Consider the following 57,671-nt stretch of genomic DNA (forward strand, 5'->3'; position numbering starts at 1 on the left):
ATTTAATATCGTTCCGTTTTTTTAAAATAGTACAATCTTTCGGTTAATAAATCAGTCGATTTTTCCTATTAATAGCAAAATAGAGAGGATTTTTTTAAAAATATTGTCTATTTAAATATTTTTTTGTAATTTAATCGCTGTTTATATGCTGTTTTGCTGATTTATAAGCTAATTATACGTTATCTTATAAAAAGATTAAAAATATAACTACTATTATTATAGACTTATAATAAATATGGTGATAAGATTAAAATGTACCAAATGAGATGAGGAAGAAATGAAGGGAGGCTTTGTATGAAAACGCGCAATAAAAAGAGTTTTAAGAAGCTGATCACATTAGTTTCTGCAACAACTCTAATAACACTGGCGACGCCGACGTTGCTAGATTCAAGCGGTATCATTGCTCATGCGATGACCCAAGATCAAACGAGCGGTACGATTGCAACGCATGGCAATGGATTTGCATCGTATACGGCGGCAGCCGGCGCGGATGGAACAACAGTCTGGACGGTCACGATTGCAAAAAATGCCACTGAAGTTCCAAGTGCACTGAGAGTTAGTGCCGGTGCAACAATTACTGGAATTACACAAAATGGTGGTGGAGTGGCTGTCAATGGAGACGGGACTGTTGGTTCATATCAATCTGATACGTCTGTTTATACCATGACTCTGGTATCACAAAATGGAGTAGACGTGCCGATTTCTGCAGAAGTTTTGACTGAAACTGAAGGTAACGTGTCACCGATGATTTCACAAGCGGTCATGGGCGCACCGGCTTTGTCTGAATCAGAATCTGAATCAGAGCAGACACCGGAAGAAGTGCCAGAAGTTATCATTGAGGATGAGACGGAAGAAACACCGGAGACCTCACCTGAACCAATTCCAGAGGAGGGAGCAGAAACGCCTGTTCCGGAAGAAACTGTGGAAGAAGTTGAAGAAGAGCCAGAAGCGACAGAAGAGCCGGAGTTTCAGGAAGAATCTTCATCAACAGAGGAAGGCTCTATTCCTGAATCGGGATCGACCAGTGAGGCAAATGGAGATGATGTGTTACCACTGCTTCCGATGGATGATGCCGCGCGTGCAGCTGTAGACTTCACAAACAAGCTGAATACGACCGGTCAAATCAATATCGGGGATGAGGTCGTACTGACGTCGACTTTAAAAAATACATCAAAGCGAGACTATCACGCAAACAAATGGACCGCGACTGTTCCAAAAGATCATTTTGGCACGAATGCAAGTGATGTTTCTGTGCAATATAAGCAAGGAAATAGTTGGGTAAATACTTCGGCCACGTCTAAAATTAGCGACCAGAATGTGACGTTTGAGGTAAGCCTTGGCAAAAATGGGCAAACCTTAAAAACAAATGGAACTTTAGAAGTTAAAATTACTTTGAAAACCAATAGCAATCTGAAGTCTACTGTTGATACAAATTTCTCGGCAGCAGTGTTCGGACAGCGTGCGGGTAGTTGGTCAGGCTGGAGTACCGAAAATCACGACACGAAAAATAGCCCAACAAAATTCACCATCCATAAAGGTGACTCCCCGTTGACATTTGGTTGGGATGCAGGTCTGTCGACGGTGGATAAATCAGTTGAGGACTATACGAAGACTGATGAAGAAGACTTTGAAGCGACCTTCCACTGGCAGGAACAGGACAAACAAGAAATGGTCATGTTCGCTGTGTATAAAGGTGATGAACAAATCGGCAGCACTCTTCCGGATACCCGACATAATGGGGAGTTGAGTGCGGATACGATTACGATACCCAATGATAGGATTGATATCGGTGACAATGAATTCACGATTTATCCCGTGGATGCAAAAGGGGCGCGAGTTGCAAACAGAAAAGGTTTGACGCTCAAGCTTAAAGGCGTCAAAGGACGTGTCAGTTGGGTTTCTGTTCCAGAATCACTGGATTGGACGATCGATGCCGGTCAGAGTGGGATCTTTACCAGAAACAATGAGATGGAATTCAAAGTGAAAGATACTTCCGAAGGGAAAACTAAATGGCATGTAAGGGCAGCTGTGAAATTGCCTGATGAGGCTAAATTTTCTTTGCGCTGGAAGAAGGAATCTGGATCAGGACTTGGCGAAAAAAATAAGGCAAGTTTTGGTGGATTCGAGCAGGTAAATAATAAAGGCAATATCTACAAAAAAACCATCGTTGAAGAACATGGCTTTGTACTGGAAGCCAAGGAAGGATTGACGCCTGCAGATTTAACGATTGGTACTGTAACATGGACACTTAACTTTACGCCTACACATAAATAGAAAGGAGATACACAGATGAAAAAATATTTATTTTTAGCGTTAGCTGCTGTATCCCTCTCTATCGCTCCCGCAGCGACCTGGGCAGCAGTTGATGAACACGAAGCAGATGTCGATTTTGAATTGGTAGATGCTACGGAAGAATCTGAATCGACAGAAACAACGGATACAGAGAGTTCTTCTGATACAGAAGAATCAGCTGAATCTTCTCAAAGCGAAGCATCTTCGACTGAATCTACTGAAGAGGTGGATGATTCGACAGACGAAGCAAATGTACGTCCGGTTTTACCGGGTACCGGGTCAGACAATGGCTCCGGAACAGGTACGAAACCCAGCATGACTTTACCGGCAACCGGTGAACTAGTTAGCTTTTCTGCTGCTATGGCAGGGACAGTAATGGTCGGTCTCGCACTCTTGCTTCTGGTTTCTCGAAAGAAAGGGGCGGGTAAAGAATGAAAAAGACTTTGATAGCCCTTTTGGCACTGTCAAGTGTATGTTTGAGTGCAGTTCCGGCAAGTGCCACAACTGAAGCGGATTCCAACCACGATAACACGCATAAAACTTCAAAAGTTACTGCCGTAGTTGTACCCGCATCCTTGCAATTACTGGAAGTGCAAGCGCCTTCTTTTGGGAGATTCGAGCATCCGGGTGAAGACGGCTCCGTTACTTCGAAACGGGATTTGATGATTAGGATCGCAGATAATCGCGGGTCAGGTTATGGTTGGCAATTGCAATATACCTATAAATTTGCCAATGTAGCGGAAGATCACCGACAGGATACCATTTTTAGATTCGAGAAAGGCACATTGCTAAAAAATGGCCAGCCTGTAAAAAATGATAGGTACGAAGCCGATGCCTATATGACTGACCATGCTGATGAGAAGACTAGTACGTTGGTTAAACATTTCAGTCAAAAACCTCATAAAACCGATGATGAAGCGTTAAAAGGCGCAATCGAGTATGAGTATCGAGTGGCAGCAAAAGATATTAGTTTTGAGTTTCCTGGCGATATTGCCAGTGGTGATTACGGTGGCACACAATTTGTTCAACTTTTTGATGGGCCACAAATAAAATAAATTGGAGGAAGTTAAAAATGAATGGAAAGAAAATTATTGCAGCAACAATGTTAGGAATGATGGCTTTTGGAGGAGCTATCAATGTTTCAGCAACAGAAAGCACTGTTGGGCCGGCTTCATCTCCACAGCCACCTACGGAAATTAAAAAAGAATCCCTTGTAAAGGTAAATATTCAAGAGTCCGATCATCTTGAGCTGGTTAAGGTTTTAGATACTATGAACTTTAAAATGGAGTATTCAAAAAAAGATCATTTAGTAGGGAATATCAGAGGGGAGCTTGGTAAAGTTAAAGTTGAATCCGGAAATACTCGTTCTTGGAAAGTAACTGCTAAATTGAAAAATGATCAACTAACATCTCACAAAAATGCATATAAGGTTGACTATTTCCAAATTCAAGCGGATAGAGGGCATTTTAATTTAGTTAATGCAACTGGTGCCAATAAAGTCATTCTCCAAGGTGACAAATTTGGCACTACCCAGAAAACGTTTAAAGGTGCAACAATTGCAATTCGGAATAATAACACGTTGCTGCCAAAAGCAGAGCTTAAGGGAACAATCAACTATACTTTGGCACGAGTGAAATCAAATTAATAAACTAATACCGAAAGAGCAGCTGCTCTTTCGGTTACATATTTTAAGTTCCTGGAAGGATGAAATGCGATGAAGAAAATTAGTCTGTTAGTTGCACTGTTGTTTGGTGGCGTAGTGCTGGGAGGACCGGTTGCAAATGCCGATGAAGGCGAGATTGGCTTCACAATTTCCCCAAACCTACCCGAAAATCAAATCGATAAAGAAGCGGGTTACTTTGATTTACGGATGACTCCAGGACAGGAACAGACCATTGAAGTCTCTGTAATCAACCAAAGTACTCAAGATGCTGTCTATGATATCAATATCAACCAAGCCAATACAAATGAAAGTGGTTTTGTAGATTATTCGGAAAACTTGAAGGACAAAGATGAGTCCATGAAGTATGCAACGGAGGATATCGTGAACGCCGCTGATAACATTGCTGTACCAGCTGGGGAGACTGTAAATGTGCCAATCACCATCACGATGCCAGATGAAGAATTTGATGGCGAAATCTTGGCAGGTATTCAGGTTCTTAAAGAAGAGGCTGAAGAAGAACAGAGTAGCGGCTTCAAAAATGAATATGCGTATTTGATTGGATTGCGCTTGACGATGAATGATAATAAGGTGATGCGTGAGCTGAACTTGAAGGGCATCGAAGTCGATGAAACGTTTGGTGAGTCGGCCGTCATCGCAACTTTGCAAAACCCGACCATGGATGCAATCGGCAAAATGGATTATGTAGGGAAGATTTACCCTAAGGATGATAAAGAAAATCCGATTCACGAATTTTCTTATGTGGGAAATGAAATGTCCATGGCACCGAATTCTATTTATAACTTTGCAATCACAATGGGAAGTAAAGAACTTAAAGCTGGTGAGTATGTTGTAGACTTCACAGTAAATGATGCGCAAGGGAATCAATGGGAGTTTAATGAAGAATTTACGATTACCAAAGAGAAAGCTGAAGCAGTAAATGAAATTGTTATTGCGGACGCTCCAAAAGCTGAAGCTGGTATCCCGGGATGGGCCTTTGCTGTAGGGGGAATTTTAACGGGATTAGTGATTATGATGGGAATACTGTTGTTGAAGAAACAGATAGCACATAGTAAGAATTAGACTTAGAGAAAATTAGCTGCTGCTCACTTACTGGATGTAGGTGACGGCAGCTTTTTTAGTTTGAAAGAGAAAGTTTTCAGATTAGCCTCTTGTTTTATTTTTGCTAACTGAAATATGATAGAATAGATGGGAAATCACGGGAACACAGGCTGTAGATGGAAGTGACAAGAGTAAGACTTGTCGCTTTACGCCATCTGCAGTGCAGATCAATCATTTTTCACAGAAAGAAGGTGTCCCATGAAAGGACAGATCCGCAAAGCGCTGAGCGGTTTTTATTATATCGAGGCAGAAGGGCAGACTTGGCAGACTCGTGCCAGAGGGAATTTCCGGAACCGCAAGATCACGCCACTAGTCGGAGACCAGGTGATTTTTGAAAGCAGCAATCTGACGGACGGATACTTACTGGAGATTCAACCACGGAAGAATGAATTGGTGCGGCCGCCGGTAGCCAATGTCGATATCGGTGTGATTGTTATCAGTTTGATTGAGCCGGCCTTTTCTTATAACTTATTGGATCGTTTTTTGGTAACTTTGGAGGACAAAGAGATTGAACCGGTGATTTATCTGAGTAAGCTGGACTTGTTGCCGGATAATCAGCTGGCTGAAGAAATTCGGACAACTTACGAACAAATTGGCTATACGGTAATTGCTACTCAGGATATCGATGACGCCCGCCGACAGCTGTTTCGGCTTTTTGCAGAAGGCGTGACCGTCTTTATGGGACAATCGGGGGCTGGTAAATCGACACTTTTGAACAAGCTGGTGCCGGAGCTGGAGCTGGCGACTGGCGAAATTTCCGAGTCGTTAGGTCGCGGGAAGCATACCACGCGTCATGTGGAACTTTTGCCGGTTGCCGGTGGATTAGTGGCGGACACACCGGGCTTTTCTTCTATTGATTTTTTGGAGATTGAAGCTGGGCAGTTGCGGCACTTATTTCCGGAATTTGTCAGAGCTTCAGTTCACTGTAAGTTTCGGGAGTGTATGCACTTGAAAGAGCCGGAGTGCGAAGTGAAACGACAAGTGGCAGCAGGCGAAATTGCTGAGAGCCGTTATGCGGACTACCAGCAGTTCATCGAGGAAATCGAAAAGCGCCGACCCGTTTATCGCAAGAAAAACAAATAACCTATTTGATACTGCAAAATGCAAGGAAGACAGCTCTGCCAAAGGGCTTCACTAGCGGGGACCTTGGGGAGTTTGTGGCATTTTCCGGTAGTGAATGTTAAAGTTTCACAGACAAAGGCATCACCAAAAATCAATTATCTGAAGCGGAGGAATCATCATGAAAATCGCACCATCTATTTTAAGCGCTGACTTTGCCAATCTGGCCCGAGATGTGAAGCTAGTGGAAGAAAACGGGGCGGATTACATCCATGTAGATATCATGGACGGACATTTTGTACCGAACCTGACATTTGGTCCGAATGTCGTAGCGGCAATCCGGCCCCATACCAAATTGCCGTTGGACTGCCATTTGATGATTGAGCAGCCGGAGCTTTATGTGGATGCTTTTGCCAAAGCCGGAGCAGATATCATCAATGTTCATGTGGAAGCGACCCCACATATTCATCGTGTCTTGCAGATGATTGAGGCGGCTGGTGTTCGAGCTGGCGTGACAATCAATCCAGGCACGCCGGTATCAGCAATCCAGCATGTTTTGGGGATGGTCGATCTGGTGTTGGTGATGACGGTTAATCCAGGGTTCGGCGGACAGAAATTTATTCCTGAAGCTTTGGAAAAAGTGACCGAGTTGGCTGAACTACGAGATTTACAAGGTTATGACTTTGAAATCGAGGTGGATGGTGGCGTGACCCACGAGACCATTGGCGTCTGTAAAGAAGCCGGCGCAGATGTTTTCGTAGCCGGTTCCTATATTTATGCTGCCGAAGATCCGGCTGGACGCATCACTGCCTTGCGGGAGGTTTTAGATCAATGAAAACACTGATGGTCGCTGGGGGTCAGCCTGCCGACTGGCCAGTTTTGGCGCAGGATTACCAGCGCTATGTGGGAGTGGATCGGGGGTCTTTGTATCTGTTAGAAGCCGGCTTGCCGCTGGATATGGCCGTCGGAGACTTCGATTCATTGCAGAAAAAAGAGCGTCAGCGGGTGTTTGCTGACGCGGGGAGTGTCAGTCAATCGCCGGCGGAAAAAGATGACACGGACACCCAGCTGGCCTTGGAAAAAATCTTTGCGCTGGATCCAGCAGCAGAGGTAACGATTATTGGCGCTACCGGTGGTCGGCTGGATCATCTGTTGGCGAATCTGTGGCTGGGATTGGAGCCGCGCTTTCAACCGTTTTTGCGACAGTTTCGTTTGTTGGATCGGCAGAACAGTGTAAATTTTTACGGCCCGGGGACCTATCAGGTGCAGCCGGAAGCGGGAATGACTTACCTAGCTTTTTGTACTCTGACATCGGTAGCTGCCTTAACATTGACTGATGTAAAATATGAATTGAATCGTCAGCCGGTGCCCCAACCAACTTCTTATGCCAGTAACGAATTTCTGCCGGGAATACCGGCAACCTTTAGTTTTACCAACGGCTTAATCGCCGTGATCCAAAGCCGCGATGCCTGATGAGGGTGTGGCGGCTTTTTTTCTAGTAGGAGTTGGCAGGCTATCATCAACTAGTGGCCGGTGTTGTCCTTTCTCTTGATTGATTACCAGACTGCTTTTCTTAGCAAGCGTTGCTAACGCTAAAATTTGAACACCAACCGCTATTCAAAAAACACCCTCACAGCTTGTATTGGTCTCTAAAAGTTAATTTTTAGAGGTCATACAGGGGTTGTGAAGGTGTTTTTTTGTGCGAGCTCAAGAGTGCGAACTAGGAGAACGACGCAATTGGCGGGGCGTAAAGCCACGGATACCGTTGAACAACTCCTCCTTTGAGTCAGGGCGCATTGTACATTTTTTACCAAAACATTTTTGCAGATGAAGCTTTTCCAATAGCGAGCGTAAATGGATGAAGTCGTCTTGGACATCCCGATAGGAATACAAATAGACAGGACCGTTGTAGCCCTCCGGTAAAAAGTTGGTGTGTGGAGAAATTAATAAGTCAATTTCTTCCTGTCCGTCTTCTGGATAAGGTACGTAGTCCACATAGGGCACAGTTTCCAAAAAAGAGTGTAACGGCAAGATCAAGACGAAATTGTTTTCGTTGGTCACGGCGATGCGCAATTTCTTTGTGGCTAATTGTGTGTTGAATGTGGGCAGCAGGAAGTAAGCGAATAAGCTGGCTAACTGTGGATATACCGGCTTTAACCACTGGAAATCCTTTTTACGAGCGACATTTTGGAAAAAACGCCGATTGAAAGTCTCAATCTCTAAAAATACCGGAGTGTCCGCCCGTAAGCTAGATTCAAAAAACATATAATTCAGTGACGGAGTATCTTTTAACAGGTAGCTGAGATTGAAAGTTCCCATGATATTAGCCATCAAGACATCGAAGTGCTCAGGTGGTCGCCGGTCAAAAAAGTTGCTCAACAATTTATCTCCAAAGTCGCTGATAATCATCTGAATCTCTGATTGCTGTTTCATCCACTCGCGATAGGCGATATAGGAGGGCGTGTCCACACGCGCATAAAGCGCACCAGTGTAAATCTGAAAATAGAAGGCCATTTCCTCAGCTGCTACGAATTTTGAAGGTGTGGTGCGGGCCAAATAAGCTGAAAAATTCTGATGATGGGTTTGCCACACGTCCTCACACAGTGGAAAGTCATTGGAAGTCAGACCAGGCTCGACAAAATAGCCCCCCTGTCGTCGCAGTTCAGCAATCCGCAAAAACAAGTCAATCTGGTTGCGATTGCCATATGCCATTTGCTCATCAAAAGTAGCCACGACGTCATCAATCAATGGGTCTATCAAAGAATCATTTAAGGGGTAGTGGGTGGCGAGATCTGGCTTGATGGACCAAAACAGCGTGCCCAGAAAATGTCGAACAGCCAGCTCTTTGCCGGTGAGTTGAAGCTGGCTAGTGTTTAGTTTCAAATGATAAGGCGCAATCAACTCTTGCAGGTTGGTCAGACGACGAAAAGCCGTCGCACGACTCAAGAAATTTTCCTGGCAAAAATCCTCCAAATTTCCTTCCGGGTTAGTCAAGATAAAGCTGAACAGTCGAATGATCAATGAATTTTCTAGGAGGTTCTGCCGATAGATGGCGCCAATGGGAGCATCGCTAGGCATCAGTAGTGTGTCGCCGTCAGCTTGTAAAAGCGAGATGTCTTCGCCAGAAATATCTTTAAGGTCAGACTCTAATTCATTTATAATCATAGTCATTTTATTCTTTGTTAGGCGTAGTGATTTTCGTAAGTCAGTGAACGTCAGTGAAGGCTCAGTTATCAAGAGTCGGTAGCTTTCCAGCTTCAACTGTTCAACATCGTCCAATAAATAGTGAATTAACATAGGAACCACGCCTTTCTCGATAGTAAGTAATTAGAATTATACACGGTCACTTTAATAAAAATCAAACGAGGAGAGAAAAAGCCTTTAATATCAGTCATTTGAAACGAATAAAGTTATCAAAATTGAGAGAGAGTGTTACATTTTATGATACCCCATGAGATTTAAAGTTTAATTAAAATCGGAAAAGAGCCATATAACCGTCGTTTGTGTTTTTAAAAATACAAATTAAGAGAAAAAACAGTCTCAAAGGTGAAAATAGAATGTATATTTTGTAGGATATATAATAAAACCATGATAAAAGATAAGTTTATTCTAATTTTTAAGGAAAGTATAAGCTGACTTTTATTCGTTAGTGCTTTTGTTAGGCACCAGTTGATCGTTGTTCCTGATTACGCATATCAGACAGTAGTATTTGAAAGAAATCGAGAGGTCAGTAAAAGGTGACTGAACTCACAGGACGCAACACAGTAAGGGGGTAGAAAATGCCGAAGAATATTTTGAACCAATTGGGTGTTAAAGGGTGGTTAAAATCACAATTACCCTATCGTGTCGGAGGGATACCCTGACACTTGAAGTACAAATTGTTTATTCAATAAAAGTAAAAAAAGATGTCAAATTGTTTTTCTATAAGAAAAAGAGCTGTTTAGGAGAATTGATATTTCAGAAAAAAATAGAATCGACTAAAGCCTGTAGAATGGCGATAAAAAAATTATCGTTTTCGAAATTTCTTTTATCGTATGTTATTTGAAAATCAAGGTAAATTTAATGGCAGAGAGCATATCAAAAAATAGCGCTTTCTACTTACAGAGATTGTTTTTTATTTTAAAAGTAGATTTTTAAGTCAATTAAATTCAATAAAATTCTTTCTTTTAACATTTCTTAATAACTGGTATTATTTAATTGTATAAAGCAATTGATAATTTTTTTAAAGTTATAAAAGTTTATGTTAAAGAAAAATTTCGAGAGTTGGAATCAGATGGGGTAGTCATTGCTTGTTCGCAAGCAGAGTGAGAAAGAGGTGGAAAGCACGAAAAAAAGAACGTTTCTTGTATTGATCTGGATGGATAGACCAATTTTTTGTGACAACACCAATCGTACTCAAAACAGCCCGCCACTCGTCTATTTCTTTTCCCACTCAAAAAAGTAAAAGAAGGTTGGAGAACGACGGAAAAATCAGCTAAAAAGGTGTGTCAGACTATTTTGAAACGACAGTCATTAGAACAAGGTATAAATGAAAAAGAGAGGACGTGAAGTTGATGAAAATGAAGAAATCGCTGCTGTCAGGATTCCTGATTCTTGCTATGCTAATTCCTTACTTCACTGATTTGTTGACAATCTTTCCTTTGGGAGCTGAGGCTGCCGAGACGGGTATTCAACTGGTGAAAACGGATGAGTTGGCGGTAACTGCCGACTATCAGGAAGGCGAAGGTGAAGACGCAACTGGTGGTTGGCAGTTGCGGTACGAGAAAACAGCTGAGGGAGAACAAACACAGCGGCTGAAATTCAAACTGGGAGAATCAAAAGTATTTGCTGAACAAGACAATTGGGGAATGGAAGGCGACTGGTTTGTCGAAACGGCATTTGGAGGAAGCGCTATCGGCGAGGTGTTCATCCCGGCGGAAGCGACAGAACAGATCCAAGTCTCTGTACAGCTAGATGTAGCGACGCCACAAGAAGCAACTGAGACGACTACGACCGAAGCGACCACGACGACTACCACCAATACCACAGTGGAAATCCTGCCACTGACAGCTACGGCAGACCCGTTGGTAACAGAAGATGTTCTGGACGAGACCGTCAGTGGACCGCATGTCTTGGGGCCGGATGATGCCGTTGACGATCCTGTCAACGATGCCACTGATGATCCCGCTGATGGGGACATTGTTGATCCTGTAGACGATCCTGCTGACCCTGCAGGGACGGATGAGGTTATGGTAGAGGGAACAAATGGAACGACTGAAGATAAAAGCAATACTGTGACGGGGCAAGGAAACAATATTGGCGTGCAACAGACTCTAGCTCAACTCATTGGGCCGGTGGAACGTAGCTATCCTACCTATGTAAATAAAGCGCCGACTTATACGACAGAAGATAATGGTGCAACCTATCCTACAAATAGTTGGATACCGACAGACGGCAATGGTGACGCTGATGAAAATGTCATCAATCATCGAGGAGGTTCAAATACAGAAACCGGATGGGACGATAAAGACGCATGGAATGGCGATCCGCGTAGTGAAAATTCCTATATCAAATACTACGATGGTGATCGTGAAGAACCAGATTTCCAATTGCGAAAATTTGCCAAAGAATCCGACACTCAAGGACTTTTTGATGTTTACCTCAACGTGAAAGGAAACATCCAACAAGAAATGCAACCGATGGATATTGTGCTGGTGGCCGACTGGTCGGCTAGTATGGCAGAAAAAGATGGTGGAAGAAAGAGAATTGATGAGCTGAAGGCAGGCGTTAATGCCTTCACGAAGGCACTATCAGAAAGTGGCGAGAATATTACTAATAATATTCGATTAGGATTTGTTCCCTACGCTAGTGATGTTATAGAAAAAGAAACGGTCAACTTACAATCATTTAAAGAAGCGAAAGAAGCAATCGATCGACTAGAATATAATACTGTCACGCATACTTTTACGCAAGCTGGCCTTAAGAAGGCGCGAGAGATGTTGGATCCTACAGACGACGAAGAAGTGAGAAAAAAAGTCATCGTTTTGCTAACTGATGGTGTGCCAACTCGATCCTATCAGATCACGCCGGATGGCTATAACTCTGAAGGGGGTTATGGGGTTAATTTCAATTATAGAACGATTAAACAGACAGGTTCTAATACGTCAAAATTGTCAAAGGATAACGAATATGACGTAAATGGATCAGGTGGACGTGAGATTACCATCGATTCCACGTTCCCTGCGACAATCGGAGAAGCCATGCTAGCCAAAGGTGAGGGGATAGAAATCCATGGTCTAGGGATTCTTTTGCAAAGTGATAGTGCTGCAGGGTTAAACAAGAATGCCGTTGAGAACAAGTTCAGACAGATGGTCTCTGCTAATCCTTCTGATCAGGCAGACCTTTATTATGAGTCTGCCGAAAAAGCAACAGACATTTCTAATTACCTCATCAACAAAGCCATCCAACTGATTGGGACAGTTTCCAATGGCTCAATTGTGGATCCATTGGGAAAACAGTTTATCTATGTGGAAGATTCCCTTAAAGTAACGGTCACGGCGAAAACGGGATATCCGACACCAGGCAGTCCAAATGTAGTTCCTTACAACGAAAATACGAGGACCCTCAACATCTCGGATATCAACTTGAGTAAAGGACAAGAGCTGCAAATTCATTATCGAGTCCGGATTAATACGGAATCTGAAACTTTTGTACCAGACACATGGTATCAGATGAACGGGGAAACCACTTTGACTCCAAATGGTGGGAACTCCACAAATAAAGTGAATTTCGGTGTGCCATCTGGGAAGGCACCAGGGACAAAAATCAAAATTCAAAAAGTCTGGGAAGAATACGATGATGACAAAAATGGACGGAAGGATCTATATTTCCGAGTTCAGCGCGATAAAACAGACTTTGCAATCGCTAAATTGCAAAAGACAAACGCAGATATTTGGCAACAGACTTACACTAAACTTTCAGAAATACCAGAATCTGATGAAGAAATACAAAAATCTTATGATGAAACATTGTATCTACCAAAGTTTGACAATGAAGGTAACGACTTCACCTACACTGTCGTAGAAGAGTTGGATACGCCTGAAGGATACGAAGCAACGCTGACAGATCAGGATGATGGTTTCTTCCAATGGAAAAATACTAAGATATTTACCAGACTCGATCTTGAAGTAACTAAAAAATCTGATCAATCCAAGGCGACTTTAGTAGGTGCTAAATTCACGTTATCTGGCGGTGACTTGGAAAAGGCAGTGATATTGAAAGGTAACGACGATGGAACCTATACCTTGCCTGAAGGTACGTCATTGGACAAAGGGCAGACATACACACTGACTGAAATCCAAGCGCCGACAGGACATACACTTAGTGACTCGTCTCCATGGAAAATCGTAGTTAAAAAAGATGGTACATTGGATACGACCAGTAGCAAGGGCATAAGTATTGTTAAGGGAAAAGTCGTCTTAACAGTGGTGAACGAATTTACACCAGTCTCTGTTCAGGCCAAAAAGGTCTCTGCGACAAATGACTCGACACCATTGGAAGGGGCAACTTTCAGCTTATCCATTAAAGATGACAAGGGTGAGTACGAGAAGTTAGCTACAAGCGAATCTGGTGAAAATGGTTTGGCACTATTTGCAGATTCAATCAAAAAACCCGGCACCTATAAGTTGACAGAAACTGCCGGCCCAGCTGGCTATGACACAGTAGCAGGTGACTATGTATTTACTGTAGACGCTTATGGACAAATTGCCTATAAGGGAATTAATTATGAGGAAGTCAGTGGGATTTTCACCTTTACTCACGCCAATGAGCTGAAACCTTTTGACCTAACGATCCTCAAGCAAAGTGACTATGACAAAAAAGCATTGGAAGGTGCGACCTTTGCCGTTTCCGAAGATAAAGCAGGGACTTCTGTGCTAGCAACTGCGACTTCTGGTAAAGATGGAAAGGTAACTTTCGATTATGCGTTTGAGCCGGGAACCTACTACCTAAAAGAAACCGAGGCGCCAGAGGGTTTCCATCAACTGACAGGTACTTTCACACTGATCATCGGCACAGACGGATCCGCCACTCTCGAATACGAAGGGGAAGAATATCAAGAAGGATTCGACCTGAGCTTGAAAGGAAGCACAGAGCATAACCAACTCTCCTTCACGGTGGACAACACTCCGAAAGTACCATTACCGAAAACTGGTGGTCAGGGACGTGGCATCTTCTTTATTTCTGCGATGGTATTGTTGGCGATGACTGGCTGGTACTTCTATAAAAAAGAAACCGACACGGAAAAAGGAGGGCGGACCTCATGAAAAAACTTTTGAAAGTATTACTGACGACCGCATTGCTCCTACCACTGTTGGCGGCGGTTCTGCCGAATAGTAGCCAGGCAGTGGCGGCGGAGACAGACGATGCGCAAGTAGATGTTTACTTGCATAAGCGGATTTTCCGAGACCTGCGTTGGACGCAAGGGCAAGTAGAATCCGTGGACAACTGGGAATACGATAATGGCGGCTTGTTGATTGAAGAAGATCAAAAGACGCTGGATCAAGACCTGTTGACAGATGATTCCAAACCGCTAAATGGGGCAATCTTCAAAGTCTATGATTTTTCGGCTGAGTATTTGGCAGCCTTACAAGCTGGGCAGACCCCGGAAGAATTTTCACAGGCTTATATGGATCGTAGTTTTGCATTAGAACAGATTGAAGCAACTGGTAAAACTGCATTGACCAATCCAGAGCCGGATGTGGCAGATCCCGGCGCATTTGTCACCAGACGACAAACGGTGACTGATGCGGCTGGAAATGAAGAAGTCTATGACGGAATTGCGAAGCTTTCGTTGCCTCGGTATCAGGAAGGCCAAGATGGGGCTTACCTGATTATCGAAACCGGCTTGACGGATGCCACGGAGCTGAATATTGATCTAGAGAAAAAATCAGCGCCGATGATGGTGACATTTCCGGTATTTGCCGAAGAAACAGAGTTGACACAGATTCACTTGTATCCGAAAAACGTTGGCTACTCCCGGGATCCTTATTTCTACAAGTTGGATGAAGTTACCAAAGAAGCAGGTCCGATTGAAGGCGCGAAATTTGTCTTGTATCGGGAAGTCAACGGTGAAAAGCTGTATCTGGATCAAAGCAGCAGCAGTGACTTGCGTAATCAATGGGTGACTACTAGCGGTGATCCGTTAGCAGACGCGCGGATTACAGTATTTGTCTCAGATGAAACAGGACTGGTCACCACCAATGGTCGTTTCTTGGCGGCTGGGACTTACTATTTCGAGGAAGTCCAAGCAGCAGAAGGTTACCAAATTCGAGCGGCTGAAAAGCGAATCGAAGTGGTGGTACCGGAGGATTGGGACACCGAAGTCACCGTCAACGGGCAAACAATGGCTGAACAAGTGGATGGAAAAGTGCCACAATTAGCAATTGAATCTAAAACGCCCCGGGTCTACAACCAGGCGGTCACTCCGCAAGAAAATCCGCAACGACCAGCGCTGCCGGATACCAAGGGAGAAACACCGACAAATACCCCTGCATCACAGGTAAAAGATCGGACAACGCTGCCGCAAACCGGCGAGCAAGCCTCTTCTTTATATCTACTTGGGTTGGGATTGATTGTTGTTTCGCTGATGTTGTGGAAAAAGCGCAAACGTTCATGATAAGTCAAACAACGAAATGGGGAAAAGAAAATGAAAAAACAGCTTAAGCGTATCGGGTTGAAAATGATGGCTTTGACACTCTTGTTGTCAGGGACTTTTGCCGGCGCTTTGGGGGCGCATGCTGAGGAAAGTGTGAATCCACCTAGTAGCCAAAATGTTAGGATCCATAAGATGGCCTATGAAAATAAATTGCCGGAAGAGGTGCAAAATGACGGGGGGATAATGGAGGGTTTTGAAGGTACTCCGTTAGCTGGGGCTGGGTTTACGGCTTATGATGTTACTAACGTTTATTGGGCAGCTTATGAAGAGGCTACGGGGAACCATGCTGCTAAAGAAACGGCTGCAGTTGCGTCTGCATTGAAAGCAGACTTGACAGGTGTAACCCCTGTTGGCGAAGAAGGGGTTACCGAAGCTGATGGCACAGCGGATTTTGATGACTTGGATATTGTCAGTGGAGACAAAAATGCTGTCTATCGTTTCGTGGAAACCACAATGCCGGCTGGGGTGGTTGCTTCCAAGTCAGCGGATGTGATTTTGGGGCTGCCAGTATATGCTGAAGATGGTGAATTGCGTGAGACGGTCCATGTTTATCCGAAAAACGTGATAGAAGACGTCGATTTGGGCTTTACCAAGTATGGAGTGGATGAAGAAGGTGAGATTGCTGCGTTACCAGGTGCGAAATTCACTTTGAAAAACTCAGCAGGAGCGTACTACAAAGAGGGAGCGTTCACTGCTACAGCAGGTACAGCGGGAGTATTAACTTCGAACGAGAATGGTGTGGTTTCTGTAGACGGTTTGCTTCTTACGCCAGGTGACTATACCTTTACCGAGGTTGATAGTGATGTTTCAAAAGCAGAAAAACAATCTGGAGCTTCTCAAGTCTATCACTATACCGAAGCAGCTACAGTGATTGCAACAGTAACTAAGGATATGGCTGTTACCTACACCTACTATAATGTAGATGGTGAAGCGCTCGTAAATCAAGATTCAGCCGAAGCCTACAACTTCAAAGTGCCAACAGTTAATAAAACCGCTGACGACCACAAAGTTGATCGTGGTCAAGTGGTCAATTATACGATCGAAACTATGATTCCAAAAGATATCGCAACCTATACAACATACCAGTTGGTGGATATTTACTCTGCGGGCTTGGAACTGGTCTCCGACGAGGATGCTATCACCGGTTCAATTCAAATTGACGGTAAAGAAGTTCCAAATCTGACAGATCTGGCAACTACTAACTTTACTACCGCGAATAGTTTCACTGTGACCTTCACCATAAGTGAATTAGCCAAATACGCAGGGGAAACACTCACTCTCACTGCAGACATGAAAGTAATCACTGACGACCTTGACGTAATTGACAATGATGTGACTCTTAAAAATGATTTCTACGATCAAACAGACAAAGAAACTGTTGAAACTGATGCTAAAGTCTTCCTGAAAAAAGATTTGCACACCCAAGCAGCTTTAGTAGGCGCAAAATTTGTTGTGAAAAATCCTGATGGCAAATTTTTGCAACTGTTAGACGAAAATGGCAATGCAGTTACTGAAGTGAGTGGCTATGCCACAGGCTATGATGTGAACTGGGTGGCAGACCAGGCCGACGCAACTACTTTAATTTCAGATACTAATGGACAAGTTGGCGTGTACGGCTTGGCAGAGTTGGCTGATGGAAAAGAATACACCATCGTCGAAACTGCTGCTCCAGATGGCTACGTGACTCCGAGCGATGCTGGTATCGACTTTACAACTGATAAAGCCGAAGAGGAATTGGTCATCAACAATAAAGCGAAAGGCTTCTTGCCATCAACTGGTGGTGTGGGGATCGTCGGCTTTGTTGGAATCGGGCTGTTGGTTGTCGCAGGTTCCGTTTGGTACTTCCGCAAACGCGCTGAAGCTTAAATAAACTGGGAAAAATAGGGGAAGGAGGGGGTCGCTGTGAAACGCAAGAAGCCAAAGAAAATGTTGGATGTACTGATGATTGGACTACTGATTTTCGGCATCGGTCTCTTCATCTATCCTTTTTGCGGCGAAGTTATTGCTAATTTTGCCGATCAGCAATTGATTAACTATTACCAAAACAAGACCAATCGGGAAAGTGCGCAACAAACACAAGAACGTTTGGCAGAGATGCAGGCTGAGAACGAGAAACTAGCCACTGGAGCGAACAACCCCGGCAGTGATCCTTTTGCGACAGCGGAAACCGAGGAAGCAATCCAGGAGGGCTATTTCGAAAGCCACACAATTGGTATCATTCGAATTCCCAAAATCAATGTTAAGCTGCCGATTTTTGACCGTACCAATGAGTCCTTTCTCAAACGTGGAAGTTCACTATTAGAAGGCACCTCCTATCCCACCGGCGGCACGAGCACTCATGCGGTAATCTCGGCTCACCGAGGATTACCGGAAGGAAAACTGTTTACCGACTTGCCGGAGTTGACAGTCGGGGATCAGTTTTACATTGAGATTGGGAATGAAGTGCTGGCTTATGAGGTGGATCAGATCAAGACGGTGGAGCCCACCGAGACTAGCGATTTATTGATTGAATCGGGAGCTGACCAAGTGACGCTGATGACCTGCACACCGTATATGATCAACAGTCATCGCTTGCTGGTGCGCGGCAAACGAATTCCTTACGAAGAAACCATGTCAGAGCAATTGGCAAAAAGCGACCAAAAACGTCTTTACAGCACATTTGGTCTGGCGGCGATGATTCTGCTTGTGGTTTTGGTGACGGTGGGGTTTGTGATTAGGCAGTTGCGGCGAAAAACAGCGACTGGCAAATAGCTGGGCAACAGCTAGGTACGGATTGAAAACAGTCTGGGAATCGTCATTCAAGGTGACGGTCTCCAGACTGTTTTATTATAAGAAGAAAAACGACAAAAGCTCCGCCAACTCCTGACTGCTTTTCAAAGAAGTTCCCTTTCTTAGAAAAAAATTAAGAGTCGGGGTCTGCCTTTTGTTTGCTGAAAATTAATGATAGAATGGAAACTGCAGTTTAAAGAGAATAATCCGTGCTGTGAAAAGGGTTTTCCGAGTATTGAAGAGGCGTCTGCGATAGTTTTTGTCTGCTTCAACACTCACGAAAATAACACCCATTGCACAGGCAATCATTTGGCTTTGACAGGTAATCACTAAAAAGTCTGGGCTACTAGGATACAACAGTGGGTAGTGAGCTGCCTTGTTTTTGCTCTATGAGGACTGGGGTACATCTGATTGTCAATTGAGCACAAAACCACGGCCAAAAGCACTGGTTAATTGGCTGAAAGCAAGCCTTCATTTTACTTATACCTGTCGGGTTTTTCCGGTTGTCTTTTGCCGGCGGAATACCCGCAAGCACATTCATTATAGGAGTTGTCCCTGTGAAAAAATTCAATCCCAATAAAAATATAATTATCGCTTTGGTCATCGGTATCTTGGTGGTGACGGCGCTCAGTCTCAGTTTGGCCAAACGCTCTTCCGGCGGCAAGCCCAATATCGTGCAGTCGGTGGTCAATGACAGTGTCGCCATTATGGATAAAGTCGTGTCAGCGCCAGTGAAATTCGTAGAAAACGGTATCGACAGTGTGCGGGATCTGCTGGATACTTACAAAGAAAACGAACAGCTAAAAGCCAAACTGGACGAGTACGACAATGCCGTTTTGCAAAATGCGAACAAAGATCGGGAAATCAAGAATTTGAAAGATGAGCTGGCCCTCAATGAAACACTTTCCGATTTTGATAAAGTCACGGCGAATGTCATCAGCCGCTCGCCAGATTCTTGGCAGGATATCCTGATTATCGATAAAGGCTCCAAAGACGGGTTGGAAAACAACATGGCCGTCCTCAGTCAAAAAGGACTGGTGGGCCGAGTTATCGAGGTCAACCTGGCTTCTTCAAAAGTGGAGCTGTTGACTTCTGCCAATCAAACCTCCAACCACTTCCCCGTGCGAATTTCTTCCAAAGAAGGGGAATCCTTTGGTCTTTTGAAAAATTACGATGAAAAATTGGGAGCTTTGATCGTGGATCAGGTCACCGGCACGGCAACGATTAAAGCCGGCGACATCGTACAGACATCCGGTTTGGGGGGCAATTCACCGGCAGATCTGCCAGTCGGGGAAGTCGTGGAAGCTAAGACCGACAAGTTTGGACTGGATAAGAATGTCTATGTGAAACCTTATGCGCAAATGTATGATCTCTCCGTGGTAACTGTGGTGGCCCGGGCGACAGGAGGGGAATAGCATGGCGGAAAAAAACTACCTGCGGCTCTATGGGGCACCGGTTCTTTTTCTATTGATGCTGCTGGATACTCAGATTACGCGCCTGTTTGATACCGCTACGCAACACGTTTATCTGGCCAATGCCCACCTCTTTTTGATCGGCTTGATGGTTTGTTGTATGACTCTATCCAAACGTTATATGATGATTACTGGTGTGGTGCTAGGGGTTTTATTTGATTGCTATTATATTGGTGCGATTGGTATTTACACAGTGGCGATGCCCTTTGTCATCTGGCTGATGTATTTGTTGTCCAAGGTGTTGTATCGCAATATTTTTACAATGTTCTTTGGCACCATCATCTTGGTCACCGCCTATGAATTAGTAGTGGTACTGATTCAACAGCTGTTCAACCTCACGAATATCAGCATGAACTTTTTCGTGGCTCGCTTTTTGGGGCCGACCCTGCTATTGAATCTCTTGTTGTTCATTTTATTTATCTATCCATTTAAAAAAATATTTGCTGCCAAATGATGTGAAAGGCAGCAATTAAAGCAAATTGAAGTAAAGCAATCGCCCTCTTGATTCTGAGGGCGTTTTTTTTATGGAATTGTTGTCCTTTCGCACCATTATTTAAGCGCACAATATTTGAAACACTTCTGTAACAGTTCCCTTACAAGACTGACATATCATTATGGTACAATTCTATTTGTTAAAAAAGCTTTAAGCACTGGCTGTTTGAAGTGTCACAGACGAAGAAGTCATTCGTACTATAAGCCATTCGGAGGAGAACAACGTGAAGAAACGTGGATTATCAGCACTGTTGGTATGTTCATTGTTATTAACTGCAGTCGCTGCACCGACAGTCGCCGCAGCGGACGAGTTCGATAACCAAATCAAACAACAAGATCAAAAAATCAGCAGCTTGAAGGGTCAGCAGGCTGACGCACAAGCGCAAATCGATAGCCTGGAAGGCGAAGTTTCCACCATCACAGAAAAAGCGAACAAGCTCGTGAAGGAACAGGAAAAACTCGTTAAAGAGCAGGAAAAATTGCAAAAAGAAATTATTGACTTGGAAAAACGAATTGCCAAGCGGGAAGAAAAAATTCAAAACCAAGCCCGTGACGTACAAGTTAACGGTAACAATACTTCTTATTTGTCAGCTGTGTTAAATGCGGAATCAATCTCAGATGCGATTGGTAAAGTAACAGCCATGACGACCATCGTCAATGCCAACAACGAATTGGTCACTCAACAAAAAGAAGATAAAAAAGCGGTTGAGGACAAAACAGCCGATAACGCTAAGAAACAAAAACAACTGAATGAAAACCAAGCTGAACTGGAAAAACAGAAATCAGTTATCACTGAAAAACAAGCAGACCTGAACTTGATGAAAGCAGACTTAGCTTTGGAACAAAACCAAGCGGAAAACAAAAAAGCAGGTTTGGTACAAGCCAAAGAAGCTGCCGAAGCTGAAAAAGCACGTATCGCCGAAGAAAAACGCTTGGCAGAAGTTGCTCAGCGACAAGCGACAGAACGGGCTGCACAGCAACAAAGAGAACAACAACAAGCTGTTGAATCCGGCAACACACCAACTGCCGAAACAACGGCACCGTCTTCAGAGTCAGAAACAACGCCATCAACAACCCCAAGCAACACAGGTAACGACAATGGCGGCAATGCTGGTAATACTGGCAATAACAATGGTGGCAATACTGGTGGGAGCACCGGCGGCAGCACGGAAACACCCGCGCCAACCCCTACCCCAGAACCAACACCAACTCCTGAACCTACGCCGACACCAACACCTGAACAGCCAAGTACTGGCGGTTCTACCGGCAGCAGTACAGCTGGTGATTTGATTGCCACTGCGAAGAAGTATATCGGTGTTCCTTATGAATGGGGCGGATCTGACCCAAGTGGATTTGACTGTTCCGGTTTTACTTCTTATGTTTACCGGGAAGCTTACGGTCGAGAAATCGGTCGCACAACTACGCAACAAGAAGGTAATGGTTCAATCATCAGCACCTCTCAAGCCAAAGCTGGCGACTTGCTGTTTAGAGGAACTCCAGGATCTTCTTATCACGTTGCTATTGCCTTGGGTGGCGGCATGTTCATCCATGCGCCAAGTCCTGGTGGCTCAGTTCGGATCCAAGCTGAATCTGTTTGGTACTCATTCGACTTTGCTGTATCAATGTAAACATAGACCCTGATGTTTGAGCCGACGAGAAATCGTCGGCTTTTTTAAATTCTTCATGATGAAATGGGCATCGCTAAGTTGGCTTGCAATAAGGGCGAGCAACGTATTAAAATTATCAGTGTAAGTAACTGAAAGCCCCCACAGCAATGACCGCTCTTGGTCGTAAGCTGTGGGGGCTTTGATTTATGGTCTGTGCATCTCTCGGTACCAATGGAGGAATCGTAACGGCAGAGGTGGTGCTATATTTACCACCGAAAACAGGTACAACAGCGACGGTACGAGGAAGTAACAAAATGAAAAGTTTTTTTATCTTTTACAGGTCCGATAGTTATAAGAAAAAGGGGCCGCTGTTTCTCGCAATAGCAACGGGGCAGAGATTACTAAAGGAAGACGCTCACTACAGACCCCACTGCCCTTATGGAAAATGATGATTTGCTGGCTCCAGTAAAATTTCGAAAAGTAGTCGTCCGGTTTCTTTATAAATATGGTGAATTAAGAAGCTTTGATTCTGAAACCGTTACTCTGTTTAGGACAGGTTGCGTTTTTGCTCGATGTTTGCAGCGGGCTTACTGGTGGTCAAAATATTATGAAAAGGTCCGGTCAAACTGTATCCTTTGCCGCGAATCGTGCGAATTGTGTCATCTCGATACCCTAGTTCGTGAAACTTTTTCTTCATCCGGCAAATCAAAATTGAAATTTGAGCCAGTTTGTGTTCGACAGGGGTGCCGGGCCAAAGCAGTTGACAGATCTCACCTTGAGATACAGGTTGTGTCTGGCGCTGTTGCATGACATCGAGGATTCGTCGCTCTTGAGCAGTTAACACAAAACCCAAGCCGACAGTATCAAAGGAGGGCTCATTGCTAGCTGGCTGAGCTGGTCTTGAAGCAGGAATCACGTCTTTGTGTAGGATTATCTGTGCCGAACTTTTGCGTTCCGAGGTTTTTTTGGGGGGAAACTCATTGTTCAGCTCCGGCACCAATTTTTCGCGATAATCAACCAGTGTGTCTTCAGGAGTGAACCAAGCTGTGATTCCTTGCTGGCGCCAGTAAGCTTCTTGCTCAGGAGTGGGCAGCTGACGGTCCTTTCTAATGACATCGAGGTAGTAATTCTGTAAAATTGGCAAAACGTGGCTAACTTCAATTTCGGATAAGCTTTCGCTGAGAATAACTGTCTGAAAATAGCTCATTACTTCTCGCACGTTTAAATGACAGCGTAGTAATTCTAATAGGCTAGATGAGCAAAAGACTTCGTAGTCTAGTGCCTGCAGGTCTTGTTGCATCTTTTGGTCTGCCAGACAATTTTTGGTTAAAATGAGTATTTGTTTCATGGTGAACCTCCTTGTAGTATTGGCTTCGACGAGTCTGCTAGTCAACGCTTGAGGATAAGAACAGCTGCGGCGGCTAATGAAAAGGGCGCAGCCTGTTTGCTCGGTAAGCGGAAGATTTACGACTCGGATATCTTTGCAGAAGTCTGTTTAAATAACGATGTAATTTTAACTTGGCGTTATTATAGAAAGTTACTTCAGCATTAGTTATCAAGATTAGTTTTCGATAAGAAGTATAAAATTAAACTCTTTATCACGACTTTATTATACAAAATTTTAAGAACACATGCTATTTTCATTTAACCTGCCTGTTTTTTTAAGACGCTCTGTTTTTAAATGCTTAAATACCCCGTTCTAGTAAGGTTATCGAGAAGTTTATTTAATAACATAAAAAAGTTTATCTCACTAATGGCAATAAATTGAGAGATTTTGAAACAAGAAAATAACTAAAGTTACGTATATATAAAGGTTTTTCTGAAGGAAATTTATCTTTTTAAATACCGTGTTTTTTATTGGCTACCTGGAATCAGCTGTTTCTTAAAAAATACCGATGAAAAAAATGTAAAAATGAGAATTTGTGTAATGTTTATCCATTACGTCGCTTAGAAGGCGGGTTGTTCAGTTTAATAACTATAGTTACATCGCGTCGGTCCACTTTTAGGCAGAGAATTTCACCTATTTAAACAGACAAATAGCCCCTGCAAAACAGATTTGAACTGTTGTTTTGCAGGGGCTTTGTGGGCTGCCTATCATTGAAAAAGTTGTGCTTATTTTGACAGATAGTCTTCACTCAATTGCAGGAATTCGGCAATGTCGGTTTTCAAAATGTCGATACCTGCCTGCCAGAAGTCTGGCTTGGTCAAATCGGCATCTAAATGTTTTGCTGCCAATTCTTCGGTGGTCATTGCGGCAGTATCCCGCAAAAGAGCAATGTATTTGTCTTCAAAACCGGTACCTTCTGCTTGTGCTTTGGCATAGATTCCCAAGCTGAAGAGGTAGCCAAAGGTGTATGGGAAGTTGTAGAAAGGTACTTCATCAATAAAGAAATGCAGTTTTGCTGACCAGAAATGTGGGTGCCAGTTGCCTAAACTGTCACAGTAGGCTTCTTTTTGAGCGGCCAACATTTTTTCAGTAATCTCAGCAGCAGACACTAGACCCGCTTGCCGAGAGTGATAGAAGTCTGTTTCAAAGATAAAGCGGGCGTGGATGTTCATAAACATGGCAATAGCGTTTTGCATTTTGATGTCCAACAAGTTGAGTTTTTCTTCAGGGGTCGCTGCCCCTTTCAAGTTGGCATCTGCTACGATCAGTTCGGCAAATGTGCTGGCAGTTTCTGCGACATTCATGGCATATTCTTGGTTCATAGCTGGTAGATCCCACATGACTGAGCTGTGAAAGGCGTGTCCAAGTTCGTGGGCGAGTGTTGCGACTTCACCGACAGCATTGCCGTAAGTCATGAAGATGCGAGATTCCCGAGTTTCTGGCAGCGCTGCGCAATAGCCTCCCGGACGTTTGCCGGGGCGATCTTCGGCTTCAATCCAGTTCTTTTCAAATGCAGACTGGGCAAAATCCGCCATCTTAGGACTAAATTGGTTGAAATGTTGGATGATAAAGGCAGCGGCTTCGTCAAAAGTGAAGGTGCGTTCTTTGAAATCGCCGACGATTACCGGCGCGTCTTGGTCTTGCCAGTCCAATTTTTCCTTGCCCATCAAGGCAGCTTTACGGTTTAAAAAGTCGACAAAAGGTTGCTTGTTGTCGCTGATAGCCTGCCACATGGCATCAAGAGTGGCTTTTTGCAAACGATTGTACTCTAAAGGCTGTTTCATAAAATCATCGACGCCGTGCAGTTTGTAGTTGGTCAGCCGGAAGCCGTCCAAGTGATTTAAGGTATCGGCGAACAAATCTGCTGGTTGACTCCAAGCTGATTCCCACTTAGCAAAGAGGTCGGCCCGGACAGTGGGATCGGGATCCCCCATCATTTTGTTGAAGGCCTGACCGGCAGAAAGCTCCACAGTGGTACCGTCTGCTTGAGTAAAGGGAATTGTAATGGTAGATACCAGCGTAGCGTAATGTTCTGACCAGGCGCTTTGACCATCAATCGCCAAGTGACTGATGATGTTTTCTTGTTCTTCGGGCAGAGATTCACTGCCGTTGCGCCGCTCTTCGTTAAGGCGGAAAGCCACGGGAGCAAGGCGAGGGTCAGCCAGCAAGGCTTGCCAGCGGTCAGCAGCGCAGGCGGAAAATTTCAGGGTCAGTGGCACAGTCGCTGCTTGGTAAAGAGGATAGAATTGGGCCAATTGTCCGGCTAATACTTTGGCTTTGGCATCATTGACGTTTTGACTGAGCAAGGCTTCTACAAAGGTGCCGCACTGGCTCAAACCGTTACCTGCTATAGTCATTTCTGCTAAAATATCTGCCAACTGATCGGCAGCATTTTCTGCTGTGAGATCCACTTTTTTAATCATGAGGGTCAGTGTTTCAATCTGTGTTTTTAGCTGATTCAGGCGTTCTTGAAATTGTGGCGAATCACTGCCGCCAGGGAAGATACTGTCCAGATCCCAATTAAGTGAGTAGTTCATGAAGGATTCCTCGTTTCTGATTTTTGTCACGCAGCAAGAGCCCTACTATGAGAGGGCTCTTGCAACGATTTTACGAATATTCTGACGTCCATAGTATAGCATAATCCGCCGCAACTGCCGTCTTTGAAGACAAACGTGGTAGAATGTAGGAAATATAGATGAGATTTTGGAGGCGAAGACATGGAATCAGAGTGGAAAAAATTGAAGTTGGCGAACAATCAGTTGCCGGCTTATGATGCATTTATGCCCTACGTACTGGAAGCTTTGCGCAGTGGAAAACAGGTATCCAAAAAGACAATATACGAAGAAATTCAGAAATTATTGCAATTTCCAGAAGATGTATGGAATATAAGATTTCCTGATTATCCAACAGGGGAAACGATTCTACAAAACCGTATCGGGTTTGCTTTGAGTTATTTGTATAAAGCCGATGCCTTGTTAAGGCCCCGCAGAGGTGTCTATCAAATCACACAAACGGGTTTGGAATTACTGGAAAAATATGGAAATGACCTAGATGACAAAGTAATCAAACAGCAGCCGGCATACTTAAAATATCAAGATGAACTGGCCGAAAGAAATCAGCGCATATCTGGAAACAAAACGGTGAGTGAACAGACTGTAGTGACAGATCTTGATATTAAACAAGCTGTACGTAGTAGAAATAATGAAGTTGCAATCGAGTTGCTAGATCTTATTCGTAAGGAAGAGCCGTCATTTTTCGAGAAGCTCGTTGTTTTATTGTTAGAGAAGATGGGCTATAGCGGAGAAGGGGGCAGAGCATCGGTAACTCCAAAAACAAATGATGGCGGTATCGATGGTATATTAAATCAAGATCCTTTAGGGACCCGAACAGTTTATGTGCAAGCGAAGCGTTACGCAGAGGGGAATAATGTTCAACGACCGGAAATTCATGCTTTCATTGGGGCGCTGGCAGACGTCAATGCTGATCGTGGCGTATTTATAACCACGTCTGACTTTTCAAAAGGGGCTAGAGAATCCGCCCGTTCTCGAGGAATTGTTTTGGTTGACGGAATTGAATTAACTGCATTGATGCTGAAATTTCAAGTTGGCGTAGAGGCAGCAGAGCAATTTACATTATATAAAATCGATAGTGATTTTTTTGATGACAATAATTAACTGGATTTAGGAATTGATATGAGGTGAACCATTGAAAAAACTACTTAAGCAGCCAAACTTTTATTTTGCCATTGGAATTTTAATCATGGCAATTTTATTTTATTCGTCTTCTATGACTTATGAACAACAGTCGCAGGTGGGGCTGATTGACCGAGTCTTGGCCAGTGAGCCTTTTAAAGAGCAGCTTTCTGGGATTCGTTTTTCGTATGCCGGCAAAGAGCAGAGTATCGCTGCCAGCGGGTATGGGAAATTTATCGAGTTTTTTATCCGTAAAGGGGCGCACTTCTTCACTTATTTTGTAATGGGAGGCAGCTTTTGCATCGGGCTGTATTTGAAGATGAAGCATTTCTGGTGGGGTGGCTTTTTTGCTTGGCTAGCCGCTACTGGTTATGCGGGAATGGATGAGTTTCACCAGCAGCTCACCGGTGGTCGGACACCGCTTTTTGAAGACGTCATGTTGGATTCTGCGGGAGCGTTGACGGCTGTTTTAATCGTCCTCATCGTTTTATTGCTACGAAAGAAACGCTTGCGATGAAGTGTTCAGGTACCAGGACTCGCAAAAGTAAGACAGCAGCAGACCGGCGTATTTGAAAATTTTCTGCAAAGGTCTACAATAAAAGAAGAGCATAAGCAATCAAGGAGACGGCAGCAGACGCTGAAAAATCATGATGCAACGAAACCTACTGATCAGCAGCTGATTTTCGCCTCTAAGAATTAGGAGGAAACGGAAATGTCAGGACATAGTAAATGGAACAATATCCAAGGAAGAAAAAATGCGCAGGATGCCAAACGAGGAAAGGTCTTCCAAAAATTGTCGCGGGAAATCTATATGGCAGCCAAAGCCGCGGGAGGAAATCCTGAAGATAATCCAGCACTGCGACTTGTGATGGACAAGGCAAAAGCCGCCAATATGCCTAATGACAATGTGGAGCGGGCTATCAAAAAGGCAACGTCTGCTGGCGAAGGGGAAAACTATGACGAAATCGTTTATGAAGGTTATGGTCCCGGTGGTGTAGCTATCTTAGTGCATGCACTGACAGATAATCGTAACCGGACAGCTACCAATGTACGGGTGGCCTTTACTCGTAACGGCGGCAACCTGGGTGAAACCGGTTCGGTTAGCTACATGTTCGACCGCAAAGGCTATATCGCTATCGAGCGGGCAGGGCTGTCTGTCGATGAGGATACTATGCTGGAAGATGTTATTGAAGCTGGTGCCGAAGATATGTTGACCTCGCCAGAAGTTTTTGAAATTTATACAGCGCCGGAAGACTTTGCCACAGTGAGAGATCAGTTGGAGCAAGACGGCTTCACGTTGGCTCAAGCAGAGCTGACGATGGTTCCCCAGACAACTGTGGTGTTAGATGCCGAGAAAAAAGAACAGCTGCAACAGTTAGTGGACAAACTAGAAGACGATGATGATGTTTCCGAAGTGTATACCAGTTTGGAAGAGGACTGACTAGAAGAGACCTTTGTAGTAGAGACTTTACTTTAGGTGAAGTCGGATTGCTGTCCTGTGATAAAACGGCAAGCAAGAAATTGAGATTAGAGAGAAAGTGCGGGTCTGGTTGTGAGAATACCGAAATTAGTCGATAAGCGTGTCGTAATTCATGAAAGCCTACCGATTGGAATCTTATTGGCGATGGCTGGTGGCTTTTTGGATGTCTATACTTACCTCTTTCATGGAGAGGTATTTGCCAGTATGCAGTCAGGAAATGTAATTTTATTGGGAATCAGTGTGGCACAGGGGAAATTTCATCTAATTATTCGCTACCTGGTGCCCATCAGCATTTTCATGGTTGGCATCTTTGCGACGGATTTTTTAAAGCATAAGTTTCCGCGTCGGCAGTTTTTGATCTGGCAGAATGCTGCGGTTCTCATTGAATTAGTAGGGGTCTTTTTTGTTGGACTTTGGGCACACCACGCCAGCAATTTAGTCATCAATTCGGCGCTGTCGTTTTTTGCGGCGATTCAGTACGCCACGTATCGTCGTTTGGCAGGGCTGCCCTATGCTACGACTATGACTACTGGCAATCTCCGCTCCATCGCTGATTACTGCTATGCCTGCTTCTTCACTAAAGATCCCACGGCTACTTTCAAAATTAAATACACCTCAGTGATCGTCGCGGGCTTTTTTGGTGGGGCAATTTTGAGTACGTTGATGGCACCACTGTTAAAAGGTCGGGCGATTTGGTGTGTCTCTCTATTGTTAGCTGCTGTTTTGGTAATCAGCTTAAAAAATCAGGAACGACCTGTTGTCTGAGTGCTGTGGAAGTTAACGCTGCCAGCTGTTTAAAAGCAACTGGAAAAAACAAGTTATCGTTGCGGCAAATTGGTTGCCGTTGACTAAAAATAGTGAGGTGAGCGCATGACGATTTACCGACGATTTGTCGAAAATGTAAAACTGCGACGTTTTTTCGTGCTGCTAAGTGTGGTGCTGGTATTGTATCTAGCCCGCAGTATGATTACGACAATTTTGTTGACCTTTATTTTTACCTATTTATCTATCCGTTTAGTGAAAGTCGTTCAACGCTTTATCGGCATCAAGACCTCGGTGATTAGCCTGCTTTTATATGGTAGTATTTTAGCGCTGTTGTATTTTGTTTTGACGAAATATGTGCCGCTGCTACTGCGGGAAACGTTGCGGATGGTGGATTCAGCAGTCGATTTTTATGAAAGTCAGCCGGCAGGATCCAATCAACTGGTAGCTTATATTCAGCAGTATATCCAACGAAGCGACTTCATGGACCAGTTAAAAGGCGGTGCAAATTTTGTCTTTGGCTACTTGCAAGTCTTTGGGGAGTTGGCGTTTGCCTTTGCTATGTCCTTTTTATTGAGCTTCTTTTACATGATTGAACTGGATAAAATGAAGAGCTTTACCCGCTTGTTTCTGACTAGCGAGTTTGATTGGTACTTTAAAGACCTGTACTACTTTGCTAAAAAATTTATTGAAACATTTGGTGTGGTGTTGGAAGCACAATTTTTTATTGCGGTGGTCAACACGGTGCTGACACTGATTGGTCTTTCGGTGATGGGCTTTCACCAATTGCCGAGTTTGGGATTGATGGTCTTTTGTTTCAGTTTAATCCCGGTAGCCGGCGTCATCATCTCGTGTGTGCCGCTGTCGTTTATCGCTTATTCCCAAGGCGGACTGAACGATCTGATCTTTGTATTGGTGATGATCTTGGTGATCCACCTCTTAGAAGCCTATGTGCTCAACCCGAAATTCATGTCCAGCCGAACAGAATTACCGATTTTTTACACCTTTGTGATTCTGCTGGTGGCTGAACGACTTTTTGGTGTCTGGGGCTTAATTGTAGGAATTCCAGTCTTCACCTTCTTCTTGGATATTTTACGAGTCAAGGCAATTCCCGAAGAATCGGAAAACGGTGAGTGAGACAAGTGAGCTCTCAAAAAGCAAAAAAGCAGGGACAACCGCTGATTATGACGTGGTTGTCCCTGCTTTTTTTATTCATCAGAACACTAAAACCGGTGTTCCTTCTTCGACGATTTCAAAGAGTTGCTTCATGACTTCCGGTGGAGTGTTGATACAGCCGTGAGAGCCGTGGGTCAAGTAGCGGTCACCACCATAAGCAGATTGCCAACTGGAGTCGTGAAGACCGACACCTTCCCAGTCGATAGGCATCCAATATTCTACCGGTGTTTCGTATTTGGAGCCGTCCTCGTTTTCGCCGCGAAGAGTTTCTTTGGTCTTTTTGTCCCAGACATAAAAGACACCAGCGGGAGTTGAAAATTTCGGTGGTCGGCCCGTTACGATGTCCGTTTCCAATGCGACGGCACCATCTTTGTAATACCACATGTGTTGGCTTTCCATATCGACTTCGATATAGGTATTGCCTACCATCGGATTCCCTGCGCTGGCGCTGCCTTTGGTAACTGGAGTACGGGTGAAAGATTCACCATTTAAGATTGCTTCAGTTAAAGCATCCGTTTCGGTATCTACTTGAATTGTCCAACTCAAGGTCCCGGCAGGAACGCTGACATCGCCGCGTTTTGTGCTCTTAAAGGTCGTTGGATTAGTAGAAGTATTGTACTTGTCACCCAATGAACTCACATAGGCTTTGACTTTGTCACGATCCAAGGTAACTTTGCCGTCTTTGTAATTCAACCAGTCAGCGATTGAAGCAACTGGAATCTGGAAGGTTTCCCCGTTGATCTTGTAGTAACCTTCAACTTGGGCCACTTTGTTCAACTTGGTCATTTCCTGTTGCAAAGATTCGTCGTTGGCATGGACTTTCGGCTGTTGGGTGTAGTCCAGTAGTTCCATAGATTCTTTGTCATCATTGACTGCTTTTTTCAAATCGTCAGTGACTGCTTGGACATCCACGGAGTTCCCATTGACTTCTGGTGTGATGGTGAAGCCATTTTCGCCTTTGGTCAATGTTGCGTCTTGTGTTTTGGTGCGACTTTCATTGAGTGTTGTCAACTCGTTTTTGATTTGATCGGCAGCTTGGTTCAGCTCCTGTTGGTCAATGGACAGCCCATTGATTTGAGCGTCTTCACCGGCAAAAACATAGGCTACGCCCCAAGACCACTGGCTCTGCTTTTGCATGAGTTTGGACAGGTCGTTGCTGAAATCTGTCTTCAATCCCAACTGTGACAAAGGCAGTGTTTTCCACTCCTTACCGTCATCAGTGATAGTAAAGGAAGATTCTTTCGTGGCCTTTTTCAATGCGGCGTTGGCCTCAGCAACAGTCATTCCGCTGATATCGGTCTCATTTATTTTGGTATTCGGCAAAAAGCGGTCCGAGTAATTGCTGGCGTAAACGCCGTAACCTGTGGTCAACCCAACCAACAGGACCAACAACCCGATAATCACATACTTTTTCTTTCCGCTCTTTTTGCGTCGTGAGCTTCTGGACATAGGCTTAACTCCTTATATGTAATGATTTCAAGTTACAAGTCTTAATTCTAGCACAATAATAGCATGATTTGGTCAAATTACTAGCAACTTGTTCTATGCTAAAGAGAATATTTAAGAACTCACCGTTAACAGAGAAATACAACAGGAAAACGGCAGCGATTCTCTAAAAAAGACAGAAAAAAACCGGAAGCTGCCGCGGACGGTCAAGCTCCCGGTAAGGATCTGTGCAGGTAACGGGATTATTTCCCAGCAGCTGCATCTTCTTCAGCCAATTTTTCAAAGGCTTGATCCAAGATTTCTTTTAACTGTTTAGCAGAAGCGTTCATCCGGTCTTGTTCAGAGTCGGAAAGTTCAATTTCAATGACTTGTTGGACACCTTGTGCATTTACGACAGAAGGTGCACCGATATAAATGTCTTTTTGGCCGTATTGATCGTCCAAGTAGACTGACAATGGGAAGATGGCTCCTTCATCGTCCAAAATAGCGCGAGTAATCCGAGCCAAGGCTACTGCGATCCCATAGAAAGTGGCGCCTTTTTTGTCGATGATGGTGTAAGCTGCATCACGGACACCAAAGAAGAGGTTAACCATAGCTTCTTCATCCACGTCAGGATTGTTTTTCACCCATTCGTAAATTTGCAGGCCGCCGACATTGGCATGTGACCATACTGGGAATTCAGAGTCGCCGTGTTCTCCCAAGATGTAAGCATGGACGTTACGCGCATCAACGCCGACCATTTCAGCGATTTTTTGACGGAAACGTGCAGAGTCCAAAGAAGTACCGGATCCGATAACCCGTTCTTTAGGGAAACCTGAGAATTTCCAAGTTGCGTAAGTCAAGATATCTACTGGGTTGGCAGCTACCAAAAAGATTCCGTTGAAACCAGAAGCAACGATTTGCGTTACAACATCACGGTTGATCTTCAAGTTTTTGTGCACCAGATCCAAACGTGTTTCGCCTGGTTTTTGTGGTGCGCCGGCAGTAATGACGACCAAATCGGCATCGTGAGCATCGGCATAAGTTGCAGCATAGATTTTCTTAGGAGAAGTCCACGCCAAAGCATCTGTCAGATCCAGTGCGTCACCTTCAGTTTTCTTGACATTGATGTCCACGATCCCGACTTCTTGTGCAATATTTTGGGTAACCAGGGCAAATGCATAGCTGGAGCCGACTGCGCCGTCTCCTACCAAGATGACTTTTTGGTGGTCTTTCAAAGCTTTATTTTCAGTGTTCGTCATGACTATTTCCGTCCTTTCGCATATTGAATATGTCTTGTCTTTCACTAACCAAAGCAATCGTATCATTTACCTTTTGGTTTGTCATGTAATATGCCTTTGAGTGTAACAGTTTATTTAACTGTATTAATTTTGATAAGGGTTACATTGGCAAGGTGTAGGAGATTTGTGAAATAATTATAAAGACACAGATTTCAATTATCGAAAATGAAAGCGGTACAGTTTGGAGCGAGAGGGTTTTCTAAATGAACTAGCCAATTTTTATTGGAGAACTGAAGAAAGTTGGAAAAGATTCACAGATTTTTTCAGATAGAATAGCCAGATAGAGCAGATAGCTGGCACACTGCTAGTGACGCCAGCATGCCAACAGTAACTCACCAGAAATTTTAGTTAGGGAAGTTCTTCTTCTATAGGGAAGTTTTAAAAATGGAGGGAAAGCCACACATTAAAAAAGAGCGGAAGCGTAGCAGATGCGCGTATTTTCTTAAAGAAACCCAAAACCGCTGGATAAGGCAAGTCAGATTTCGGCAAGCTGTGCTATAATCGAAAAAAGCGCTGATCTGGACTGGAGAATTTATTCTCCAGCCTTTTGTGCTGTTTGCAAGTCTTGCACAAATACAGCCGATACTTATGAATCAAAGGAAGTTTTGACTACATGAAAATGATCGTAGGACTGGGTAATCCCGGTCGAAAATATGAAAATACGAAGCACAATGTCGGTTTTATGACAGTGGACCGCTTAGCTGCCAGTCATGGGGCTGTTTTTAAAAGCAACCCTTTTCAAGCAGAAGTGGCGGATTTTTTTGTCAATGGCGAAAAGATTCTGTTGGTGAAACCGCAAACCTTTATGAATGAATCCGGTCGGGCGGTGGGACCGTTGATGACCTACTTTGGTATCGAAACGCAGGAATTAGTGGTGGTCTATGATGACTTGGATTTGGCTTTAGGTAAGCTGCGATTGCGGCAAAAAGGATCAGCTGGCGGACATAACGGCATGAAGAGTATCATTTCTCATCTGGGACATCAGGAATTCGACCGTATCAAGATTGGTATCGGCCGACCACAGCCGAAGATGACGGTAGTAAATCACGTCTTGAGCGGCTTTAGCAAAGAGGAACAGCCCCTTTTAGAAGATAGTCTGCAACGAGCGACAGCTGCCTGCGAATTTATCATGGAAACCAGCGATTTCACCGCTGCCATGAACCGCTTTAACGGCTGATAAGAAGAGAAAAGATAGTCAGGATGACAAGAAAAGAGCAGGTGAACCGATGGATTTGATCCAAGCAATAGGACAGACAGATCTGGTAGCCCAATGGCAGCGCCAGATCAAAGAAGGGCAAGCACGGCAACTGCTGACGGGTTTGGCAGGATCAGCCAAAACACTGGCGCTGGTTTCTGCCTACGAAAATTTTAAACGACCTATTTTGGCAGTGACGCCAAATCTCTATTATATGAATCAACTCGCTGATGATCTGCGGAACGTCTGCGAGGATGTTTTTGTGTACCCGGTGGATGAAGTCTTATCAGCGGAAATGGCTTTTGCCTCACCTGAAGCTCGTATCGACCGCATCCATACGTTAAATGCGATTGCAGCTGAAAGGCCGGGAATCTACGTGGTTCCTCTGGCGGCACTGCGAAAATACTTGCCCCAACCTGAAACTTGGCGCAATGCCCAGTTTCGCTGGGAAATCGGCAGTGAATTGGACTTAAAGGGCCTGCCGCAGCAATTGGTTCTGATGGGCTATGAACGGCAACAAATGATTATGAAACCCGGGGAGTTCTCCATTCGGGGCAGCATTATCGACATTTATCCCCTGACAGCGGAATATCCGGTGCGGATCGAACTCTTTGACGTGGAAGTGGACTCGATGCGCTATTTCGACGTGGAAACTCAGCGCTCGCTGGGCAATGCCGAAGCCGTAGTGATCACACCGACGACCGAGCTGGTCTTTTCTGCTGAAGATTTGGCAATTGGTGCAGCTAGTTTGCAGGAACTGTTGGACAAACGGCTGGCTGTTACGAAAGAAGCGGTAGATAAAAGCTTTTTAGAAGAATATTTTGGTCAATTGCAGACTTCTTGGCAGGAAGGGGTTCCGGGCGAAAATGCCCAGTTTTATCTGGATCTTTTGTATCCGGAAAAAAGTGGCTTGGCGGATTATTTCCCTGATGAAACAATTTTGATTGTAGACGACTATCCGCGAATCATGGAAACCGACCGAGAGATTCAACGAGAAGAAGCCGAGTGGCAGACGCAGAAAATCAGCGAGCTGCGAATCTTTTCCGAGCAGACATTTGGCCGCAACAGCCACGATTTTTTCCGAGATGAAAACTTCATTACGACTTATTTTGCCCTTTTCCAAAAAGGCATGGGGAATCTGCGCTTTTCTTCGATACTGAACTTCCAATATCGACCCATGCAGCAGTTTTTCAGCCAGATGGGGTTGTTAAAGACCGAAGTTGACCGTTGGGAAAAGCAAGGGCAGACGGTGATTTTCCTAGTTTCCGACAGTGAACGGGCCAAAAAGCTGGAAGAGAATTTCCGAGATCATGACATCTATGCAGTGTCGGCAGCCGCTGATCGATTGATTAGTGGCCGCAGCCAGATTATTGAAGCCCAACTGGCAAATGGCTTTGAAATGCCCCAAGACCACTTAGTTGTGGTGACAGAAAAAGAAATCTTCCAACAGGTTAAGCGTAAAAAAGCCCGCCGCCAAACCATCACCAACGCCGAGCGACTAAAGAGTTACAACGAGCTGAAGCCGGGTGATTACGTGGTTCACGCCAATCACGGGATCGGTAAATATGTCGGTATGCAAACGCTGGAAGTTGATGGCGTTCACCAAGATTACTTGACGATCCTCTATCAAAATGATGACAAGCTCTTTATTCCTGTGACGCAGCTGAATTTGATCCAAAAATACGTAGCCTCCGAGTCGAAATCACCGAAAATCAATAAATTAGGTGGTAATGAGTGGAGTAAGACGAAGCGAAAAGTTACTGGTAGGATTGAAGACATCGCGGATGATTTGATTGCTCTGTATGCCAAGCGGGAAGCTGAAAAAGGCTATGCGTTTGGACCTGATGATGCCTATATGAAAGAGTTTGAAGATGCCTTTCCTTATACAGAAACAGAAGATCAGCTTCGCAGTACAGCCGAGATTAAAAAAGACATGGAACGGCCGCGGCCAATGGATCGCCTGCTGGTGGGGGATGTCGGTTTCGGGAAGACAGAAGTTGCCTTGCGGGCGGCTTTTAAAGCGATTAAAGAAAACAAACAGGTGGCCTTTTTGGTGCCGACGACAATCTTGGCCCAACAGCATTATGAAACGATGATTGATCGCTTCGAGGGCTTCCCGGTAAATGTGGGGCAGCTCAGTCGTTTCCGCACCAAAGCTCAGCAAAATGAGACCATTGAGAAGATGCGCACGGGTCAGATGGATATTGTCGTGGGGACACACCGCCTACTTTCAAAAGATGTGAAATTTGCTGATTTAGGCTTGTTAGTGATTGACGAAGAACAGCGCTTTGGCGTGAAGCATAAGGAACGCTTGAAACAGCTGCGTTCTCAAGTGGATGTGTTGACGTTGACAGCGACGCCTATTCCACGGACGCTGCACATGTCCATGCTGGGGGTACGGGATCTTTCGGTGATTGAGACGCCGCCGGAAAATCGTTACCCGATCCAGACCTATGTGATGGAAAAAAATCCCGGTGCTGTTCGGGAAGCAATCCAGCGGGAACTGGCGCGAGGGGGACAGGTCTTTTACCTCTATAATCGCGTGGAGACGATTGAAAAGAAAGTCGACGAATTACAGATGTTGGTGCCGGATGCCAGGATTGCTTACGCGCATGGGCAGATGACTGAAATTCAGCTGGAAAACACGCTGTTTGATTTCATTGAAGGGATGTATGACATCTTAGTGACGACAACAATCATCGAAACGGGAGTGGATATTCCTAACGTCAACACGTTATTTGTGGAAAACGCCGACTATATGGGATTGTCCACTCTGTATCAACTACGGGGACGAGTTGGCCGTAGTAACCGGGTGGCATACGCTTATTTCATGTATGAGCCGCAAAAAGTTCTGAATGAAGTCAGCGAAAAGCGCCTGCAAGCTATCAAGGATTTCACTGAACTGGGCTCCGGCTTTAAGATTGCGATGCGAGACCTCTCTATTCGTGGGGCGGGCAATTTGCTGGGGGCGCAACAACACGGGTTCATCGATGCAGTCGGCTTTGATATGTACTCACAAATGCTCAGTGAAGCAGTCGCGAGAAAACAAGGCAAGAACACCCAAAATGAAAAAACTTCAGTGGAAATTGATCTGGGAATCGACGCCTACCTGCCGGGCACTTATATTGAAGACGAGCGGCAGAAAATTGAGATTTATAAGCGCATCCGGGAAATGGAGACCGAGGACAATTTAGACGAGATCCAAGATGATCTGCTAGATCGTTTCGGCGAATTTCCAGATGAAGTCTCGCATCTGCTGACAGTCGGACAGATCAAGATGGATGGCGATCGCGCGCTTTTGGAAACCATCCGCAAAGTCGGCGATAAGATTCGCTTTATCCTCAGCAAAGTAGGCACCAAGACCTATACTGTGGAGCAGTTGTTCGAAGCTCTCGGTGCTACCCGGATGAAAGCAGGGATGGCGATGGATAAAGACAAGATGACCATCACCTTGACTATCGACAAAAAAATGACCGAAGCAATCTGGCTCCATGAAGTACAAGAGTTCGTTAAAGCACTGCGAGCAGAAAAATATAAAAGTAAACCAGTAACAGCTGAATAAGCAAAACTGTGGAGAAAGCGGGAATTTTCCAGCTTTGAAAGATACCGTCGCAAAATTTATAAAAGTGAGCTCCATAGTTGAGGTGGGAACACTTCTCTGAGAAAAACTAACGGGATCCGTCTGACAAAAGACCCGTTTAATCCAATGAAAAGGCGGTGAATCGATGGCAAAAAATCAAATGCAATCCATGATGCAGGGAGCCTTTGTCCTAACGGCGGCTTCCTTTGTCGCCAAACTGTTGAGTGCCGTGTATCGCGTGCCCTTTCAAAACTTAGTAGGCGACGAAGGCTTCTATGTTTATCAGCAAATTTACCCAATCTATGGCTTGGCGATGACATTAGCGCTGTCGGGACTGCCGCAATTCATCTCGAAGTACGTCGCTGAACAAGAAACACCAAAAGCCCAGCAGACGGCCATTCGCAAACTGTATCCTATTGTGTTGGGTGCCGGCGTATTATTGTTTCTGCTGACTTTTCTCGGAGCAGCCCCTCTGGCTTATCTGATGGGAGACCGGCAATTGGCACCGTTGATTCGAGTGGTTTCTTTTACCTTTTTATTCGTGCCGATACTCTCCTTTTATCGAGGGAGCTTTCAAGGAAATCTGCTAATGATCCCCACCGCGGTTTCGCAAGTGGCGGAGCAGTTGGTGCGAGTGGCGGTGATATTGGGAGGAGCTGTTGCTTTTCGTCAATTGGGATTGACCATCTATCAGGCGGGAACTATCGCCATGTTCGGAGCAATCTGCGGCGGTGGTGTAGCGGTTCTCATTTTGTTGTATTATCAAAACAAGATTAACGGCCGTCAGCTGGGACTGCGGGAAATACAGTTGACACAGCGTTGGGATAAACCGTTGATTCGTCGCTTCCTGCTAGAAGGTGGTTTAGTTTCCATGTACAGCGGCTTTTTGATTTTGTTTCAATTAGTCGACTCATTTTTGGTAGCCAATGCACTACAAGCACAAGGATTGTTGCCCCAGGTGGCTCGTGTAACCAAAGGGGTTTATGACCGAGGTCAGCCGCTGGTCCAACTAGGTTTGGTGGTGGCCGGCGCCCTCAGCTCAACTTTTTTACCCGCCTTGACCAAATACTTGTTGGGTAAAAACCGCAGCCGCTTTTTGAGCACCACGAAAATTTATTTGCGTTTAACCGCCAGTATTTCGTTAGCTGCGGCAGTAGGTTTGGCGCTGCTGATGCCGTTTATTAACTTCGCGCTTTTCAAAGATGCGCAGGGAAATCTGCCATTGGTCCTCTTCGTTTTTGCGGTATTTCTGATGGGGATGATCCAAGCCTATCAAAGCATTGCCCAAAGCCAGAACCATTTTCGAATCCCGTTGAAGGCAGCAGCTTGGGGAGTATTGATTAAAGTGATCGCTACTTGGCCCTTTACTCGTTTTCTGGGAACCGCCGGCGCCAGTTTGGCAACGTTGCTGGGACTGACCGTAACCCTTTTGTATTTGATTCGCAGAGAAGATGAGGCAATCAATTCTTTTTGGCGAGAGCGGCACTTTTCACGGAAATTGTTGCGTTCCACCGGTGCCATGATTATGATGATATTGGTCTATTATCTGGTATTGGTGATTATTCTGGATCCCCGTACCCACCGCCTCAGCACGTTACTGATGGCTATTGGCGGCGTCTCAGTCGGTGTCACCGCGTTTGTTCGCTCAGCCATTCGTAACCAATTGTTTACTGTCCGGGAGTGGCTTTTGCTGCCTTTCGGTAAAAAAATACTCACCTTCAAATTGAGAAAGTAGGGAAATTATGCGTTTAGACAAATTTTTGAAAATTTCACGGATCATCAAACGCCGTCAAGTCGCCAAAGAAGTGGCGGACAAAGGGCGGATTATGATCAACGGCAAGTTGGCTAAATCTTCTTCCACCGTCAAAATTGGAGACGTCTTGACCATTCAATTTGGCAACAAAACATTGGAAGTCAAAATCGTGGAATTGCATGAATCTACCAAAAAAGACGATGCTGCCAAAATGTATGAAATAATTGCCGAGAAACGGAATGAAGAAGCCTAGATTTCCGTTAGACAACATAAACTATAGTTGGTATAATAAGAAAACAGTGGGAGCATAGCACCTCGACCGATTGGCAAATGCTGTTACAACAGTGTTTCAAACGTCGGGTGTTGCTGGATTTCACATACAGTTGTAGCAAAGTAAAAGTAAGGAGACTGACGTCATGACGCAAAAGCCCCAAACCAACGTGGCTCGCTTGGATAACGACTATGCCAAAGAACAGACAGCGCAATTGATCAAAGCACATCGGCAAGCAGTTTTCCGTAGACGCCGGCTGGGACTGATTTCCATTGTCGCAGCTGTCATCTTCGCTTTTGTAGGCTTTCAACTGTATAACGATTATCAGCAGGTGAAAAAGCTCGAAGCAATTAAAACCGAGACAGTTGCCGATCACGAAATCGTGGCCGCTAATGTCAAAGAATTGGAAGCCGAAGTTGCCCGCTTGAATGACAAAGATTACGTGGCTAAGTTGGCCCGCAGCCGCTTCTTTTATTCCAAAGACGGCGAGACGGTCTATCCGCTGCCAGATCAAAATGCTTCAAAAGCTGACAAAGAAGAAGCAAAAGTTCAAAAAGCTTTGGATGATACCCATTCGTCTACCGCTGCTGAAAAGCAGTAGAAATATAGGATCAACCCGGATCCTGCAGCCCCTTGCTTTTTAACGATAGTTGCAGTGGGACAATCGTCTTTGTTTCCCGCTGCGGGTCATCAGAAAAGTGTGGTCGTTGTCGGTCCCATAAAATAGGAGGAACATTTGTTAATGGCAATCGAAGTAGGAGCAAAACTTCAAGGAAAAGTGTCTGGTATTACCAATTTTGGTGCGTTTGTTGATTTAGGGGAAAGAAAGACCGGCCTGGTCCACATCAGTGAAGTCTCTGACGGCTACGTGAAAGACATCAATGACGTGTTGAAAGTCGGCGATGAAGTGACTGTTGTCGTGACCACAGTGGGCAACGATGGCAAAATCGGTTTGTCGATCCGTAAAGCACAAGACAAACCGCAACAGGAAAAACGGGAATTCACGAAAGCTCCCGCCGGTAAAGCACCGGCTCGCAGCGGTCAGAAGAAGCCTTTCAATCGTAGTGGCGGCAACCAAAGTCGCGGCGGCGGTTTCGGCAATGACAGCAAGCAAGACTTCGATTCCTTGATGAGTTCATTTTTGAAGGATTCCGATGATCGTCTATCCTCTTTGCGCCGCAATACAGAAGGCAAACGGGGCGGACGCGGCGGACGCCGAAACTAACGTATAGAAAATAAATAGTCATATTCGACAGGATGAGAGGCCTCGGTACGCAATAGCGTCCGAGGTCTTTCTTTTGCTTTTGATTCACAAGATGGTCCGCTTTTACACAGAACCAATCTTGGTTAGATAGAAGCCTGTTGCGTGTAGCAGGTGGAAAGCTCGTCAACAGCAGACACCTGATCAGAAGGCGAGGCTACCGATTAGTCAGCGGTTTTTCTGATTCAAAGTTGTCGCTCACGCATCTCAGTCTGTCTATTCGCTAGTGGGGACGTTATAATAGAAACAACAAATAAAAAAGTCATGTCGGTGCAATTTCGGAGGTATTCATGGAAGAGTTGGCACAGGGGTTTTTGCGACAGGGAAAAGAAGAAAAGCTTTGGCAGCCGGGAAGTCGAATTTTGGTGGCAGTTTCTGGTGGTGTGGATTCGATGGTGTTATTGCAGCTGTTGGAACTGGTGCAAGCAACAGAGTCTGAGGTTATGCTGGCAGTCGCCCACGTCAATCATCAGCTGCGGGAAGAATCTGCGGAAGAAGAGGCGTATTTGCGCGGGTATTGTGAGAAACGGGGCATTCCGCTGTACATCCGACGCTGGGAGAGTCTGCCGGTCAGCGGAATGGAAGAAGCGGCGCGGGAATTTCGCTATGCTTTTTTCCAGGAACTGATGCAGGATCATTACTTTGATACGCTGATGACAGCACATCATGCAGACGATCAGTTGGAAACGATGCTGATGAAGATGATGCGCGATGGCAATGTTCAGACTGCCGGCGGGATGCGCAAACGTCGGGCCTTTGGAGGCGGACGTTTGGTGCGACCGCTTTTAGATATTCCCAAAGAAGCGCTGATTGCTTATGCCAAAGCCCACGAAGTCCACTATTATGAGGATGCCACCAACTATCTGCCACAGGTACAGCGAAACCGGGTAAGGCAGCGAATCGTACCGCCAATGAAAGAGGAAAATCCGCAGCTGCTGGCTCATTTCGGAAATTTGGCGCAGCAGTTGCAGTGGCTGACAGATTGGCAAGAGCAGGAGTTGCAAAAATGGTACCGTCAATATGCAGAAGTCAAATCTGAAAGTCTGCGCCTGCCCATTGCTCCAATCGTGTCCCTTACTAAAGGCCAGCGCTATTTTACCTTGCAGTATTGCGCCAAAGCGATTCGGCAAAATTGGCAAGTAACAGTCAATGACGAACAGCTGAACCAAATTTTGCGCAGCTTGGAGTCTGGGCGACCTCAGTGGCGCGTGGATTTAGCCGGTGGTTGGCAATTTCGTGGAGAGTATGACACCTTGATTTTTGGCCCTGCCAGCTTGGCAACAACTCCTGTGGTGACGTCAGAGGTTCCTGAGCAACAGATTCGCGTAAAACTGGGGGAAGGGACATATCTTTCCCAAAATGAGTGGGTAGGGTTTTTGGCTATGGCGCCAGATCCTGTCACGGGTAATCTTTACATCAATCCGGATGATATTCCTGAAAAAGTCAAACTTTGGTCAGAGATTGATCAACCTTTACCGATAAACTTCCCTACTGAGGCAGTGTTTCGCAAACGGCGAGATGGTGACCGAATTCAGTTGACCCCGTCTCTCAGAAAGAAGGTTTCTCGCATCTTTATCGACAAAAAAACACCCAACGAAATGAGGGAACGTTCCTGGGTGATGACCACTGTCGATGATCAGGTGCTGGGCGTGTTGCCGCAAGCCCTTTCTTATTTGAGTATTGCCCGGGAAACTGATAAAATACACTACAGACTTCTTTATAAATATCGAAAAGAAGAATAGCATGTGTCTGAAAACACCGATGATAGATAGTTTGGTTTTTTTCACCAAGATTCTGTTCCAAGGTCTCGTTTATGGCGAGTGTGGGCGTGTGGAGCTTGGTTTTAAAGAGAATTTTCAAAAAAGATTTTTCATTGGAAGATTTGGACGCATTCAAGTAAACCAACTGCTGGAGGGAGCACATACGGATGCTGGAAAAAGACATCGAAAAAGTCCTTGTGACACGTGAGGAAATCAATGCGCGCTGCGAGGAATTAGGAAAACAATTAACTGAAGAATACAAGGACAAAAATCCTTTGGTGATCGGCGTATTGAAAGGCTCGATTCACTTTATGGCCGATATCTGTCGCGAAATGGATTGTTATTTGGAACTTGATTTTATGGACGTTTCCAGTTATGGGAACGCAACGGTTTCTTCTGGCGAGGTACGGATTTTGAAAGATTTGGATACTAACGTGGAAGGTCGCGACTTGTTGATTGTAGAAGACATCATCGACTCGGGGCGAACATTGGCGTATCTGGTAGATCTGTTCAAATACCGTAAAGCCAAATCTGTCAAAATCGTGACACTGTTAGACAAACCGGAAGGCCGTGTGGTGCCAATCGAAGCTGACTATATCGGCTTTGATGTACCAAACGAATTTGTCGTGGGTTATGGTTTAGACTATGCAGAACAATACAGAAACCTGCCGTATGTAGGTGTACTGAAGCCTGCTGTCTATCAATCCGCTGAATAAGGCAAAAAAATCCCATTTGTCGTCAAAAAAGCTTCGGCTAATGGGATGAAGGTCGATTTAGTGACAGAATTATTGGGAGTTATGATACAATAAAATGGTCAGGATTGATAAGACAATTTAAGAAATAGCTGGAGGACGCAGGCACGTTTTTCAGCGTAAAAAATTCAGCCGAGGAGGACGAGCATGAACAAGAAAAATAACGGTATTCTAAAAAATACCTTGTATTATGTACTCGTGCTGTTGGCGATGTTCACCATCGTCTATTTCCTTTTGGGAAATGGCGGTCAACAATCGCCGGATATCGAGTACTCCACCTTTAAAGAACAGCTGGCAGACGGAAAAATCAAAGACTTTTCTGTGCAGCCAGTGAACGGTGCTTACAAAATCACCGGTCATTACAAGGAAAAACAAGAAGTAGCTAATAACAATGGCCTCAGTGTGTTGGGCAGTACGGCAGCAGAGACCACTAATTTCTCCACTATTATCCTGCCAAATGACAGCACATTAAAGGAAGTCACTGATTTAGCTGCTGATAGCAATGTTAAGACAGTGATCAAAGAGCAATCCAACAGTGGCATGTGGCTGAGCCTGTTGGTAAGCTTCTTGCCATTGGTAATCTTCATCTTCTTATTCTATATGATGATGGGGCAACAAGGTGGCGGTGGCGGTGGTGGCGGCCGAGTGATGAACTTCGGCAAGTCCAAAGCCAAAGAAGCCGACAAGAAAGCTAACCGAGTACGTTTCTCTGACGTTGCCGGTGCAGAAGAAGAAAAACAAGAACTGGTGGAAGTCGTGGAATTTCTGAAAGACCCGCGGCGTTTCGTTGAACTGGGTGCCCGCATTCCTGCCGGTGTTTTGCTGGAAGGACCTCCGGGAACTGGTAAAACATTATTGGCTAAAGCAGTTGCCGGTGAAGCTGGCGTGCCATTTTACTCTATCTCCGGTTCGGACTTCGTGGAAATGTTCGTCGGGGTCGGTGCCAGCCGTGTGCGTGACTTGTTTGAAACAGCTAAGAAAAATGCGCCTGCTATCATCTTCATCGATGAAATCGATGCGGTTGGTCGTCAACGTGGTGCCGGCATGGGCGGTGGCCACGATGAACGGGAACAAACGCTGAACCAATTGCTGGTTGAGATGGACGGATTTGACGGCAACGAAGGCGTAATCGTCATCGCTGCAACCAACCGTTCCGATGTCTTGGATCCAGCGCTGTTGCGTCCGGGACGTTTTGACCGTCAGATTTTGGTAGGTCGTCCAGATGTCAAAGGTCGGGAAGCAATCTTGAAAGTGCATGCCCGCAACAAGCCATTGGCAGAAGATGTTGATTTGAAAGTCGTTGCCCAACAAACACCAGGTTTTGCTGGTGCTGATTTGGAAAACGTCTTAAACGAAGCAGCCTTGGTTGCTGCTCGTCGTAACAAGAAGAAAATCGATGCCTCTGATATCGATGAAGCAGAAGATCGGGTCATCGCTGGCCCAGCTAAAAAAGACCGCGTCATTTCCAAACGGGAACGGGAAATGGTGGCTTATCACGAAGCCGGCCATACAATCGTCGGTTTGGTATTGAGTCGGGCGCGTGTAGTCCACAAAGTAACGATTATTCCTCGTGGCCGCGCCGGTGGTTATATGATTGCATTGCCAAAAGAAGACCAGATGCTGATGACCAAAGACGACATGTTCGAACAAATCGTAGGTCTTTTAGGTGGTCGGACAGCCGAAGAAATCATCTTCAATGTCCAATCTACCGGAGCTTCCAATGACTTCGAGCAAGCGACTGCTTTGGCCCGCAGCATGGTAACAGAATACGGGATGAGTGAAAAACTTGGACCGGTGCAATATGAAGGCAATCACCAAGTCTTTATCGGTCGGGACTATGGCCAAACCAAAGCTTATTCTGAACAAATTGCTTTTGAGATTGACCAAGAAGTGCGTAATATCTTGAATGCCGCGCATGCAAAAGCTCGTGAAATCATCGAAACTCACCGGGCACAACATAAACTGATTGCAGAAAAACTGTTGGAATTTGAAACACTGGATGCCAAAGCAATCAAGTCTTTGTTTGAAACCGGTCAAATGCCTGAAGGATCAGAAAAAGACGAATACCCGAGTGAAAAGGCGCAAACCTTTGAAGAAGCCAAACGTGCGTTGGAAGAAAAGGACGCTGCCAAACAAGCAGAAGAAAAGAAAGATTTTGATGAAGCCAAAGATTATTTCAAAGCTGAATCTGATGAAGCTCGTCTGAATGCTGACGAAGAGATCAAAGATGTCAAATCTGATATCGACCAAGAACAAAAAGATATCGACGATGAAAACAAATTCTGATTATAAAGAAACGATCTGCCAACTGTCATGGTTGGTGGGTCGTTTTTTTTGTGGCATCTTGTTAAACAGGGTTGCTGAAGAGCCAATTTTTTGCCGTATCAGAGGAGAAAATTAAATGTACCAGTGACAGAATGAAGGGTGCTTAGTTGCGAAATTTTTAAGAAAACGGCATTCTTGAAGAAGAAAGTAGGTGAAGACTATGGAAGCAAATATTTATGTAGTGCTGACGTTTATCGGAATCTGGATGTTGTATGTTTTTCCCTTGTATCAAGGAGTTGAAGAACTGTCGGAGCAAAAAAGAGTGTTGCAAAAGTTTTCGGCGGGACGTGAGAAATATCCCCAGGTCTCTCCTTGGTGGTGGCTGCTTCCACCGCTGAAAATCTCGAAGGAAAAGCAGCGAGGAATCAAGGTACTCAAAGATAATTTCAGTGATGAAGAAGATGTACGGGCACTGTTTCATTTCTTCAATAAAACGACTGGTTGGTTTTATATTGCGATTGCCGGGCTTTTGAATGGAATCGCAGCTACGGCAGAGTTGGCGGCAATCTTACCCTTTAAAGTACCGCTGTGGGGTCAGCTAGGTGTGGATTTGCTGATTATTGCCATCGGGATGCTTCATGCTCGTTATCGTGTTAGTCGCCGACGAGAGCAACGTTTGGTGGATCAGCTGGTGCGTAAAAAAGCGCAATAAGCAGGTCTAAAAAATAAGAATAAATTTGTAACGATCCTTCCGTTACTGCCTTTAAAAGTGGGTCATAAGTAAAAGACGGCGGTTTTCCATCAAAGCTATTGGAAAATTGCCGTCTTTTCAAATAATCACTATCCTTAATTTTATCAAGTGTGGGCAGCGTCGTTCGTTTTTTCTCCTTGAATCAAGAATGGGAGGTCTCTTTCAGCGAATAAGCTGGCGAGAGTCACAAGTTTTCACAGCCGGAGACTTTTAACCAGATCAGATAAGTTGCTTTCTTCCGCTTGAAAACTGCTGATTGTTGGTCCTTTTAACTGATGATCTCGTTAATGAGAGCAGGGCTTTGAAAAAATCATCGTTTTGCGAGCAAATAAGGTGACAAAGTGTCACCTTGCGTATATACTTCTTTTCGTAAGCGGAACTTGAATTGAAAATTTCAAGAAATTTTTTTCGCAATCTATTGAGGAAGTGAATGACGATGTTTTTAGCAAAGAAAGAAATGCGTTATGCCAAACTGCGTTACAGCTTGATTATCGGAATTATGCTACTGGTTTCTTACGTGGTGTTCTTGTTATCAGGTTTGGCTTCGGGATTGGCCCACGAATTTGAACAGGCCATTACTGATTGGAACGGCGAGACTGTAATTTTGGCGGAAGATGCCAATAAAAGTTTGAATGCCTCGCAATTGACTCGTGGCGATGTCAGTCGGGTTACAGCTGGCGACAAAGCTGCCATCGGTGTTTTTAATGGGGCAGTGAAAAAAGATGACGGCAGTAACACTAAAAATGATGTAACTGTTTTTGGAACAGAAAAGGATGCTTTCTTGCTGCCAAAAGTTACAGAGGGTAAAAATTTCGCCGCCAAAAATGAAATTATCATCTCTCAAAATTTGGCGGATGAAGGCTACAAAGTCGGTGATAAGGTAACGATCGGCAAGTACGACGAAAAGCTGACCATTGTGGGTATCTTCCCAGTAACCTACTATTTGGTTTCACCGGTAGTTTATACGTCTTTGGATACCTTCACGAATCTGAAGTACGGCAGCCAGCCTTTCTCTGATGACGACAGCAAACCAATCAACGCCATCGTTGTTAAACAGGCGAAAGCTGTTCTTGATAATAGCGATAAAAATGCTGAAGATCTGCAGGCGATTAAAACTGCCGATTTCATCGAAGCTTTGCCGGGATACTCAGCTCAGAATCTGACATTGAACGGTATGATCTACTTCCTGTTTGTGATTGTAGCCGCAGTAGTAGGGATTTTCATGTATGTCATCACGATGCAAAAGGCACCAATCTTCGGTGTTATGAAAGCACAGGGAATCTCCAATGGCTTCATTGCGAAATCCATTGTCGCCCAATCCTTTATGGTGGGGATTATGGGGGTAGCCGCTGCTGCGATTTTGGCCTTTTTGACCAGTCTGATCTTACCGGCAGCGATGCCATTTCAAGTGTTGCCGCTCCAATGGTTGGTTTATAGCCTGATCTTGTTGGCGGTGGCAGTTCTGGGAGGCGTCTTCTCTATTCGAACAGTCACTAAAGTCGATCCAATCACAGCAATCGGAGGGTGAGTATTATGACAAACGCATTGGATATGCAACAAATCAAAAAAGTTTTCGGCTCCGGCCATACCGAAGTCACAGCACTGAAAGGCATTGATTTTGCAGTGGCCCCAGGAGAATTCGTTTCTATTATTGGGCCCTCGGGTTCCGGTAAAAGTACCTTCTTAACCATCGCAGGCGGGCTGCAAAACCCAACTTCAGGCAAAATCTTGATCAACGGACACGATTTCACCAACCTGTCGGAAAAAGAACGCAGCAAATTGCGCTTTAAAGAAATTGGCTTTATCCTGCAAAGTTCAAATTTGATTCCGTACTTGAAAATCAAAGAGCAGTTTTACCTGGTAGATAAAGTGAAAAAAACACCTTTGAATAAGGAACGAGTCACTGAACTTTTGACGTCGCTGGATATTTTAGACCTTAAAGATAAATACCCACGAGATCTTTCCGGTGGCGAACGGCAACGAGTGGCGATTGGTCGGGCATTGTACAATGATCCCAGTCTGATTCTGGCGGATGAACCGACAGCCGCTTTAGATACGGACCATGCCTATGATGTAGTGAAATTGTTGGTGAAAGAAGCCCATGAAAAGCAAAAAGCCACCATCATGGTCACTCACGATCCTCGTATGATCCAATGGAGTGACCGAATCTTGCGTATGGAAGACGGATTACTTGTACCAGAGAAAACAGCAGCAACTGAATAAAGAAAAAGCAAGCTCAAATAGCTATGCTTCGTGGTGCAAAGGCTGGTAAAACAGTCTTTGCACTTTTTATTTTGAATCGCAAGAGAATGGTTGTACATGTATATTATCAGTGGATTTACGAATAAAGTTTGCTGTTTGTTGCTATATAATGTATATTAATACATATAATAAAGGAGTGTGAATAGAGATGAGCCATCTATTTCCGAATTATGCCCGCAAGCCTTTTGAAATTGTCAAAGGCACAGGATTGACAGTCGAAGATCAAAGCGGTAAAGCGTATCTTGATTTCACCAGTGGAATCGGGGTGGTGAACTTGGGACATCATTATCCGGCAGTTGAAACCGCATTGGCCCAACAGGCAGCACAGTTGTGGCACATGCCCAATCTCTACGAAAACCACCTGCAAGAAGAAGTAGCTGCCGATTTAGCTGGTGAGATGGATTATGTCGGTTATTTTTGTAATAGTGGTGCCGAGGCTAACGAAGCGGCGATCAAGTTGGCCCGAAAATACACCGGCAAAAGTAAAATCGTCACCTTCCAGCAATCGTTTCATGGACGGACCTATGGCGCGATGTCTGCAACTGGTCAAGACAGCATCCATGCTGGTTTCCAGCCTTTGGTTCCTGATTTTCATTATGGAATTTACAATGACCAGACCAGCATCGATACGCTGATTGATCCGCAAACAGCAGCGGTTTTGGTGGAGTTGATTCAAGGAGAAGGGGGTGTTGTCCCCGCTGAAAAAAAATGGCTCCACGCACTGGCAAAAAAATGCAGCGAAACCGGCGCGCTCCTGATGGTTGATGAAGTGCAAACGGGAATGGGGCGGACGGGGACGCTCTTTGCCTTTCAACAGTTCGACATTCAGCCAGACATCTTTACTTTGGCTAAGGGACTGGGCAACGGCATTCCGGTGGGAGCAATGCTGGGCAAGCAAAAATTAGCTCAAGCTTTCGGAGCTGGGACTCACGGATCGACGTTTGGTGGCAATAAGTTGGCGATGGCTGCTGCCAAAGCAGTAATCACCACGATGAAAGCACCGGGCTTTTTTGAGACGGTCAATGAACGAAGCGAAGAACTGTTTGCCGGGCTTGCGGCGATCACCTCCGATAAGATTGTTGCAGTGCGGGGGCTGGGATTGATGGTGGGAATTCAGCTGATTTCCCCGGAAGTGCTCACAGAAGTCAGCGCCGCACTGGAAGCAAAAGGTCTGCTAACCTTGCGAGCCGGACAAAATGTGTTGCGACTTCTGCCGGCATTAACGGTCAGTCAAGTTGAAATCCAGCAAGCATTGTACTTGTTGCGGGAAGTATTGGAAAATAAGTGACTAAAACAAACTAGCGCGTCTTTTATCTGTTTGATTGGTAATCTTGCAGAAAAAAGGCGCGCTTTATTGATGTTTTGAAGAGATAACTGTGAAAATTAAGCTTGCGCGCTGGGATTCTTTAGACCGTATTCGCAGGCAGGAAACGGAGGCTAGACAAGGGGGGTCCAACTAAATTCTGATTTTTATACATTTATTCAGCTGAATTTAGCATAAATCATTCATAAAATGCGATAAAAATAATAATTAATCATTGACAGAAAAATCAGCAAGTCTTATAATTTGAAGTAATTCAAAGAAAGCAGGTAGTGATCATGAAAGCGGCAATCGTTGGTGTAACAGGATATACCGGAATAGAATTACTGCGGATCATCCAAGGACACCCCTCGTTGTCTATCGGGACACTCCATGGTTCTTCATTGCATAAACATACAATTGAAACGGAATATCCGCACTTAGGGCATTTACTTACGATGCCAATCCTGCCCTTTGATTCGGAGCTCATCATGAAGGAAAATGATTTGGTTTTCTTTGCTACACCGGCGGGAGTTTGTAAGGAGTTGGGCCAGGTATTTGTCGAGCGGGGGTTTCCGGTCATCGACTTGTCGGGGGATCTGCGGTTGAAAGAGGCTTCACTTTATGAAGCATGGTATCAAAAAGAGGCCGCTCCCCAAACAATGTTGGACCAAGCGACTTATGCATTGCCGGAATTCATGACCAACAAAGCCTCGAATCTGATTTCAAATCCCGGCTGTTATGCGACGGCTGCGCTACTGACTATTGCACCACTGGTCATCCATAAGTTGGTGGATCCGACGACGTTCATTCTGGAAGGAAAATCGGGCCTGTCTGGTGCCGGCAAGAATCTGAGTGAAAGCAGTCATTTTGTCAATGTGGCTGAGAATATGAGTATGTACAAATTGAATCGACACCAGCATATTCCTGAAATCTTGCAGCAGCTGCAAATTTGGGATGAGACAATTAAGAATATTCATTTCACTACCGGCTTGATTCCGGTGAAACGAGGCATTTTTATGAGTGCCTACGCCAAAGTCTTTTCTGGAGTGACGGAAGTTGATCTGCTGACGGCTTATCAAAAAACTTATGCTCAGCAACCCTTTGTTCGTATCCAGCCCCGAGGAACTCTGCCACAACTGCGACAAGTAACTGGTACGAATTTCTGTGATATCGGATTGGGCTTAAATGAAGGCACAGGCATCGTGACACTGGTAGGAGTCATCGATAATTTGATGAAAGGAGCCAGCGGGCAAGCAGTTCAAAATTACAATCGCTGGGCGGGTATTGAGGAAACAGCCGGACTTCAGTCAGTGCCGATTTATCCATAAAGCAACCCGCATTATAAACAGCCGACGAACTTTCGGCAATTCTAGAAGGAGGTGTTCGCCAATGCAAAAAATCAACGGGACTATCGCAGCACCTAAAGGATTTCACGCTGACGGCAGCCACTGTGGTTTGAAAAAGAAGAAGAAAGATATCGGCTGGCTGTATTCCGAAGTGCCGGCGCAGGCTGCCGGTGTCTTCACCACCAATCAAATCAAAGCTGCACCTGTCTATTATACGAAAGCGGCTTTATCTGACGGTCAGCTGCAGGCGATTATTGTCAACTCCGGCAATGCCAATGCTTGCACCGGCCCCCAGGGGATGAAAGACGCCAAAGCGATGACGGAGCTTGCGGCTGAGGCTTTGGGAATTGATGCATCATTGGTGGCGGTGGCCTCTACCGGAATTATCGGACAAGCGCTACCGATGGAAACCGTGACGACAGGCATTAATCAGTTGCAAAAAGCTGGTGATGCCCAAAGCTTCCAACAAGCGATTTTGACCACGGATACCTGTGAAAAAGTCAGTGTTTATCAAGGAGAAATCGCTGGCAAAACAGTGACGGTAGCTGGTTGCAGCAAAGGTTCGGGCATGATCCATCCCAATATGGCCACGATGCTGGGTTTTATTACCACCGATGCTCAGATTACAGCAACGGTTTTGCAGCAGCTGTTAGCAGAATTGACAGAGACCACGTTTAACCAAATTACAGTGGACGGAGATACCTCCACCAATGACATGGTGTTAGTATTAGCGAATGGACTGGCAGAAAATCCACCGTTGGCAGCAGCTACGCCAGCATATGACCAGTTCAAAGCAATGTTGGCGGCAGTTATGACAGATTTGGCCAAAGCAATCGCTAAAGATGGTGAAGGGGCGACGAAACTGATTCAGGTGACCACTAGCGGTGCCAAAGACAGCCTAAACGCACGGATGATTAGTAAGAGTGTGGTGGGTTCACCATTAGTGAAAACAGCTATCTTTGGCAAAGATCCCAACTGGGGGCGGATTCTTTGTGCGATAGGTTATAGCAATGCACAGATGGAGCTGTCGGGATTGTCCATCAAAATCGGTGAAACAATCGTTTATGACCAGGGGATGCCACAAGCCTTCGATGAAAAGTTGATGGCAGAAACGCTGGCACGCCCGGAGATTTTTATTGCTGTAGGACTGAAAGACGGCAGCGGCGCCGGTACCGCATGGGGATGTGATCTGACTTACGACTACGTCAAAATCAATGCGTTGTATCACACGTAATGACAAGCAGTTGTGGTTCAGCTGGTTGAAGTGGAAGTTGAAAGAAAAGGGGTAATACTATGGGGACCATCGTGGTGAAAATGGGCGGCGTCGCCTCTGATAATCTGGATCAGGCGTTTTTCGATCAGATCGAAGCCTGGCAGCGGCAGGGAAAAAAAGTCGTCATCGTTCACGGCGGCGGTTACTATATTTCTGAAATGATGAATCGCCTCGGCCAAGAAGTCGTAATCAAAAATGGTCTGCGGGTCACTGACGCAGAAACATTGGAAATCACGCGAATGGTGCTCTTGGGGCAGGTACAGCCGCTAGTCACTACGAAATTTTTGGCGGAAGGCTTTCATGCATTGGGCTTAAGTGCTGGCAGCGATCAGTTGATTTTGGGGGAACTGATCAATGAGGAAGAGTTGGGCTATGTGGGAAAAGTCACCGAGGTAAATCAGGAATTGTTGGATGTTTTATTGGCCAAAAACCATATCCCGGTGATTGCACCATTAGGCATCACGGCTTGCGGTCAGTGGCTGAATATCAATGCCGATGAAGTTGCTTGCAAAGTGGCGGCGGCATTGCAAGCAGAAGAGCTGTATTTATTAACTGACGTACCCGGCATAAAAAAACAAGGTACCTGGTTGGACAAGGTACCGATAGCTGAAGTTGATCAGCTGGTGGCAGAAAAAGTCGTCACTGGCGGCATGCTACCAAAGCTCAACAGTGCCAAAAGCGCATTGCTAAGTGGCGTTCGCTCAGTCTTTATCAACAACACCATCAACAGCTGCGGGACACAGCTGTTTGTGGAGGAATGCTTGAAAGCGTAGGATCAAGGGGAATATTGGAAGATTGCATAGAAATAATCATAAAGAAATCTGGGCTCGATATTATTGATATATAAGGCTGAATGGACAATAGCTCGCAGTAGTAACCATCAAAGTATTGTAAGTGGTGTCCAATAAAGACTGACGGCAATTGCCGACTATTTTGCAATGTCATCTGAGCCTGCAACCAGAGTTCAACAGAGTTGGGATTCGTAAAAAGCATCTTCTTCTACCGTGTTGTTTGCGGGAGGAGGAGGTGTTTTATTTTGCTGGAATGTGCCTCGTAGGAGTTAGCGCCTTTTTTATTGGTAAATTACGTCAGGTTGTCTATCATCATAAAAGGAGAATGGCTTTATTATCATGTTTTTTATATATAAAACAATCATCAAAAACAAAAAAACGTAATTAAATAACTTGTTTAAGCTAAAATTCAAGGGTTTTCTGTTGACCTTCTTAGCTGTTCTTCGTATAATTAATTTGTAATTAAATGTTATCGCTTACAATTTGTGGATTCGTTACAGTACGGCTGGCAAGACCATGACGGCGTGAAAATGACAGGCTCATTTTGCGTTGCTCTGGTCTTTTTGATTTTTGTGATTGATTAAAGGAGAGAAAAAATGCACATCGAAAAACGAATCAATAATAACGTGGTTTTGGCAAAAGAAAACGGCGTGCAGATGATTCTGATGGGCAAGGGCCTCGGCTTTCAGACCCATCCTGGTGACAACGTATTGATGGAGAAAGTAGAGAAGCGGTTTTACGGAGAAGATTTGATGACCGGCGAACAGATGGCAGCGCTAATGACAAATGCCACTGCAGCCGAGATTGAAATGACGGAAAACCTTGTTCGTCACGGACAGGAGCGTCTGCAAAAACCGTTGAATCCCAATCTCTTTTTCACACTGCTGGATCATCTGTTGTTTTCAGTCAAACAGCGGCAAGATACCGTGGAGTTCAGTAATCCGTTGGAGTGGGAGATCAAGAAGTTTTATCCTGCAGAATATGAAGTGGGATTGCAAGCGGTGGTATTGGCTAGTCAGATTTGGCATCGGGTAATTCCCGAATCCGAGGCTGCCTTTATAGCTTTACACTTCGTCAATGGACAGTTGGAGTCGACCGTTAGCCGCGATGCAGTAGAATTGACCGAGCTAACATATAATATTCTGCGGCTTGTCAGATTTCAGCTGGCGACTTCATTTGAAGAAGATTCGTTGTACTACAATCGTTTTATCACGCATATTCGTTATTATCTTATGCGACAAAAAGCACAAGACAGCGCTGCCCAACCGGACACTGCAGAACTGATTCAACTGGTTTTTCAGCGTTTTCCTAAAGAAAAACGCTGTGTTGATGCAATTGATGATTATTTGACACAAGAGAAGGGATGGGTCGCCACTGAACTTGAGAAAATGTATTTGATTCTGCATATCCGCAATCTGATAGAGAAAAAAGAGCAACTCGCTTAATACAGGATTCGTTACAGTACGGCTGGCAAGACCTGAGCAGTTTTCTTTTCTTAAAAAATTTGGCTGATGATAAATGGCCGGATATTTTTGGAAAAGAAAACCGTTCAGGTTTTTTGATTTTAAAAGACGAATTTGAATGGGCTGAAGCAACCGAAGCCTACTGAAGTCAACTAAGGCGCAAAGCAGCGTTACAACGGGCTTAAAGATTTCATAGTATTGATGAAAAGAATGGTTAAAGATTGATATTTTTAGATGATCGTTAAGTAAAGACAAAAACATATGGAGGAAATAAAATGGAAAACAATGTATTGGCACAAAAGATCTTCGAATTAGTGGGAGGTACAGACAATATCAATTCTGTGACCCACTGCATTACTCGACTGCGTTTTATGCTCAAAGACGACACCAAAGCAAATACCGAAGCAATCGAAGCTTTAGATGTTCTGGGGGTTCAAGTACAAGGAGGACAATATCAGGTTATCATCGGACAAAATGTCGGTAAAGTCTATCGAGCACTTCTCAAAGCTCATCCGGATTTGGAAGGAAGCCCCGATTCAAAAGAGTCGGCCACTACTAAAAAATCTATCTTTGCCAATGTGACAGGAACACTGTCTAGTATTTTAGTAGCCGCTTTGCCGCCAATTGTCGGTGGTGGGATGTTAAAGGGATTGACCTTTTTCTTTACCAATTACGGAATCATCGATAGCGAAGGACAGTTGGCGACAATCTTGAATATCACCGGGGATTGTATGTTTTATTTCTTCCCGTTTTTGTTAGCAGTAAGCGCAGCTAAAAAATTCAAGACCAACGAATATATGGCATTAGCGTTAGCTGGTGCACTGATGTATCCGTCCATCATTAGCGGAGCACAAGAAGGATTGGCACCACTAAAATTGTTTGGTTTTCTTTCGATGCCATACATTGATTACAGCTCATCAGTTATCCCAATCATTTTGAGCGTTTGGGCTTTGAAATATGTCTATGGGTTTCTTCAAGAAAGAATGCCGGATATGCTGACGACCATCTTTACACCAGTCTTGACCTTATTGATTATGGTACCATTGCAATTTTCATTGATTGCACCATTAGGTTATTATGGCGGGAACTACGTCGCTGTCGGTATTGAGTGGCTTATCACAACAGCTCCGTGGTTAGCGGGCTTCTTCATCGGAGCGACGCGTCCACTGTTGGTGATTGTTGGGATGCACCATGCTATCCGACCAATTCAATACCAGCAGATTGCAACATTTGGCTACACTACCATCACGCCGGCTAATTTTTTGAGTACGATGGCTAGTGCAATGGCAACTTTGGCTACTTGGATTTTGCTGAAAGACAAAAAACAAAAACAAATTGCCGGATCTTCTGCGTTTTCCGCTTTTCTGGGAATTACCGAGCCTGCATTGTACGGTGTCTTGACCAAGTATAAGGCTGCGATGGTTGGAGCAATGTTAGGCGGTGGCCTTGGCGGTATGATTGCGACGGCAATGGGTGGTAAGGCGTATGCTTCGGCAATGCCCAGTATTTTGACTATTCCGGTGTTCATGGGTGGTGGAGCTGCTAGCATCATCATTGGTTTGGTGGTGACTTTAACAGTCAGTTTCCTCTTGACTATTGTATTAGGTAAAACAGTCTTTAAAATGGATGGAATCACAATTACTGACGGAAAAAACGGATCCCTGGAACCAAACGTGACAGCTGGGGTTGTCTTAAGCCCAGTGGCCGGACGAATCACTGCACTGGCAGAAGTCAGTGACCAGACTTTTGCTAAAAAGCTGTTGGGGGAAGGTGTCGCGATTCAACCGAGCAAAGGTGAGATTCTATCACCAGTGAATGGGACTATTACCGCTCTGTTTGAAACCAATCACGCAATTGGAATCACCTGTGAAAACGGCTTGGAGTTACTGATTCACGTAGGAATTGATACTGTGAAATTGAACGGCACTCATTTTGAAGCTTTTTGTCAAGTTGGGCAAAAAGTTAGTGTTGGACAGATGTTGGTGCGCTTTGATCAAAAAGCCATTGAAGCTGCCGGTTACGATGCGACAGTTATGCTAGTAGTGACCAACAGTGGCGACTATCTATCCATTTTGCCGGAATTTGAATCTGGTAATGTCTATCCGGGAGAAAAAGTCTTGACGGTTGTTGATTGATTTTCTAAATCAAAAAAATAAAAAGTGGGGTCGATAAAATGAAAGAATATCAAAATAGTTTTCCAAAAGACTTTTTATGGGGGAGCGCTATTGCTGCCAGTCAATCAGAAGGTGCTTTTG

44 protein-coding genes (1 of these 44 running past the window's edge) are annotated in these 57,671 nt (G+C 44.8%); 39 read left to right on the forward strand and 5 right to left on the reverse strand.

Annotated features, from left to right (window positions below; genetic code table 11):
* Nucleotides 1–294: 294 nt before the first annotated feature.
* From BAU14_RS02065 to BAU14_RS02100, 8 genes are all read left to right on the forward strand, one after another.
* On the forward strand, nt 295–2,274 hold the full coding sequence (locus BAU14_RS02065; protein ID WP_161898422.1) for a hypothetical protein: 1,980 nt from the start codon (nt 295–297) through the stop codon (nt 2,272–2,274).
* 15 nt (nt 2,275–2,289) lie between these two features.
* Entirely contained in the window at nt 2,290–2,727 is a 438-nt protein-coding gene (locus tag BAU14_RS02070) for an LPXTG cell wall anchor domain-containing protein (RefSeq protein WP_161898423.1), read from the forward strand.
* On the forward strand, nt 2,724–3,347 hold the full coding sequence (locus tag BAU14_RS02075) for a hypothetical protein (protein WP_161898424.1): 624 nt from the start codon (nt 2,724–2,726) through the stop codon (nt 3,345–3,347). The genes BAU14_RS02070 and BAU14_RS02075 overlap by 4 nt, the downstream gene beginning before the upstream one ends.
* A 17-nt stretch (nt 3,348–3,364) precedes the next feature.
* A complete protein-coding gene (locus BAU14_RS02080) occupies nt 3,365–3,937 on the forward strand; it encodes a hypothetical protein (RefSeq protein WP_161898425.1) in 573 nt (190 codons plus the stop codon).
* A gap of 69 nt (nt 3,938–4,006) precedes the next feature.
* The gene (locus tag BAU14_RS02085; protein ID WP_161898426.1) at nt 4,007–5,035 is read left to right on the forward strand and encodes a DUF916 and DUF3324 domain-containing protein; all 1,029 of its coding nucleotides are present in this window, start codon (nt 4,007–4,009) and stop codon (nt 5,033–5,035) included.
* 237 nt (nt 5,036–5,272) lie between these two features.
* On the forward strand, nt 5,273–6,157 hold the full coding sequence (gene rsgA, locus BAU14_RS02090; RefSeq protein WP_161898427.1) for a ribosome small subunit-dependent GTPase A: 885 nt from the start codon (nt 5,273–5,275) through the stop codon (nt 6,155–6,157).
* A gap of 157 nt (nt 6,158–6,314) precedes the next feature.
* Complete coding sequence (gene rpe, locus BAU14_RS02095) at nt 6,315–6,968, forward strand: ribulose-phosphate 3-epimerase (protein ID WP_161898428.1); 654 nt, start codon at nt 6,315–6,317, stop codon at nt 6,966–6,968.
* A complete protein-coding gene (locus BAU14_RS02100; RefSeq protein ID WP_161898429.1) occupies nt 6,965–7,606 on the forward strand; it encodes a thiamine diphosphokinase in 642 nt (213 codons plus the stop codon). The genes rpe and BAU14_RS02100 overlap by 4 nt, the downstream gene beginning before the upstream one ends.
* A 234-nt stretch (nt 7,607–7,840) precedes the next feature.
* Here the strand turns inward: BAU14_RS02100 and BAU14_RS02105 are convergent, their stop codons facing one another.
* Nucleotides 7,841–9,430 (reverse strand): helix-turn-helix domain-containing protein, encoded by a 1,590-nt coding sequence (locus BAU14_RS02105; RefSeq protein ID WP_161898430.1) that lies wholly within the window; start codon nt 9,428–9,430, stop codon nt 7,841–7,843.
* A 1,256-nt stretch (nt 9,431–10,686) separates the two neighbouring features.
* Here BAU14_RS02105 and BAU14_RS02110 point away from each other — a divergent pair.
* From BAU14_RS02110 to BAU14_RS02140, 7 genes are all read left to right on the forward strand, one after another.
* A complete protein-coding gene (locus BAU14_RS02110) occupies nt 10,687–14,436 on the forward strand; it encodes a SpaA isopeptide-forming pilin-related protein (RefSeq protein WP_161898431.1) in 3,750 nt (1,249 codons plus the stop codon).
* Entirely contained in the window at nt 14,433–15,788 is a 1,356-nt protein-coding gene (locus tag BAU14_RS02115; RefSeq protein ID WP_161898432.1) for a pilin N-terminal domain-containing protein, read from the forward strand. Before BAU14_RS02110 ends, BAU14_RS02115 begins: the two co-directional genes overlap by 4 nt.
* A 30-nt stretch (nt 15,789–15,818) precedes the next feature.
* Entirely contained in the window at nt 15,819–17,693 is a 1,875-nt protein-coding gene (locus BAU14_RS02120) for a pilin N-terminal domain-containing protein (RefSeq protein ID WP_161898433.1), read from the forward strand.
* A gap of 36 nt (nt 17,694–17,729) precedes the next feature.
* Nucleotides 17,730–18,578: a class C sortase gene (locus BAU14_RS02125; protein WP_161898434.1), complete on the forward strand. Its 849-nt coding sequence runs from the start codon at nt 17,730–17,732 to the stop codon at nt 18,576–18,578.
* Nucleotides 18,579–19,153: 575 nt separating this feature from the next.
* Nucleotides 19,154–20,011, forward strand: a complete 858-nt coding sequence (gene mreC, locus BAU14_RS02130) for a rod shape-determining protein MreC (RefSeq protein ID WP_161898435.1) — start codon at nt 19,154–19,156, stop codon at nt 20,009–20,011.
* Nucleotide 20,012: 1 nt separating this feature from the next.
* A complete protein-coding gene (mreD, locus tag BAU14_RS02135; RefSeq protein ID WP_161898436.1) occupies nt 20,013–20,522 on the forward strand; it encodes a rod shape-determining protein MreD in 510 nt (169 codons plus the stop codon).
* Nucleotides 20,523–20,784: 262 nt separating this feature from the next.
* A complete protein-coding gene (locus BAU14_RS02140) occupies nt 20,785–22,188 on the forward strand; it encodes an NlpC/P60 family protein (RefSeq protein WP_161898437.1) in 1,404 nt (467 codons plus the stop codon).
* Nucleotides 22,189–22,714: 526 nt separating this feature from the next.
* Here the strand turns inward: BAU14_RS02140 and BAU14_RS02145 are convergent.
* Nucleotides 22,715–23,515: a winged helix-turn-helix domain-containing protein gene (locus BAU14_RS02145; RefSeq protein WP_161898438.1), complete on the reverse strand. Its 801-nt coding sequence runs from the start codon at nt 23,513–23,515 to the stop codon at nt 22,715–22,717.
* 764 nt (nt 23,516–24,279) lie between these two features.
* The gene (locus BAU14_RS02150; RefSeq protein WP_161898439.1) at nt 24,280–26,091 is read right to left on the reverse strand and encodes a M3 family oligoendopeptidase; all 1,812 of its coding nucleotides are present in this window, start codon (nt 26,089–26,091) and stop codon (nt 24,280–24,282) included.
* Nucleotides 26,092–26,271: 180 nt separating this feature from the next.
* Between BAU14_RS02150 and BAU14_RS02155 the strand changes: the two genes are divergently transcribed.
* From BAU14_RS02155 to BAU14_RS02175, 5 genes are all read left to right on the forward strand, one after another.
* Nucleotides 26,272–27,228 (forward strand): restriction endonuclease, encoded by a 957-nt coding sequence (locus BAU14_RS02155; RefSeq protein WP_161898440.1) that lies wholly within the window; start codon nt 26,272–26,274, stop codon nt 27,226–27,228.
* Nucleotides 27,229–27,259: 31 nt separating this feature from the next.
* On the forward strand, nt 27,260–27,763 hold the full coding sequence (locus BAU14_RS02160) for a VanZ family protein (protein ID WP_202622145.1): 504 nt from the start codon (nt 27,260–27,262) through the stop codon (nt 27,761–27,763).
* 195 nt (nt 27,764–27,958) lie between these two features.
* Entirely contained in the window at nt 27,959–28,687 is a 729-nt protein-coding gene (locus BAU14_RS02165) for a YebC/PmpR family DNA-binding transcriptional regulator (protein WP_161898441.1), read from the forward strand.
* 111 nt (nt 28,688–28,798) lie between these two features.
* Nucleotides 28,799–29,491, forward strand: coding sequence for a YoaK family protein (locus tag BAU14_RS02170; RefSeq protein ID WP_161898442.1), 693 nt, complete (start codon nt 28,799–28,801; stop codon nt 29,489–29,491).
* A gap of 105 nt (nt 29,492–29,596) precedes the next feature.
* The gene (locus tag BAU14_RS02175; RefSeq protein WP_161898443.1) at nt 29,597–30,625 is read left to right on the forward strand and encodes an AI-2E family transporter; all 1,029 of its coding nucleotides are present in this window, start codon (nt 29,597–29,599) and stop codon (nt 30,623–30,625) included.
* 78 nt (nt 30,626–30,703) lie between these two features.
* Here BAU14_RS02175 and BAU14_RS02180 read toward each other — a convergent pair whose 3' ends face one another.
* Nucleotides 30,704–32,113, reverse strand: coding sequence for a L,D-transpeptidase family protein (locus BAU14_RS02180; protein ID WP_161898444.1), 1,410 nt, complete (start codon nt 32,111–32,113; stop codon nt 30,704–30,706).
* A gap of 239 nt (nt 32,114–32,352) precedes the next feature.
* Entirely contained in the window at nt 32,353–33,351 is a 999-nt protein-coding gene (locus BAU14_RS02185) for an L-lactate dehydrogenase (protein ID WP_161898445.1), read from the reverse strand.
* A gap of 652 nt (nt 33,352–34,003) precedes the next feature.
* Between BAU14_RS02185 and pth the strand changes: the two genes are divergently transcribed.
* From pth to BAU14_RS02280, 19 genes are all read left to right on the forward strand, one after another.
* On the forward strand, nt 34,004–34,567 hold the full coding sequence (gene pth / locus BAU14_RS02190; RefSeq protein WP_161898446.1) for an aminoacyl-tRNA hydrolase: 564 nt from the start codon (nt 34,004–34,006) through the stop codon (nt 34,565–34,567).
* Nucleotides 34,568–34,616: 49 nt separating this feature from the next.
* Nucleotides 34,617–38,147 (forward strand): transcription-repair coupling factor, encoded by a 3,531-nt coding sequence (gene mfd / locus BAU14_RS02195; RefSeq protein ID WP_161898447.1) that lies wholly within the window; start codon nt 34,617–34,619, stop codon nt 38,145–38,147.
* Between the two features lie 163 nt (nt 38,148–38,310).
* Nucleotides 38,311–39,900, forward strand: coding sequence for a putative polysaccharide biosynthesis protein (locus BAU14_RS02200; protein WP_161898448.1), 1,590 nt, complete (start codon nt 38,311–38,313; stop codon nt 39,898–39,900).
* Between the two features lie 7 nt (nt 39,901–39,907).
* On the forward strand, nt 39,908–40,171 hold the full coding sequence (locus BAU14_RS02205; protein ID WP_161898449.1) for an RNA-binding S4 domain-containing protein: 264 nt from the start codon (nt 39,908–39,910) through the stop codon (nt 40,169–40,171).
* A gap of 163 nt (nt 40,172–40,334) precedes the next feature.
* Nucleotides 40,335–40,790 (forward strand): FtsB family cell division protein, encoded by a 456-nt coding sequence (locus BAU14_RS02210; protein WP_161898450.1) that lies wholly within the window; start codon nt 40,335–40,337, stop codon nt 40,788–40,790.
* A 141-nt stretch (nt 40,791–40,931) separates the two neighbouring features.
* Complete coding sequence (locus BAU14_RS02215) at nt 40,932–41,414, forward strand: S1 domain-containing RNA-binding protein (protein ID WP_161898451.1); 483 nt, start codon at nt 40,932–40,934, stop codon at nt 41,412–41,414.
* Between the two features lie 326 nt (nt 41,415–41,740).
* On the forward strand, nt 41,741–43,192 hold the full coding sequence (gene tilS / locus BAU14_RS02220; RefSeq protein WP_237580393.1) for a tRNA lysidine(34) synthetase TilS: 1,452 nt from the start codon (nt 41,741–41,743) through the stop codon (nt 43,190–43,192).
* Nucleotides 43,193–43,377: 185 nt separating this feature from the next.
* Nucleotides 43,378–43,926 (forward strand): hypoxanthine phosphoribosyltransferase, encoded by a 549-nt coding sequence (gene hpt, locus BAU14_RS02225; protein ID WP_161898452.1) that lies wholly within the window; start codon nt 43,378–43,380, stop codon nt 43,924–43,926.
* 183 nt (nt 43,927–44,109) lie between these two features.
* A complete protein-coding gene (gene ftsH, locus BAU14_RS02230) occupies nt 44,110–46,248 on the forward strand; it encodes an ATP-dependent zinc metalloprotease FtsH (RefSeq protein ID WP_161898453.1) in 2,139 nt (712 codons plus the stop codon).
* Between the two features lie 199 nt (nt 46,249–46,447).
* Complete coding sequence (locus BAU14_RS02235) at nt 46,448–46,939, forward strand: hypothetical protein (protein WP_161898454.1); 492 nt, start codon at nt 46,448–46,450, stop codon at nt 46,937–46,939.
* 475 nt (nt 46,940–47,414) lie between these two features.
* Nucleotides 47,415–48,506: an ABC transporter permease gene (locus BAU14_RS02240; RefSeq protein ID WP_161898455.1), complete on the forward strand. Its 1,092-nt coding sequence runs from the start codon at nt 47,415–47,417 to the stop codon at nt 48,504–48,506.
* Nucleotides 48,507–48,511: 5 nt separating this feature from the next.
* Nucleotides 48,512–49,201 carry an ABC transporter ATP-binding protein gene (locus tag BAU14_RS02245; protein ID WP_161898456.1) on the forward strand — a complete coding sequence of 230 codons (690 nt, stop codon included), beginning with the start codon at nt 48,512–48,514 and terminating at the stop codon, nt 49,199–49,201.
* A 187-nt stretch (nt 49,202–49,388) separates the two neighbouring features.
* Nucleotides 49,389–50,528 carry an acetylornithine transaminase gene (locus tag BAU14_RS02250; RefSeq protein WP_161898457.1) on the forward strand — a complete coding sequence of 380 codons (1,140 nt, stop codon included), beginning with the start codon at nt 49,389–49,391 and terminating at the stop codon, nt 50,526–50,528.
* 311 nt (nt 50,529–50,839) lie between these two features.
* Complete coding sequence (argC, locus tag BAU14_RS02255; RefSeq protein ID WP_161898458.1) at nt 50,840–51,871, forward strand: N-acetyl-gamma-glutamyl-phosphate reductase; 1,032 nt, start codon at nt 50,840–50,842, stop codon at nt 51,869–51,871.
* Nucleotides 51,872–51,932: 61 nt separating this feature from the next.
* The gene (gene argJ, locus BAU14_RS02260) at nt 51,933–53,123 is read left to right on the forward strand and encodes a bifunctional glutamate N-acetyltransferase/amino-acid acetyltransferase ArgJ (protein ID WP_161898459.1); all 1,191 of its coding nucleotides are present in this window, start codon (nt 51,933–51,935) and stop codon (nt 53,121–53,123) included.
* A gap of 59 nt (nt 53,124–53,182) precedes the next feature.
* Nucleotides 53,183–53,935 (forward strand): acetylglutamate kinase, encoded by a 753-nt coding sequence (argB, locus tag BAU14_RS02265; protein WP_161898460.1) that lies wholly within the window; start codon nt 53,183–53,185, stop codon nt 53,933–53,935.
* A 614-nt stretch (nt 53,936–54,549) separates the two neighbouring features.
* On the forward strand, nt 54,550–55,398 hold the full coding sequence (locus tag BAU14_RS02270; protein ID WP_161898461.1) for a PRD domain-containing protein: 849 nt from the start codon (nt 54,550–54,552) through the stop codon (nt 55,396–55,398).
* 293 nt (nt 55,399–55,691) lie between these two features.
* Nucleotides 55,692–57,551, forward strand: coding sequence for a glucose PTS transporter subunit IIA (locus BAU14_RS02275; RefSeq protein WP_161898462.1), 1,860 nt, complete (start codon nt 55,692–55,694; stop codon nt 57,549–57,551).
* Between the two features lie 38 nt (nt 57,552–57,589).
* Nucleotides 57,590–57,671 carry the beginning of a glycoside hydrolase family 1 protein gene (locus tag BAU14_RS02280; RefSeq protein ID WP_161898463.1) on the forward strand. It continues 1,412 nt past the right edge of the window, so the window shows 82 of its 1,494 coding nt (coding positions 1–82); it begins with the start codon at nt 57,590–57,592; its stop codon lies beyond the right edge, outside the window.

This window comes from Candidatus Enterococcus leclercqii, assembly GCF_009933135.1.
GTDB classification, from domain to species: Bacteria; Bacillota; Bacilli; order Lactobacillales; family Enterococcaceae; genus Enterococcus_C; species Enterococcus_C leclercqii.

What these genes read in the sequence shown, in the direction of transcription:
- BAU14_RS02065 (WP_161898422.1), top strand. Translation starts at nt 295, where the DNA reads ATGAAAACGCGCAATAAAAAGAGTTTTAAGAAGCTGATCACATTAGTT.
- BAU14_RS02070 (WP_161898423.1), top strand. Translation starts at nt 2,290, where the DNA reads ATGAAAAAATATTTATTTTTAGCGTTAGCTGCTGTATCCCTCTCTATC.
- BAU14_RS02075 (WP_161898424.1), top strand. Translation starts at nt 2,724, where the DNA reads ATGAAAAAGACTTTGATAGCCCTTTTGGCACTGTCAAGTGTATGTTTG.
- BAU14_RS02080 (WP_161898425.1), top strand. Translation starts at nt 3,365, where the DNA reads ATGAATGGAAAGAAAATTATTGCAGCAACAATGTTAGGAATGATGGCT.
- BAU14_RS02085 (WP_161898426.1), top strand. Translation starts at nt 4,007, where the DNA reads ATGAAGAAAATTAGTCTGTTAGTTGCACTGTTGTTTGGTGGCGTAGTG.
- rsgA (WP_161898427.1), top strand. Translation starts at nt 5,273, where the DNA reads ATGAAAGGACAGATCCGCAAAGCGCTGAGCGGTTTTTATTATATCGAG.
- rpe (WP_161898428.1), top strand. Translation starts at nt 6,315, where the DNA reads ATGAAAATCGCACCATCTATTTTAAGCGCTGACTTTGCCAATCTGGCC.
- BAU14_RS02100 (WP_161898429.1), top strand. Translation starts at nt 6,965, where the DNA reads ATGAAAACACTGATGGTCGCTGGGGGTCAGCCTGCCGACTGGCCAGTT.
- BAU14_RS02105 (WP_161898430.1), bottom strand. Translation starts at nt 9,430, where the DNA reads ATGTTAATTCACTATTTATTGGACGATGTTGAACAGTTGAAGCTGGAA.
- BAU14_RS02110 (WP_161898431.1), top strand. Translation starts at nt 10,687, where the DNA reads ATGAAAATGAAGAAATCGCTGCTGTCAGGATTCCTGATTCTTGCTATG.
- BAU14_RS02115 (WP_161898432.1), top strand. Translation starts at nt 14,433, where the DNA reads ATGAAAAAACTTTTGAAAGTATTACTGACGACCGCATTGCTCCTACCA.
- BAU14_RS02120 (WP_161898433.1), top strand. Translation starts at nt 15,819, where the DNA reads ATGAAAAAACAGCTTAAGCGTATCGGGTTGAAAATGATGGCTTTGACA.
- mreD (WP_161898436.1), top strand. Translation starts at nt 20,013, where the DNA reads ATGGCGGAAAAAAACTACCTGCGGCTCTATGGGGCACCGGTTCTTTTT.
- BAU14_RS02145 (WP_161898438.1), bottom strand. Translation starts at nt 23,515, where the DNA reads ATGAAACAAATACTCATTTTAACCAAAAATTGTCTGGCAGACCAAAAG.
- BAU14_RS02150 (WP_161898439.1), bottom strand. Translation starts at nt 26,091, where the DNA reads ATGAACTACTCACTTAATTGGGATCTGGACAGTATCTTCCCTGGCGGC.
- BAU14_RS02155 (WP_161898440.1), top strand. Translation starts at nt 26,272, where the DNA reads ATGGAATCAGAGTGGAAAAAATTGAAGTTGGCGAACAATCAGTTGCCG.
- BAU14_RS02165 (WP_161898441.1), top strand. Translation starts at nt 27,959, where the DNA reads ATGTCAGGACATAGTAAATGGAACAATATCCAAGGAAGAAAAAATGCG.
- BAU14_RS02175 (WP_161898443.1), top strand. Translation starts at nt 29,597, where the DNA reads ATGACGATTTACCGACGATTTGTCGAAAATGTAAAACTGCGACGTTTT.
- BAU14_RS02180 (WP_161898444.1), bottom strand. Translation starts at nt 32,113, where the DNA reads ATGTCCAGAAGCTCACGACGCAAAAAGAGCGGAAAGAAAAAGTATGTG.
- BAU14_RS02185 (WP_161898445.1), bottom strand. Translation starts at nt 33,351, where the DNA reads ATGACGAACACTGAAAATAAAGCTTTGAAAGACCACCAAAAAGTCATC.
- pth (WP_161898446.1), top strand. Translation starts at nt 34,004, where the DNA reads ATGAAAATGATCGTAGGACTGGGTAATCCCGGTCGAAAATATGAAAAT.
- mfd (WP_161898447.1), top strand. Translation starts at nt 34,617, where the DNA reads ATGGATTTGATCCAAGCAATAGGACAGACAGATCTGGTAGCCCAATGG.
- BAU14_RS02200 (WP_161898448.1), top strand. Translation starts at nt 38,311, where the DNA reads ATGGCAAAAAATCAAATGCAATCCATGATGCAGGGAGCCTTTGTCCTA.
- BAU14_RS02205 (WP_161898449.1), top strand. Translation starts at nt 39,908, where the DNA reads ATGCGTTTAGACAAATTTTTGAAAATTTCACGGATCATCAAACGCCGT.
- BAU14_RS02210 (WP_161898450.1), top strand. Translation starts at nt 40,335, where the DNA reads ATGACGCAAAAGCCCCAAACCAACGTGGCTCGCTTGGATAACGACTAT.
- BAU14_RS02215 (WP_161898451.1), top strand. Translation starts at nt 40,932, where the DNA reads ATGGCAATCGAAGTAGGAGCAAAACTTCAAGGAAAAGTGTCTGGTATT.
- tilS (WP_237580393.1), top strand. Translation starts at nt 41,741, where the DNA reads ATGGAAGAGTTGGCACAGGGGTTTTTGCGACAGGGAAAAGAAGAAAAG.
- hpt (WP_161898452.1), top strand. Translation starts at nt 43,378, where the DNA reads ATGCTGGAAAAAGACATCGAAAAAGTCCTTGTGACACGTGAGGAAATC.
- ftsH (WP_161898453.1), top strand. Translation starts at nt 44,110, where the DNA reads ATGAACAAGAAAAATAACGGTATTCTAAAAAATACCTTGTATTATGTA.
- BAU14_RS02235 (WP_161898454.1), top strand. Translation starts at nt 46,448, where the DNA reads ATGGAAGCAAATATTTATGTAGTGCTGACGTTTATCGGAATCTGGATG.
- BAU14_RS02240 (WP_161898455.1), top strand. Translation starts at nt 47,415, where the DNA reads ATGTTTTTAGCAAAGAAAGAAATGCGTTATGCCAAACTGCGTTACAGC.
- BAU14_RS02245 (WP_161898456.1), top strand. Translation starts at nt 48,512, where the DNA reads ATGACAAACGCATTGGATATGCAACAAATCAAAAAAGTTTTCGGCTCC.
- BAU14_RS02250 (WP_161898457.1), top strand. Translation starts at nt 49,389, where the DNA reads ATGAGCCATCTATTTCCGAATTATGCCCGCAAGCCTTTTGAAATTGTC.
- argC (WP_161898458.1), top strand. Translation starts at nt 50,840, where the DNA reads ATGAAAGCGGCAATCGTTGGTGTAACAGGATATACCGGAATAGAATTA.
- argJ (WP_161898459.1), top strand. Translation starts at nt 51,933, where the DNA reads ATGCAAAAAATCAACGGGACTATCGCAGCACCTAAAGGATTTCACGCT.
- argB (WP_161898460.1), top strand. Translation starts at nt 53,183, where the DNA reads ATGGGGACCATCGTGGTGAAAATGGGCGGCGTCGCCTCTGATAATCTG.
- BAU14_RS02270 (WP_161898461.1), top strand. Translation starts at nt 54,550, where the DNA reads ATGCACATCGAAAAACGAATCAATAATAACGTGGTTTTGGCAAAAGAA.
- BAU14_RS02275 (WP_161898462.1), top strand. Translation starts at nt 55,692, where the DNA reads ATGGAAAACAATGTATTGGCACAAAAGATCTTCGAATTAGTGGGAGGT.